This window comes from uncultured Roseibium sp. (assembly GCF_947496995.1).
Taxonomy (GTDB): Bacteria; Pseudomonadota; Alphaproteobacteria; order Rhizobiales; family Stappiaceae; genus Roseibium.
The window spans coordinates 802,483-858,497 of sequence record NZ_CANMFD010000001.1 but is presented as its reverse complement, the minus strand read 5'-3'; the positions used below and the strand labels follow the sequence as shown (position 1 = coordinate 858,497).

The following is a 56,015-nucleotide window of genomic DNA, read 5'->3' as shown; positions in this document are numbered from 1 at the left end:
GGTCGATGTCTGGCCGAGAAACCGCGACAGGAAGGGAGCGGCAAAAAAGGTGGCGACCAGAACGGCAATCGCGGCGGCGACCCCGGCGATATAAGCGATCTCCTGCGGCGTGTCGGTCACCCGCCCCCGGTAGATGATCATGGTGGATATGGTTCCGGGACCAAGGAGGATTGGAACCGTCAGCGGGTAGATCGCAGGATTGTCCTGTTCGTCGACATTCTGGCGCTCTTCTTCACTTCCGTGATGAGCCTTGCTCTTTTCCCCGGAGATGAGGTTGAGGGCGATCAGGAGGATCAGAAACCCGCCGGCGAGGCGGAAGGCATCCAGGCTGATGCCGAAGACCTTCAGGACCGCATCCCCCGTCACCCCGATAAAGATCGCGCCGAGGGACAAGCTGATCAGCAGGGTGAAAGCGACCTTGCGTTCATACCCCGCCCCGCGGTCCGCAGTCATAGACAGGAACACCGGCAGATTGGCGATCGGGTTCATGATCGCAAAGAGCGCAGCGAAGATTTTCAGGAACAAGGCCTGATCCATGAATGCCCCCCTTCAGCAATTCAACAACTTCAAGTCACGGACCCAGGGTCTGCGGACCCAAGGCTACGAACCCTAGAGCTTGCCGGCCAGCTTGGCCTGTTTGGTAAATTTCTTGACCACCCTGTCGCGCTTCAGCTTCGACAGGTAGTCAATGAACAGTTTCCCGTTGAGATGGTCAAGCTCATGCTGGATACAGGTCGCCAGAAGCCCTTCGGCCTTGATTTCCTGTTCCGCACCTTCCCGGTTCAGAAACTGAACCGTGACCTCGGCCGGACGCTCCACATCCTCGAAATATTCCGGGATCGACAGACAGCCTTCCTGGTACACAGAGGTGTCGTCGCTCGACCAGACGATCTGCGGATTGATGAAGACCATCGGCGCCTTCGGCTCTTCGTCCTTGGAGACATCCAGAACGAACAGGCGCTTCAGGACACCGATCTGGCTGGCAGCCAGGCCGATGCCGGGCGCTTCGTACATGGAATCCAGCATGTCGTCCGCCAGCGCGCGTATCCCGTCGTCGATTGTTTCGACAGGTGCACAGACCTCGCGCAGGACCGGATCGGGAATGGTGATGATCGGGCGTGTTGTCATTTGCCTCACATAGGCAATCATTTCGCACGGGTCAACGCGGAAAACGCAGGTGTGCCCTACGTTTTCAACGGTCATCAACGGACCGCCGGATGCGCGCACGGCCCGAATCGTTCTATGTTTGTTTCATGAATGAGATCCTGTTTGAGTTGAGCGGCCGTCCCGTGACGGTCCTGGAAACCGCAATCGCGGGCGGATTGCTGCTGCTTGCCCTGATTTTCTGGCTGGGCCTGAAGACAATTCGCGAGATCCGGCTGCGTGCAGAAGCCGATACGGCAGCGACGGAACGCATTCACGAGCTGGAGAGCCATCTGTCGCAGCTACTGAAATCGCAGGGTGAGATGACAGGTCGCATGCAGACCATGGCCGAAGTCTTCGGCTCGCGGCATTCCGACATGATGCGCTCCGTCAACGAGCGCCTGGATGGCATGGGCCACAAGCTCGGCCTGTCCATGGCCGATACGAGCAAGCGCACGCAGGATGGATTGCGGCACCTGCATGAGCGGCTCGCCGTCATCGACCGGGCGCAGCGTACGATTACCGACCTGTCCGGTCAGGTCGGGCAGTTGCAGGCGATCCTTTCGAACAAGCAGACACGGGGTGCCTTCGGGCAGGGACGGATGGAAGCGATCGTCCAGGACCAGATGGCGCCGAGCACCTATTCCTTTCAGGCGGTGCTGTCCAACAACAGCCGTCCGGACTGCCTCATCCACATGCCCAACGGGGCTCCTTCGCTCGCCATCGACGCCAAGTTTCCCCTTGAGGCCTTCAACCTGCTGCGCAAGGCGGAAAGCGACGACCAGCTGAAATACGCCCAGGCCCAGTTCCGCAAGGATTTCACCAAGCACATTCAGGATATCAGCGAAAAATACCTGCTCCCCGGCGAAACCCAGGATACGGCCTTCCTCTTCGTGCCGTCGGAAAGCGTCTTCGCCGAACTCAATGAAAGTTTCGAGGATCTGGTGCAGAAGTCCCATCGCGCGCGGGTGGTGATCGTCTCCCCGTCGCTGCTGATGCTCTCCATTCAGGTGATCCAGTCCGTTCTGCGCGATGCTAAGATGCGCGAGCAGGCGCACCTGATCCAGGCCGAGGTCGGTCATCTTATCGTCGACGTCAGCCGCCTGAACGACAGGGTCGGCAAGCTGCAATCGCATTTTACCCAGGCGAACAAGGATATCGACCAGATCCTGATTTCCACCGACAAGATCAGCAAACGCAGCCGCAGGATCGAGGATCTGGAACTGGGCGATATCCAGGGGGATAAAGACGACGCCTCCCCTGCGGAGCCATCGCTCGCCATTTCGCCGGAAGCGTAGTATTTTTGAATTCTCACCCATGCACCCGGCGCAGCCCAAAGCTCATCAATGACTTTCCGGGACTTTCCAGGACTTTCCGGGACTTGTCGTCGGCAATCGGCCTTGCCCTTGCACCGGGTTCCCGCACTGACACAGGAGTGTTTCATGTCCAGTCAGACCCCAATGGATTTTTCTCTGCCTGAACCGCCTGCCGATTTCTCACCTCCCCGGCAAGCACTGTGGTGGCTGAAAAAGGGCGGTTTGGAACTCGGTCCCGAATGGGAAAAAGCGCACGAGATCTGCCAGAGCCGTGAAGGCGACATGGAACACGACTGGATCCACGCTCTGTGCCACCTGATCGAGAACGATCCGGGCAACGCCGCCTACTGGTTCCGGCGCGCGGGAAAACCGGCCGAGACCCGGGACGCCGACGCACTGTGGCAGGACATCGCCGCATCGGTCTGATTTTCGGGGAGTATGGCCACGGAACATGGCCGTTTCAGGCGTTGCCCGTCGCCATCAGGCACCGAGCCCGGATAGTCTGGTCCGAGAAGCAGCGATCTGTCCAGGTCGCGGCATCGCGCAGAATGACTGAAAAGAGCCCAATTCGCAGATAGCTAACTTCGGGAAAGTTCCTGAACCAGTTGATTGGCTTCAGGTCTTGACGCCTGGTGCCGGAACCGCAGGGCGACGACCTCGCGCGCGATTTCGATCCCTTCGACTGGTCGCGACTCAAGTGCGGGATCGGCCGGGATCGCAGTTGCCGGAAGGATCACGGCACCAGACCCCTGGCGTGCGAGCTCCAGCAACCAGTCGACCCGGTTCGAGCGATAAGCGGCGTAAAGGACGTGCCCGAGGTCCGAGCAGGTGGCATGGAGCGTGTCACGCATCTCGCAGTTCGGGCGGTCCAGCATGTTCGTGTTGGCGAGCGTTTCCAGCGTCACGGCCTGCAGTTGGCACAACGGATGATCCTTCGCGATGACGACACGATACTCCTCTCGATAGAGTGGATCTATTCGATATAGCTCGGGGCTGACCTGCCGGGCGGTCACGACGATGTCGTAGTCTCCCTCGCGCAGCCCTGTGAGCAAATCGTCCGTCGCAGCGACAATCAGCTCGATTTCAGCTTGCGGAAGGCGCGTTCGGAACCGCTCCACCGCTGCGGAAATCCTGTTGTGTCCGATGGTCTCACCGACACCAATACTGATCGGGACACGCTCCAACCGCGCATGCCGTACGGCTTCGGCCTTTGCCTCCCGTGTTTCCTGCTGAACCCTTTCCAGCCTTGGGCGCAGAAGTTTTCCGAGAGGCGTCAGCCGACACCCCGCGCGATCCCTGATGAACAGGGGCCCGCCCATTTCATCTTCCAGTTTCTTGATGGCAGCGGTCAGAGAGGGCTGCGAAACATTCGACGCACTTGCCGCATGGGTGAAATTCCGGTGTTCGCAGACGGCAAGAAAGTAGCGAACCTGATTCATTTCCATTGGCGTTTCCCGCTGACCTGGCGTTTCGGAACCTTCAGCTTGTCGGATCCGCCTCCATAGTCAATGCCTATCGTAAAATAGAAATCCGGGATTGGAGTCGGGGCGGCCCGCCGTGGGACAAGAGCGCATCGGAACTGAAACGATGAAACACGAAGGAGAAGCGACCATGAAAACCCGGATCCTGCAGATACTCGCCGCACTGTCCTTGTTCGCCGGCACCGCAAACGCTGAGGAAAACGCCATGAAAGATCACACCGCAAGCTATATCACCATGCCGGCTGCCGAAGGCCAGACAGACGCCTTCGCCGCGTTCCTGGCCGGCGCCGCCCCCCTGGTGAAAGAGACCGAACCTGGAACCACGCTCTGGTTCGCCCTTCAGGCCGATGACACGCTGGCCATTTTCGACATCTTCGTCGACGATGACGCGAGAAACGCGCATTTTTCCGGTGCTGTCGCAGGCGCGCTGAACGAGAACGCAGGCACCCTGGTCAAGGGAGGCTGGGATGCGGGCGTTGTCGCCAATATCAACAATTCAGACGTGCTGTCGGTAAAGGCACCTGCAGATCTCTACAGCGCAACGACAGCCACTTATGTCAAGCTCAAAGCCGCGCCGGGGCAGAGTGAGCAACTGGCAGCATTGCTGAGAGCAGCCGGGCCCATCGTCGCCGAAACAGAGCCGAAGACGCTGTTCTGGGCTGCGCTGCAGATCGACGAAAACAACTTCGCGATCTTCGATATCTTCGCCGACGACTCCGGTCGCGAAGCCCACTTTGCGGGTAAAGTGGCGGGCCTGCTGAATGAACAAGCTTCGGTTCTTGTTGCCGGCGGTTGGGACGACGGTGTTGTCGCGAATGTCAGCAATTTCGACATTCTCGCGATCAAGTAAATCCGGCACCTAGAGCATCGGGCGTTTAAGAAACGCCCGATGCTCTAGGGTACGGACTCATAAAATTGTACTTCCAGGCATCAACCCGGCAAAGAAGAGTTAGGAAAAGCCTGAAGAGCCATGCTGGTGCATGGGGCAAAGGCTTTGACGCGGCGCTTCGCAGCCGGATTGATGTCCTTCGGATCGTTCAGAAAGCGATTGTCTCCGGCGTTGCAAAATCTTGAAAACCAGAAAGGTTTCCTGCGATCTTGCGCCTTGGAACCAATCGTTTTCTGAACGACCTGAAAGCATAATTTTATGAGTCCGTACCCTAACACGAAGGAATCGATCAGCTTTTGGGCGATAAGCCGTTTTCGGCTTAACGCCCGCTGATCTAAAGAACGTGTCCGGCGTTTCCGCGCCGGGCACGCTTCTGTTTTGCAGGACATCTTGCCTTTCAGTCGCGTGGTGCGATCCCTCAGGAGTTGCCCGGCAGGCGGCGAGCCCGCGTGATTGCACCCCATTCCGTTGCCGCAATCCGTTCGATTGCCTCGCCAAGCGGTTCAAAGGCCACCGTCATGGTGTGGCCGTTGGCATGAAGCAACCTTCCCGAACCTGCGATAATACCGACATGCCCTTTCCAGAAGAGCAGGTCGCCGCGCTGAAGCGCCGTCGGATCGCCGTGCGGGATTTCCTCCCCGGCTTCGGCTTCCTGCATGTCGCTGTCGCGCGGCAGGTCGTAACCGCCGGTGTGGGCGGCGAGCTGCACCAGGGCAGAGCAATCCAGTCCCAGGCTTGAACGTCCGCCCCAGAGATAGGGCGTGCCGAGCAGTTCCTCGGCAACACACACCCAATCCTCTTCCCGGTCGTCCAGCGGCACGAGGTGTTTTGCCACCACCGCCGATCCATCACTCAGCAGTGCATAGGTCAATCCACGGGTTTGCACCTCGCCGGTCACCGTTACCAGCGATCCGAGTGACAGGAGATCCAGAGGCGGGAATTTCAGATCCGGCGCCGGGTAGCGGTAGGTGCGCAGCGCCCTGACCCGGTGCGTTGCCGCCGTCACGGCACCCAAGGCATCGGAGGAAAACCAACCGACATAGCCGTCCGTATCGAGCTGGCCCCAGGCCCAGCCTTCCGGGGTCTGCTCATAGACGGTCAGCCATTCGCCGCACAGGGCTTCGGTGTCTATCGGGCGATCCGAACGTGGTTCCGGCCGGATCGCGAGACGGTCGGCTTTCACCTGAAAGACTTCGCCCTCGACGAAGCGGCAGGCATCCGCCAGTCCCTCATAATCGCTGGAGGCAAGATCCGGGCGAACCGGATGACGGCGGCGGTCGAAATTCTGGGACATGGTCGTCACTCGTTTCCCGATGGTGAAGCTTGTCCTGAGGAGCGTCTCCGGCAGACACGGCGCTCATCCTACAGGTCACAGGCTGGTGAAATAAACAGAATTGGCCTGAAATCAGCGTGGCAGTTCCGCGGCTTTTTCAACCACGAGGTCGCCAAGGTGTTCCAGATGGAGAGCCCCTTCAACCGTGCGGGTGATGATGACGTTGCGTTTGTCGGCATCGTCGCGCTTGCGGGACAGCAGCCGCAGACCGCCGAGCGTGTCGAGCGCGCGGGTGATGGCGGGTTTAGTAACGTTCAGCTTTGCCGCAAGGCCGCGAACCGTGTGCGGCGGCGGTTCGAGATAGACGGTGAGAAGGATCGTCAACTGGCGGGCAGACAGATCCTGTTCACTGTCGCGCACCAGCGCCAGGTTCACCTCATGCAGCAATTTCAACGCCTGGGAGGCGCGTATTTCGACAGCCATGGATTGTCAGGTTCCCATCCAACTCATGGCCATCGAAACACAAAAACGTTTCGGAGCCGTTATTGTGCGCCCGCAAAACGCTCCGCAATCAGATCGAACAGGCAGCGAATCCCCTGCGCCTCGCCACCGGCCGGTTTTCCCGGCTTGTCCATGGGTGTCCAGCCGTAAATATCGAAATGGACCCAGCTGCCGGTATTTTCGACAAAGCGGGACAGGAACAGCGCCGCCGTTACGGAACCGGCGAACCCCGCCCCGGAGGTGTTGATATGGTTGATGTCCGCCACCTTGCTGTCGAGATATTTCATGTAGGGCTGCCAAAGGGGCATGCGCCACAGCGGATCATTGGCGGCTTCCGCCATCACGGCGATATCTTCAGCCAGATCGTCGTCATGGGTGAAATAAGGGGGCAGATCGGGGCCGAGTGCAACGCGCGCGGCCCCTGTCAGTGTCGCCATGTCGACGAACAGATCCGGATTTTCCTCATCCGCCAGCGCAAGCGCGTCGGCAAGGACCAGGCGGCCTTCCGCGTCCGTGTTGCCGATTTCGACCGTGAGGCCCTTTCGGCTGGGGAGGATGTCCCCCGGCCGGAAGGCATTTCCGGAGATGGAGTTTTCAACACAGGGCACGATCACCCGCAGACGCACGCCGAGGTTTGCTGCCATGATCATTGAGGCAAGGCCCAGAACATTGGCCGCGCCGCCCATGTCCTTTTTCATGAGGCCCATAGAGGCCCCCGGTTTGATGTTCAGGCCGCCGGTATCGAAGATGACGCCCTTGCCGACCAGCGTCACCTTCGGATCCCCTTCCCGGCCCCAGGAGAAATCCGCAAGGCGCGGCGCGCGCGAACTCGCCCGTCCGACCGCATGAACCATCGGGAAATTTTCCTCCAGCAGGTCGTCACCGGCAATGATCCTGCCGCTGCCGCCATGGCTTTCGAACAGGGTTTCGATGGCCGCCGCCAGTTCCTCCGGACCCAGATCGTTCGCAGGTGTGTTGATCAGGTCCCGGGCGAGCTGAACGCCATCCAGAATGACGTGCAGCCGGCCGAGATCCACCTCGTCATCGACGGCGAGCCGGCGCTTCTTGCCGGGCGACGCCAGATAACGCCCGAACGCATAGGCAGAGAGCGCAAAGCCGAGCGCGGCCTGCTCCTGGTCCGGGAAGCCGTCGGCGAGGTGGTAATCGCCCTCGGGCAGCGCATTCGCCAGCCCGCCAAGCGCGAAAGGATGAGACAGGCCGGTTTCTTCCACGGCAAAAAGAACCGCCGCGCCCGCACCGCCCAAGCCCGGCACAAGCTGAAAGCTCGAGGCTTTGGCGGTGAAGTCATTCACAGCACACCAGCTTTTCGCCGCGTCTCCGAGTTCGTCCAGCACCTGCGGGAGACCGGCCTCGGTCACGGCAATGATGGGGGTTGACCGGGAAACATCGCTTTTACGCACAAGGCAGTCACGCACGGGAGATACTCCGAAATTTCAAGAATCGCTGCCGCCCAGATTAGCCCCACGGCGGCAGGACGCAATATGCGCAGAAGACGGAAGGTCACCGGTGTTGCCTGTCATCTCGCAATTCGCGACCCTGCTTAACCAAGCATTAGGGTTAATTATCTATTTCTATTGGAAGCCAAGAAATGCTGCAGACCCCAGGATATTGAAGATGCATGCGCCCGTGACCCGTCCTTTTTCAAGCCGCGCCCGTTTCGCCTCGACGCTGATGGCAATGACCGCGCTTGTCCTGGTAACCGGCTGCGCTTCCAACAAGTCCAACACCGGAACGCATTCCCCGGCCTATGGAACCCACTACACGACGCCCGGTTCGCGGGAAGCCATTTCGTCGGTTTCCAAATGGTCGAAGGCCTATCAGAAGGACCGTAAGAACCGCGCAGCCATTCTCGGTTATGCCAACGCGCTGAGCCAGAACGGACAGACACCGCAAGCCATGGCGGTGCTGCGGTCGGGTGTGATCAACTATCCGAAGGACCGGGAAGTTGCATCGGCCTATGGCAAGGTTCTGGCAATGAACGGCCGTTTCGAGGAAGCTCTCAACGTCCTAAAACGTGCGCAACAGGCAGACATGCCCGACTGGAAGCTGATGTCCGCCGAGGCTGCCATCTATGATCAGATGGGTGAACACTCGAATGCCCGGAACCTTTACAAGCAGGCGCTGAAAATCGCTCCGGACGATCCGAGCCTGCTCAACAATCTGGGCCTGTCCTATCTCCTGTCCAATGAACTTCCGGACGCGGAATACACGCTTCGGCGCGCAGCCGCCCTGCCCGGCGCGGACAGCCGCGTGCGCCAGAACCTTGCACTGGTTCTCGGCGTTCAGGGCAAGTATGACGAAGCCATCCAGGTGGCCCAGGCCGAACTCGACCCCCAGCAGGCGAAGGCGAATATCGCCTATCTGCGCTCCATGATGCAGAACCGCCAAGGCTGATACGAACCATCACGGTTTCATAGAGCTGCTGAATTCGACGTTCATTGTCGCGAATGTGTCGCAGGCGCGTGCGGAATTTCCTTCAGATTTTCATCCAGGAACATCGCGTTTTTCTGAAACGGGCCCGCTGTTGAGTTCGCAATCGATTCCGTTCGATGCGCCGTCTGTCCAGCGAAAATGGAAATCCTAAAAACTCACTGGTCCTAGAAAGCTTCCATATCCATGACCTGCATAACCGCGGGAGACATGATGATGAAAAACAGCACAGGCAGGAAGAACAGGATCATCGGAACGGTCAGTTTCGGCGGCAGCGATGCGGCCTTCTGCTCGGCCATGAGCATGCGCTGGTCGCGGGTGTCGTCCGCCATCGTGCGAATGGCCGAGCCAACCGGCGTCCCGTAGCGTTCCGCCTGAATGAGCGCCATCATGACGTTCTTGACGCCGTCCACACCGGTGCGCTTTGACAGGTTTTCATAGGCTTGCCGCCGTTCGCTCAGGTAGGACAGCTCAGCGGTGGTCAGAGACATTTCCTCCGCCAGGTCGATGGACTGAATGCCCACCTCTTCAGCGACCCGCTGAAACGCACCTTCGATGGACATCCCCGATTCAACGCAGATCAGCATGAGATCGAGGGCATCCGGCCAGGCTCTTTGAATCGCCCGCTTACGTTTGTCGATCTTGTTTTTCAGATAGACGTTCGGCACGAAGGCGCCAAGCCCGGCAATCGCGATGCAGAAACAGACTTTCGTGATGGCCGGAAGCGTTGCCGGCAACACCAGAAACGCGTAGGTGATCGCGAAGACGAAAATGACCCCGGGCAACGCGATACGTGCCGTCAGGAAGTAGTAAAGCGGTGCGGATCCGCGGAAGCCGGCCATGCGCAGGCGTTCGACCGTGCTTTCGTCCGACAGCATTTCCCTCAGGTTCAGCCGGTCGACGAAATTTTTCATCTTCGCCTTCGGCTGATTGCGCAGCGACGCCCTTGCATTGCTCTGGTTTTCCAGAAGGCGCGCTCTTTCCCTGGCGCGCAACTGGTCGCGTTCAAGGGCAACCGACTTCATGCGCGTCTTCAGGGCGTTGCGTGAAAACATCGGCCAGACCAGGGAGAAGATCGTCCCTGTAACGGCGACCATCGCAAGCATTGCCGCCAGGAACTGGGTTGAGGCGATCGTATCGAGATTCATGCCGTCCCTCGTCAGAAGTCGAAGTTGATCATGGCGCGCATGACCATGATGCCGATGAACATCCAGAACAGGCAGCCGGCGATAATGATGTTGCCGGTGGTCGTCGTGAACAGCAGCATGATGTAGGAGGGGGAGATCAGGAAAATGATCCCGCCGACGAAAAACGGCAACGAGCCGATGATCGCGGCGGACGATTTGGCTTCCGAACTCAGAGCCTTGATCTTGCCCTTCATGGCCTTGCGGCCGCGCAGCACCCTGGAGAGATTGCCGAGCGCTTCAGCAAGGCCACCACCTGCTTTCTGCTGAATGGCGACAACGATCGCGAAGAAATTCGCCTCGGCGACAGGAACCCGTTCCGGCAGTTTCCCAACCGCCTCGGCGAGCGAAATCCCCATTACCTGGGTTTCCGAGATCTTGCGGAATTCAGTCGCGACCGGCTCCCGGGCTTCACGCCCGACCACCTTGATACAGTCACCGAGAGGCAAACCGGCTTTCACGCCTCGCACGATGATATCCACTCCGTTGGGGAGCTCGTTCAAAAAAGCATCGAACCGGCGCTTGCGCTTGCGGGACACGTACCAGCGCGGAAATCCCAGGCCGCCCGCGAATGTCATCGCGGCGATGATAATCAGGTTACCGCTGATAAAAAATCCGATCACCAGAAAGACGAGCGCGCAGATAACGCTGAAGATGATGAAATGCTTGATTTCCCAGGTCAGGCCCGCCTGTTCCATGCGGACTTTCAGGGAAATTTTCTGCTGCTTGTGCTGCTTGGCCTTCTGCCGGTCCTCAAAGTCCTTGAGCTGGTCCTGGATGGAACGCCGGCGACGGTCATTGTCGCGCAAATGCTTGCGCTGCTTTTCACTCTGCGGACGCTCGGATACCGCCTGCAGTCTCTGGTCGCGCCGTTTGCTGCCCGACAGCTGCGGCTGGAACAGGCTGAAAATGACGCCCCCGACCGCAAGCATCACAAGGAGAGCGATGGCAAGGCCGGTGACCTGTGGGGTAAGCAGTTCTTCAAGTCCGGACATTTGTGCCTCAATCCGCTACGTATTCGGGCATCTCTGACGCATCCAGAGCCTGAGCCAAACGGGCTTCCTCGCCGAAGTAACGTGCGCGTTCCCAGAATCTCGGCCGGCCGATGCCGGTGGAGCGGTGCCGACCGATAATCCGGCCGTTCGCGTCCTCGCCGACCATGTCGTACAGGAAGACGTCCTGGGTGGTGATGACGTCGCCTTCCATGCCCATGACCTCGGTGACATGGGTGATCCGCCGGGAACCGTCGCGCAGGCGGGCAGCCTGCACCACCACGTCGATGGAGGAGACGATCATTTCGCGGAGGGTTCTGGAGGGCAACGAGAACCCGCCCATGGTGATCATCGATTCAAGCCTGGACAAAGCCTCGCGGGGCGAGTTGGCGTGCAGCGTGCCCATGGAGCCGTCATGGCCCGTGTTCATCGCCTGCAGAAGGTCGAACGCTTCGGGTCCGCGCACCTCGCCGACGATAATCCGCTCAGGGCGCATACGCAGGCAGTTCTTCACCAGGTCGCGCATGGTGATCTCGCCCTCGCCTTCAAGGTTGGGCGGGCGTGTCTCGAGGCGGACCACATGCGGCTGCTGGAGCTGAAGCTCGGCGGAATCCTCGCACGTGATGACGCGTTCAGTATGGTCGATAAAGGCCGTCAGGCAGTTCAGCAGCGTCGTCTTGCCCGAGCCGGTACCGCCGGAAATCAGAACATTACAGCGAGAGCGCCCGATGATCTGAAGGATCGTCGAACCTTCCGGCGTGATCGATCCGAATCTCACCAGCTGATCGAGGGTCAGCTTGTCGCGTTTGAATTTCCGGATGGTGAGTGCCGGCCCGTCGATAGACAGGGGCGGTGCGATGACGTTGACGCGCGAGCCGTCGGGCAGGCGCGCGTCACAGATAGGACTGGATTCATCGACACGCCGGCCAACCTGGCTCACGATGCGCTGGCAGATGTTCATCAGCTGGGCATTGTCGCGGAAGGACACGGCGGTCTGTTCAACCTTGCCTTCGGTCTCGATATAGACCGTGTGAGCGCCGTTCACCATGATGTCGGCGATGTCGTCGCGGGCCAGCAGAGGCTCCAGCGGACCGTAGCCGAGCACGTCGTTGCAGATGTCCTCGAGCAGATCTTCCTGCTCGGAAATCGACATGACGACATTCTTGAGGGCGATGATGTCATTGACCACATCGCGGATCTCGTCGCGGGCATCTTCCGCATCGAGACGGGCGAGCTGCGACAGGTCGATCGCTTCCACCAGCGCGTTGAAGATCTGCGCCTTGGTCTCGTAATATTCGCTGTTCTTCTTGCGGGGAGCCGGAGCCGGTTGCACGGTTTCCTGCGCCTGTCCCGGAGCCGGTGACGTTGCTGCGGGCGGCGGGGCAGCAACTGCTGCTTTTTCAGGCTCACTTTGAACGGGCGGCTGCGGGACGGGGGCTTCCGCACGGCTGTCGTCTTCGTCCGGCGCAGGCGCATCCTGCAGCCCCGGCACGTCTGCCGGTCTGACTGTCCGTACTCCGGACGATGAACTGCCACGTCTTCCAAACATAACGAACTATCTGCTCCGTTCAAGAACCGGTCAGCCGGCCCTGCGTTTCAGCTTCGACAACAGGCCGCCAAGGCTCGACCTGGCGGGTCTGCTCGGCTGCGCCTTGCCCGAAACGGACTGGGCCAGATCATCGAACATGTGCGTGATGGCATGCTTGCCATCCAGTTCGGCGATCATCTGGCCGTTGTTGGCCGCGGTGCCGAAGAGGTGCGGTTCGAAAGGGATCGACGCCTGAACCGTCAGTCCGAGCGCTCCGGCAAATTCATCCGGCTTGATTTCCGGCCTCTTGGGCATGTTGACCTTGTTCATGATCAGATGCGGCGGACGGTCGTTCGGCCGCATCTGCTTCAACATGTCGGCGGCGTTCTTGGCATTCCGAAGGTTGGCCAGGTCCGGCTCCGCAACCATCACGATCTCATCGACATTCAGCAGCGTGTTCCTGATCCACGCGTTCCAGGCATGGGGCAGGTCCAGCACCACATGAGGCACGGTTGCCCGCATGGTCTCAAGGAGCAGTTCGAACGACTTTTCGTTCTGGTCGTAGGTCCGCTCCAGTGTTGCCGGCGCAGCAAGCAGGCTGAGGTGATCGCTGCATTTGGTCAGGATGCGATCCAGATAGGTCTCGTCCAGGCGTTCGGGCGAGGACACGGCTTCGAAAACGCCCTGCAACGGGTCCTGATTGTAGTCCAGGCCAGCCGTACCGAAGGGCAGATCCAGGTCGGAGACAATGACTTCGCTCTCGAAGCAGCGCGCAAGCGACCAGGCGCCGTTGTGTGCGATTGTCGATGCGCCGCAGCCGCCTTTCACGCCGTAGAAAGCAATCGTCCGACCGAGAGGTTCCGCTTCCGGACTGGCGTAAAGGGTTCCGACCGAGGCGATCAATTGCAGAACGCTGATCGGAGTGATCAGATATTCGCTGACGCCCCGGGCGATCAGATCCCGGTAGAGCGTGACATCGTTGACGTCACCGACGACAATCACCTTTGTACCGGCATCACAATATTCGGCCAGGTTATCTAGACTGGCAATGAGATCTTCCTTGTCGCCCGCCGTCTCCACGATGATCAGGTTCGGTGTCGGCGCTTGTGAGAAGATCTCGATTGCGGCCGGAATTCCGCCCTTGTCGAGCTTCAGATGAGCCTTGGCCAGCCGGCGGTCTTCCATCGCCGCTTCCGCGATGCGCATGGATGCGTCGTTCAGGAAAAACCCGTGAATCGTGATGCGCGGAATCGGGCCGATCTGGATGGCCTCGTCGTTAATGGCGAACTGCTGTTCGTCAGGCAACGACATGGTATCCAAATGGCCGGCCATCTCACTCAAGTCTGGGTTAATACTCATATCTTCACCTATTCAGAGACCTCGGCGCCGACGCCTTCCTGATATTCCCCGGATGTCACGTCACCTTTTCTGTAGTTCTCGATGACAACCGCCCTCCGTCTCTGGTCGGCCGGCGTCATCGCTCTCGGCGTCAGCAGGTCGGACGGGTTTTCAACCATTGCAGCGAGGTTGGACTGAGTGGCACAGCCGAAATTCTCGTATTCGATGTTTTCGCCAAATCCGCCGCCGATGTTCTTCGGCCAGTTACCACAAGGACCGGCAGTCGCCTGCATCCTCGCGTAGGAGAGCCGGATCGGGGCATCGGCCGTCGGGTCGTTGACCGCATAGGTGCGCGTGCTGATCTGCGAGCGGCCGAGACCGCCGCGCTGCAACGCCGTGCGTATGTTGCCGGTAACCGCATGAACGGCGGATTCATTCGCTCCGCCGGAGGGAACAAGGATTTCCACATTGCCGTCGCCCTTGCGGCGGCTATCTATCGCAAACGCCGTGACCGTACCTTCGACCGGACCGTAAAGCCGGCGCGTGTTGCGGCCGATCGGCAGGTCAAGGGTTTCCGGTTCCTCGGTGATGACAATCGGGTGGCGCAGCCGGTAGTCGTTGGACGCCAGAATCTGGCTTTGAGTTTGCGCACCCTGGCAGCCGGCCATCACCAGGCATCCCAGCAAGACAAGGGCGGATCTGGAGGCTGCGGCAACCCGGACCGTATTGTAGGTATTCATCCGTCCGTCCTCACTTGTAGATAAAGCCGACCTGGCCGTGATAGGTGCCTTCGACCGCATCACCGGCCGGGCTGAAGATCTTGTTGAGCCGGTTCAGGAAAATCGTTTCCGCATCAGATGGCGGCAGGAAGTTCTTGTCCGGCCGCACCAGTTTCTGAGCGGCGACTGGCTGAACCACATAGGGCGTCACGAAGACCGTGAGTTCCGTCTGCTTGCGCAGGAAGTCGCGGCTTTTGAACAGGGCGCCGAGGATCGGGATCTGCATCAGACCCGGCACACCGTCGACCGCCTGCTGATAGGACTCCTTCAGGAGGCCAGCCATGACCAGCGTGCCGCCCGAAGGCAGTTCCATGGTCGATTCCGCGCGGCGGACCTTCAGCGCGGAGATCGTGATCCCGCCCGCCGAAACCGCACCGTCATTGCTGAGCTCGCTCACTTCCGTCTTGACCCTGAGGCTGATGCGTCCGCCGGACAGCACCACGGGAGTGAAATCGAGTCCCACACCGAATTTCTTGAACTCGACGGTTACTTCTCCGTCGTCCTGGGCGATCGGGATCGGAAATTCGCCACCCGCAAGAAAGCTTGCGTTCTCACCGGTTATGGCCGTCAGGGTCGGTTCCGCCAGGGTCCTGATCACGCCGTCCCGCTGCAAGGCTTCCACCTGGGCAGCCAGACTGGTGGCGCCGCTGGCAAAGCCGAAGCCGGCGACCGCCTGGTTGACGATGGTCGGGTTTACCGGAAAGTCCGGCAGGTTCTGTCCGAAGGGCGTGAAATTCCCCACGCCGATAGAACCGGAAAACTGGACCCCGAGCTGCTTGATGACCGAGCGTTCGACTTCCGCCACGGTTACTTTCAGATGCACCTGATCCTTGCCCTCGACGGAGATCAGGTTGACGACGTCCTCGGCACTGCCGGTGCCTTGGAACTTTGCCGCGATATCCGCAGCCTGCTGGGCTTCGATGGTGCTCTTCGCGGTGCCGCTCAGGATGACGCTGCCATTGACGGATTCGGCGAATATGTTCGAGCCCGGGATCAACTTGCGGATGATCCGGGTCATATCGGAGGTGTCTCTTTCGACCCTCAGATCAAAGCTCGCCAGTTCACGGCCGCTGCGGCTGAAAAAGACAACCCGGGACTGGCCGGCCGTGTTTCCTATGATGAAGATCCGACGCGGCGTTCGCAGAACGGCATCGGCTATCTCCGGATTGGACACGAGCACATCGGCCGCATCTTCTGCCAGATTGACAACGACCGACCGGCCGACGCCGACATTCAGGATCCGTCCGCTCGCCCGTTCTCCGGCGGCGATGTGAACCTGACTCGGGAAATTGCCCTCGGCCACGGCGAACGGCGCCGTCATGGTCAGTGCCGCAACAACGAACGCCGAGACTGCCATGAACTTCTTAAGCTGGTTCATCATCGCGCCCCTTGCGCTGAACTTTCTTGTGATTACCCGTGTCATTGCCTATCCGACTTGCTGGTCACGCCATATTTCACGTAGCTCATGCCGCGGCGCTGATCGTTTTCCGGTGCTGCGTCGTCGGCGGAATCCTGGGCGCTGCGCAAGGCCAGGGAAATCGTCCCGATCTGCTGTGCCTGCGCCACGATCTCCGACTGAGGCAGTGTCAGTTCCAGGGTTGCGGTCTTCTTGGGCGAGAGGCTTTTCTTGTCCTGTTCGCCCGCAGTGGTCGTGTCGATCGCCAGTACGCGGATATTCTCCAGAATCGTTTCGCTGCTTGCTCCGTCGTCAGATCTGCGCGTGAGGATGAGATCAACCTTGTCACCGGGCAGAATGAAGCCACCCGCCGTGGTTTCCGCTTCAACGCTTACCGCGCTGGCGCGTTTTCCCTTCGGTAGAATGGAGGACATGAAGCCCTTGTCCGTGCTGATCAGACGTTCCGGGCGAATCGGCTCACCGGCGAAAATCGGAGTTCGAGCGATCTGGCCCACATGCTCCTTGTCCGCTGCGGGAGAAGCCTTTTTGGTGACTGCGCCCTTGGGAATCACGTCTTCAGGCCACGGCGACCAGGACATATCTTCCGCCTGCAATTTTCCGCCGAGCTGAATATCCTTTGCGGCCACCAGGACCTGAGCCTGTTTTCGCTCAACGGCCGGCGCCTGCGCGGTTTGCGGTTCGGCTTCATTTCCGCCGGACATCATGACCATTCGGAAAGCCAGAAAACCTGCAGCCACGGCTACTGCCAGTACTAAAAGTCGAGCGAATTTCATGACCTATACCCAATAATCCTGTGCGCAGATGCACCATTCAAACCTAGGATGAGGGGTAATTAGTCAAAACATGGTTAACCAGATCTAGATGATTTTGGTTAATATCCATTAACTTTACTGAATGATTTCTTAAATCTATCGCATTTTGCGAATAACCAGCGGCATAACGGCTGAAAATATAAATACTCAAGTGTGGTCTAGATGCCCTGAGCGGCCAGCTGGAACCACTCGGTGGAGGGATATATCTTCAGACCGGCGACCGCGATCGCGATGCCATAAGGGATGCCGCCCTTTCGGTCATGAAGGCGGGCGAACCAGTCCTGTGTCGCAAGGACCGTGGGCACCACCTCGAATTTGCGGACGAACAGGAGCGCGAAGGTAAGCAGCATTCCAAAAAAAGCGACGAGTAATACAAAAACACCGAGTTCCGGCGTCAGTCCGATCCACAAGGCAATGGCGCTGATGAACTTAACGTCGCCTCCACCCATCCAGCCGGCAGCGAAAAATCCGAAGCAGACGGGAAAGACCACAAGCAGACCCAGCGCATGCATTCCCCAACCGCTCAAGGGAAGACCCGTTGCAAGCGCAAGACCGGCGAAACCGGCGATCAGGAGAACAGACACCCTGTTGCGGATCGTCATCGTCAACAGGTCCGACGCGCCGCCAAAGGCAACGAGCATCGGGAAAATCACTAGAATGGCCGCTTCGATCATCGGGCTTCCGCTCAGTCTTTAGTTATCCCGCGGAATTTTAGAGACCGATTGTTAATTTTTTACCGATGCCCGGCAGGAGTGCCCTGGTCATCGAGAGCATGCGCTTTCAAAAAGAGCGCGCGCGGAAAACACGTCGACGCACAAAAAAAACGGGCAGCAGGCTGCCCGTTTTCTTTACGATGGACTGGCCGGGGTATCCCCCGGCAGTCAGACTGTATTATTCGGTGGCTTCTGCCACACCGGCGGCATCGAGCTGACCGGAAATACGACCGAACAAATCGGTAAGCGATCCACCGGTCGCCGCAACGGCACCAATGATCACGATAGAAAGAAGGCCCGCGATCAGACCATATTCGATTGCAGTTGCGCCGGATTCGTCGTTGACGAAGCGTTTCAGAAGATTTTTCATATGTTTGCTCCAAGTACCAAAGAACTGACAGCTTCAAGTCCGCTGGATCTTATTCGGGTCCAATTGGACATGGAGCGAACCTAGAATAAATAGATTTCCAAGCAGTTAAATTTACCTTTTACTACCATTGAATCGTAGGGAAAGTTGACTATAGTTAACAAAAAGTATAGATAATTTTTAATTAATACGATGTGATAATTTAATATAAATATGGAAATTTCTTTGAAATTCTCATATTTCCCTCTTTTCCTTATAACTTCTGAGAGCCTTACTATCCTGTCTTTCAATATATACTAGAAGTTTGGAGATTTTTCATTGCGCAGTATTCAGACAAGCCTTCGTTTCCCACCCGTTCGATGCAATTCAAATGTTCGGTTTGCGCGGTGAATACACCTCTGCCCTGCGCGACAACTCGGATACCGCAAAGATGCCGTTTTACTGATCTTGCCGCCGGGCGTTAGCAGATCGTTCACTACGTCTACGGCATGATCTCGCAGGTAAAGTGGCATATGGAGTACTCATAAGCATGTTTTCGAACCTGATCAGATGGACTGGCGTGCTTGTGTTCGCGTTTCAGGCAAGCGCAGCGATGGCGCAGGACGGACCGGTCATGGTAACCGTCGATCGTGCCAAGGTGTTCCGTATCGAAGATGGCGCTTCCGCAGTCATCGTCGGCAATCCCTTCATCGCCGACGTCGCCATGTTCGACAAGAACACGGTCGTCATTACCGGCAAGAGCTATGGCACCACCAACCTCGTCATCCTGGATGCCGACAACAAGCCGATCGTGGACGAGGAAATTACCGTGCGCGCTTCGGAAAACGATATCGTCTCGGTTTATCGGAAGGTGGAGCGGGAAACCCTTTCCTGCCATCCGATGTGCGAGCCGACGCTTCGCCTTGGCGATGACGTAGACGCCTTCAACGAAGCCGCCGAACAGGCAACGGCCCGGAATGGCCTCGCACTGGAAGCGGCCGGCGGCGGCAAATAGGCTTGAACATTTCATAATCGATCGACTTTTGGCGCTCCAATCGATTCCGGTTGAAGTCCTGTCGATCCAAACGGTCTGTGGAGCGAACTCCCGATGCGCGGCAGGATCAGGCCTTTCTGGCCATTCAGACGCAAGAGACGCCGGTCGCTGCTCAAGGATGACAGCGGCGCGACCGCGATTGAATTTGCCATGATCGGCATTCCGTTCTTTGTCCTGTCGATCGGCATCATGGAAGTCGGTCTTGTGCTGGTGGTCAACCGTATGGTCGATGACGCGGTCGTCAGCGCTGCGAGAATGATCAGGACGGGTCAGGCCCAGGAAGGCACGTTCACTCCAGACGAGTTCAGGAACCAGATCTGCGGTTTCCTGCCGACATTCATCTGCGATGCCAACAGGATGTCCGTCGAAGTCGTCTCCGTGGACAGTTTCGCTGCGGCAAATGCGGCTCAAAGCCTCTACGACGACGAGGGCAATGTTCGAGACGATCTGCAATTCGTGACCGGAGAGGCCAGCGATATCGTGGTCATGAACGTGATTTACAGATGGCCGATGATGATGTCCAACCTCGAGCTTTACCCTGAAGATCGCGGCGGTGTACGTCATCTGACATCAACTCTGGTATTTCGAAATGAACCTTGGGAATAGGTCCATGATCCGGCCGGCTCGCAGAATTTCCAGGCAGCTGAACGGGCTCTGGCGGGACAGGCGCGGCGTCTCGGCGACGGAATTCGCGCTTATCCTGCCTTTCATGCTGGTTATCCTGATCGGAATGACGGAACTTTCAGGAGCGATCAACGCCGACCGGAAGGTCAGCCGCATCGCCAACTCGACAACCGACCTGGTCGCGCAGGCACAGACCCTCACGACCGCTGAACTCGATGACATCCTCGCCCTCGGCGAAAAGATCCTCGACCCATATCCGGACGACACTCTCGAGACCATCATTTCAAGCGTCACCTTCGACGAAGACGGCGATCCAATCGTCGACTGGAGTTATAGCAACAAGAGCAACGCCTGGGACGAGGGAGCCGCCCCACCGGTCGTCTTGCCTGAGACGGTCGCGGCCCCGCTCACCTCGATCGTCATCGCCGAAAGCACGCTTGTATATACGCCACCGTTTTCGGGGCTTTTTACCGAGACCTTCCCCCGCCTCGCCAATTACACCCTGAAAGACATCTTCTATTTGCGGCCGCGCCTGGCCAACACGGTGAATTGCAGCGACTGCTGAGGCGTTCCCGCACGTCATAGTAACTCTCCCGTATTTGATCCGTCGTATAATACGGCTACGGTCCTTCACGATTGCTGCAATGCAATATGGATTTCCAGTCAGGGGTTCCCAAGCCGATGGCGACGAACAAGACTTATGAGCAGATTACCGTAGGCGATACGGCGGAGATCGTCCGGGAGTGTTCCTCCAACGATCTTCTGGTCTATGCGCATGCCTCCGGAAATCACAATCCGATTCACCTGCCGGATACGGACTGGACCGGAGACGGCCATATCGACAAGCCGGTCGCTCCCGCCATGTGGGTGGGCGGCCTGGCGGCTGCGGTCCTGGGGAACATACTTCCCGGGCCCGGCACGGTGTACAAATCGCAGTCGTTCCGCTTCCTGGAGGGCGCAGCCGTCGGCGACAAGCTCCATGTGAAGGTCACCGCCAAGGAAAAACATCCGGGCAACATCGTCGTCTTCGATCTCTCGGTGACGCGCGGCGACGGCACACGTCTGGTCGAAGGGGTCGCGGAAGTAGCAGCCCCGACCGAGACAATCGAATTCGATTCCAGCAATCTGCCTGCCATCCTCGTTCAGCGGCACCGGCACTTTAACAGGATGATAGAGCTGGCGAGAGCCCTGCCGCCCCTGTCGACCGCGGTCGTTGCCCCGGACGACACCAATTCGCTCGAAGGTGCGCTCATGGCGGCCCGGGAGGGTCTGATCCGGCCGATCCTCATCGGCGCAAGAGCGCGGATCGACAAGGCTGCCGAGGATCTGGGCGAGGACCTCGATGCCTTCGAACTGATCGACATCGAGGATGAGACCGAGGCCGCCGGGCGTGCCGTCGCCATGGTTCACGAGGGCCGGGTCGAAGCCATCATGAAGGGCCATCTTCACACCGATCACTTGCTTCATCACGTGGTCAAGGCGGACGGCGGGCTAAGAACCCGGCGGCGCATCAGTCATGTCTTCGTCATGGATATCCCCGGCCGCAAGACACCTGTCCTGATCTCCGATGCCGCCATAAACATTTCGCCGGACCTCAACACCAAGGTTGATATCACGCAGAACGCCATCGACCTTGCCCTGGCGCTCGGTCTTGAGACCCCCCGGGTCGGTATCCTGTCGGCCATCGAAACCGTGAACCCGGCAATCCCCTCCAGTCTGGACGCTGCAATCCTGTCCAAGATGGCCGAACGCGGCCAGATAACAGGGGGGATCGTCGATGGTCCGCTGGCCATGGACAACGCGATCGATGTCCAGGCGGCCCGCTCCAAAGGGATCACGTCGCTGGTCGCCGGCCACGCGGAAGTGCTGATCGTTCCGAATCTGGAATCGGGCAACATGCTGGCAAAGGAACTGACGTTCATCGCCCACGCAGAATCCTCCGGGCTGGTGATCGGCGCCAAGGTTCCGGTCATGCTCACCAGTCGGGCCGACGACAGTCGCGCGCGGCTTGCATCCTGCGCGCTTGCGCTTCTTTTCAAGCACTGGCAGGCGACCGGCGCTCCGGCCGGAGTGTTCGATCGCGAAGGGGTGTGATCATGGCCCCGGTCATTCTGGTTCTGAATTCCGGTTCGTCCTCCATCAAGTTCACGTTGTTTTCGGGGGACGCCGTCCAGCTCAAGGGACAGATTTCCGGTCTCGGCGCGCAGCCGCATATTTCGCTGAGATCGCACGTCTCGGACACAAGGGTCGACAGGGACCTTACACCCGCAGAAGGCAGGACCCACGCAGCGGCGCTCGATGCGCTACTGCCAAGCCTGGAACAGGAACTGGGCGGTCAGGACGTGGATGCGGTCGGACACCGGGTGGTCCACGGCGGCGTTTCCCTGACGGCTCCGGTGCGGATTACCGGCGAGGTCATGACGGAACTCAGGAGGCTCGAGCCGCTTGCGCCGCTGCACCAGCCGCATAATCTGGCGGGCATCGAAGCAGCCTGCGCCGCCTTCCCGAAAGCCTTGCAGAGTGCCTGTTTCGATACCTCGTTTCACCGCAATCATCCCTGGGTGAACGACACATTCGCCCTGCCCCGCTCACTTTACGAGGAAGGTGTGCGCCGCTACGGGTTTCACGGTCTCTCCTATGAATATATCTGCGCCTATCTGAAACAGGCCCGACCGGACGTTTATGCCGGCAAGCTGGTGGTGGCGCATCTGGGCAACGGCGCTTCCATGTGCGCCGTAAGCAATGGACAGAGCATCGGCTCGACGATGGGATTCACCGCCCTGGACGGTCTGCCGATGGGCACGCGTTGCGGCCAGCTCGATCCCGGTGTGGTGCTTTATCTTCTCACCGCGAAGGGCATGACCGCTGAAGAGATTTCCGATCTGCTTTACAAGGAGTCGGGTCTGAAGGGCCTTTCCGGCATCAGCCAGGACATGCGCACCCTCACGCAGAGCGACGCGCCGGAGGCGGCCGAAGCTATCGACTATTTCGTCTTCCGCATCCGCAGGGAACTCGGTGCGATGGCGGCGGTGCTCGGCGGGCTGGATACACTGGTCTTCACCGGTGGCATCGGTGAAAATTCCGCCCTTGTCCGCCGCAAGGTCTGTTCGGATCTCGAATGGCTCGGACTGACGGCCGACGAGGCGAAGAACCAGTCCGGGGCCGAAGAGATTTCAGCGGACACCTCGCGGGCATCTGTGCTGGTCATACCGACCAACGAAGAGGAAATGATCCGCCGGCATACCGAAAAGCTGCTGAGTTCCGAAGCGGTTTCCGCCTGACCTCTATCCTCCGGAAGGGTCGAGAAGCGCCGTGAATTCCTCGTCATAGGTCCTCAGGACCGGCCGGTAATCCCCATGCACCACGGGTTCGAAACCACCCGGCAGATCCGGTTCGATGGCCAGATAGGCATCCGGCGCCTCCCGGCGCAGGTCCATCAGTCCGGCGCGCACGCGCCGTTTCAGGGCATCGGGCAAATCCGTGCGCAGGCTGTGCGCGGAATAGGGGATCGGCGGGGACCGCCAGACGATTTCGAGATCCTTGAACCCCGGTCGGCCGGCGACGTAATAATCATTGAGCGTGCCGGCGGTATAGCCGGTCTTGGCCTCTCCGGCGAGTGTGGACCAGGCAAGCGAAGACTTCAGCCGGCCGTCGAGCACTGCTTTCAACCCCTCCACGGGATCCTGGACTTCGACAAGCGCGCCGAAATGCGCGCGCGCGTTTATGCCGTCCGCGGCAAGATTGGCGAGGGGCACCCGGTATCCGGTCACGGCCTGTCTGGAGCCCACCGCCAGCCGGGTGCCGGCAAGATCCGCGAGCGACGTCTTTTCCGGGCCGCGTCTCGCGACAAGGATGGCGTAGAAGCGGGCGGGAAAATCATCCGGGCCGGCGGTCACAAGCGGCTCCACGCACGCACACAACGCATGCGCGGCCGCGTAGGCGGACGGCGACAGTCGAACGTAGTCGATCCTGCCCGAAGCAATCGCCTCGACCGCCTCGCCCATTGACTGCAGCAGGAACAGATCCACCGGCAGGTCGGCGATTTCCTCCAGCGCCAGCCGGAACGGCTCCACCCGCTCGCGCGCAGCTTCGTCGGCGGCGACGATGACACCGAGGCGCAGCCTGTCGGGCATGTCGACGTTGTCCTGCGCAAGTGCTGTCAGCGGCAGCCAAAACAGCGGCAAGGCCAGGAGAATCAACCGGGCGCAGTTTTTCAGCAGGGCCACAAATCCGACATAAGCTTCTGAGACGACTTGCAAATTCTTTTCCTGTCTGTCTGCATCCATCCATCAGCAACGCCGGAGCAGTTCATGAGCGATCTTATCACGACCGTAGTCTTCGATATAGGAAATGTCCTGATCGAATGGGACCCCGAGTATCTGTATCGACAGCTCATTCCCGATCCGCTCGAGCGGAAGACATTCCTGGAGACGATCTGTTCGGCGAAGTGGAACGAGCAGCAGGATCTCGGCCGCTCGTGGAGCGAAGCCGTGGAGACGCTGTCGCGCCAGCATCCGGACAAGGCAGAGCTGATCACCGCCTACGACCGCCGCTGGCACGAGATGGTCCCGGGTGAAATTCCGGGCACCAGCAACATTCTGGCCCAGCTCAGGGAGCGCGCTGTGCCGCTCTATGCCATCACGAATTTTTCAACCGAGAAGTTCAGCGAGGCCCGGACACGGTTTCCCTTCCTGAAAACCAGTTTTCTGGATGTCGTCGTCTCCGGGGAGGAAAAGCTGATCAAACCTGATCCAAGGATTTACGAGATCCTCTTGAAGCGGAACAGGCTCGATGCGCAAAGGTGCTTATTCATTGACGATTCCCGGCCCAATGTGGATGCGGCCCGCAAGATCGGAATGCGCGCACATCACTTCAAGGGCGCTGACGGTCTGCGCAGCGAGCTGATCGGGTTGGGCCTGCTCGCCGGCTGACGGACGACCTTGTCAGTCTCCATTCCTCAGCCGGAAAAACCTTCAAGGACATTGACGCAATTGGTGCCGAGCGCATCGACGGCATAACCGCCTTCCAGCACGAACATGGTCGGCACACCGACCTTCGCGAGGCGCTCTCCAAGGCGGAGATAATCCTCGCTCTTGAATTTGAACCCGGAAATGGGATCGCCTTCGAAGCAATCGAGCCCCAGGGAGACGACCATCGCCTCGGGCTTGTAGACCAGAAGCCATCGGCAGGCTTCTTCGAGCGCCGGGGAATAGGAGTCCCAGGTTGTGCCGAGCGGCAAGGGCCAGTTGCGGGTGAATCCGGTTCCCGCATGTTCACCGGTCTCGTCCGCGTAGCCCAAGTAATAGGGATATTCGTCCTTCGGATCGGCATGTATGGACAGGAACAGAATGTCCGGCCGGTCATAGAACAGCGCCTGGGTGCCGTTGCCGTGATGATAGTCCACATCCAGGATGGCAATCCTGTTCAGCCCGTTGTCGCGCAGATGCTGAGCTGCCACGCCGGCGTTGTTGAAGAAGCAATACCCGCCCAGAAAGTCGAAGCCTGCGTGATGGCCGGGAGGGCGGCATAACGCGAAGGCGGATTTCTCGCCATCCAACAGCAGTTGAGCTGCCGTCAGCGCGGTATCGGCTGACGCCCGCGCCGCCTCATAGGTATGCGCCCCCAGCGGTGTGCCGGCATCCATCGAGTAGCGTCCGAGAAGACCGTCGATGTGATTGATCTGCGTATCCACCCTGAGGGAGCGAATAGGCCACACGAAAGGAAAGGCCTCACCGGAACGCCCTGCGGCTGTCCACATCGGCCAGAAATTTTCCAGGAAGGCGACGTAGTCGGGGGAGTGGACGCGCTGGATACTGCGAAGGGGAAATTCCTCCGGGGCGATGATATCGCCAACCTGCCGGTCCTTGAGGGTTTGCAGCACCATTTCAGCCCTGGCCGGTATCTCCACGGCCGGCTTCAGCTCTCCGTCGGAAATTTCCTGCGTCGGTGCGTGCGCAAGCTGGGTCTCTGAAAAAACCGTCTTCACAAGCCTGCCCCCAGTTCCATTACTGCCTCAAGCCACCCGGCCAATTTAAACCATTTCAGGAAAAACGGTATTCCGTAACGTGACTATAGGTTTCCAAAGGCCTTAACAACACACTTGTAAAGCCTTCGCGGTTGACGCTGTCGGGCCAGCGCTGAGCTTCCAGGCAGAGGCCGGCGTGGCGACCGTAGGGCTTTCCGCCAAGCCCCGGAGCCGGGACATCGAGCATGCCGGCGTCATAGAATTGCACGCCGGGCTCGGTCGTCCAGACCTCCATCCGCCGCTCTCCGGCGCCGTCTTCAAGAGCGGCAGCGAATTGAACGGTCTCTTGGGCCTGCGCGGAGAGACAGAAATTGTGATCGAAGATCACATCTTCCTCGCCTGGCTTGCGGCGGATCTTGCGGCCACCCTGAAAATCATACGGCGTCCATTCGACCTTGCGGATTTCGCCGGTCGGGATCAGTTGATCGTCGACCGGAAGATAGGTTTCCGCTGCGATCTCAAGCGTGTGATCGAGAATCGTGCTGCTGCCATCGAGATTGAAATAGCTGTGCTGGGTCAGATTGACTGGCGTTGTCCTGTCCGTGACCGCGGTGATCTTCACCCGCAGCGCACCGGTTCCCGTCAGCGTGTAGCGCAGCAGAGCCTCGACGCGGCCGGGATAGCCCATGTCGCCATCTTCGGAAACCAGCTTCAAAAGGATGCTGGCCTTGTCGTGCTGCTCCAACTGCCAGACCCGGTTGAAGAACCCGTCCGATCCGCCATGAAGATGGTTGAGCCCCCCGTCGTTGCGGTCAAGCTGATAACGCGTTCCGTCGATCGTCATGCTGCCGGCGGCGATCCTGTTGGCGCAGCGCCCGACAATCGCACCGAAGTAGTTGGGATGATCGAGGTAGCTTTGCAGATCCTCGAACCCGAGAACGACGCTTTGCCCGTCCACCTTCAGATCACGGATGATCGCACCGAAGGTCAGAACAGAGGCTTCCAGCGCGCCTTTCTTCAGTGTCACCTCCTGCACCTTCGTGCCATCGGGCAGCACACCGAAATCCCTGATCATGAAATTCTCCGATGAGAAACTGTGCGGATATATGGGCGGAGGGCGGCGGGGGTTCCGCGCCCTTCGCTGATATCCCTGACGTTAAAGCGTCTGATTGTAGTCGCCGACTTCGGAGTTCTCGCGCAGCACGCCGTCCACCGCCTTGAACATTTCGTGCAGCCGCGCCTCGGAGACCGGGCTCTCGACAACCACGACCAGTTCCGGCTTGTTGGAAGAGGCGCGCACCAGTCCCCAGGTACCGTCTTCGGCAACCACCCGGACGCCGTTGACCGTGATCAGGTCGGAAATTGACTGGCCGGCGACTGTCTCGCCCTTCGCCTTCATGTCCTGGAACCGGGCAACCACCCTGTCGACCACATCGTATTTGACCTCGTCGGCGCATTTCGGTGCCATGGTCGGCGAGCCCCAGGTCTTGGGAAGATCCCGGCGGAGATCGGCCATCGTCTTGTCCGGGTTGCGGTCGAGCATGTCGAGGATCGCGATGGCGGAGACGAGGCCGTCGTCGTAACCGCGGCCGATCGGCTTGTTGAAGAAATAGTGGCCCGACTTTTCGAAGCCGACAATCGCGTCCAGTTCGTTGACCCGGCGCTTGATATAGGAATGGCCGGTCTTGAAATAGTCCGTCTTGGCACCGTTTGCCTGAAGCACCGGATCGGTGTTGAAGAGACCGGTCGATTTCACGTCGACGACAAACTGGCTGCCGGGATAGAGAGCGGAGATGTCGCGGGCGAGCATCACCCCTACCTTGTCGGCGAAAATCTCCTCGCCCTCGTTGTCGACAACGCCGCAGCGGTCGCCATCGCCGTCAAAGCCGAGGCCGACTTCCGCGCCGACTTCCAGGACCTTGTCCCGGAGCGCATGCAGCATTTTCATGTCTTCCGGGTTCGGATTGTAGTTCGGGAAGCTGTGATCGAGGTCCGCATCAAGCGGGATGACCTCGGCGCCGAGCGCTTCCAGGATTTTCGGAGCGAACGCACCTGCCGTGCCGTTGCCGCAGGCCGCGACGATCTTGATCGGGCGCTTCAGTTTCGCGCGGTCGGTCAGGTCCTTGAAATAGATCTCGGGGAACCCGTCCACGAAGCGGTAGCTGCCGCCGCCCTTCAGATCGAAGGCCGCCTCGAGCACGATTTCCTTCAGGCGTCCCATTTCGTCGGGACCGAAGGTCATCGGGCGGTCGATGCCCATCTTGACGCCGGTCCAGCCGTTGTCGTTGTGGGAGGCGGTGATCATAGCGACTGCGGGAACATCCAGGGCGAACTGGGCGAAATAGGCCATGGGCGACAGCGCCAGACCGATATCATGGACATTGATGCCGGCTGCCAGAAGGCCGTTGACGACCGCCATCTTGATGGAAGACGAATAGCTGCGGAAATCGTGACCGACCACAATATCCGGGCGCACACCGCGTTCATGAATGAGAGTGCCGATGCCCATGCCGAGCGCCTGCATCCCCATCAGGTTGATTTCCTTTTCGAACAGCCAGCGGGCGTCGTATTCCCGGAAACCGGTCGCTTTTACCATCGGAAACGATTCATATTCGAATGTATTCGGGCTCAGACTCGGTAACGGTTTGGGGAACATGCAAGCCTCTCAATTTGAAAAGATGGATCCTGCTGAAAAGACAGATCCCGGAGAACGCCAAAAGTATTTTTCTACTGAATAAGTACAAGGGTGCCCTCGGACATGTCAAACTTTCTCAGCTTGTTGAGAACGGACATACCCAGCAGCGGGTTCCCCAGACTTTGGTCTTTCATCACCAGTGCATTCACGTTCGTGAAGCGTATGTCACCGATGCTCAAACGGTCGATTGTCGCCTTGGCGCCCAAGGCAGTGCCGTTGGCGGTATGGACCGGATATTTGAAGTCGGCTTCCTGTAGAAAAATGCCGATATCTTCAGCCAGAGACCGAGGCAGCGCGGTCAATGTGGCCCCGGTATCCACCAGCATCTCGACAAAGCGGCCGTTCAGGCGGACCTCGGCGATAAAATGCCCTTGAGGGTCTGCCGAAATGCGGTGTGTCCGCCCGCCGCCACCCTCTGCTTCGCTTGCGCTTTCGCTGACGGCTGAAGGTGCTTCACGATCGGCCAGTCTCTTCAGACCGCTCTCGATCACTCCCGGCAAAAACGGTGCGATCGCAACGCAGACCAACAAAATCACCAAAAACCGCCACATGCCCGGCCGACCCTTCAGAGCGAGATGCCGCTGGCATAGCAGAGTTTCCTTAGCGGCCTGTAAAACCGCGGTCCGAAAACCGTCTCAGGCGATTTGATCCGCAAGGCGGGCGATATCCGCCTTCATCGGCGCGCTGGACTGGGCGCCTGTCACGGTACAGGCAAGAGCGCCTGCGGCGACCCCTTCCCTGAGCGCCCTCTCGAACGGCTGGCCAAGGTCGAGCGCCGCCGCAAGAGCGCCGCAAAAGGCGTCTCCCGCACCGGTGGTGTCCACCGCATCGACAGAGGGCGATGCGAACCGGAACCGGTCGTTGCCATTGGCGGCGGCAACACCCTCGGAGCCGAGGGTCACGACCACGGCCCGTCCAGGCCTGACGACATTGTCCAGAAAGGATTCCACGCCGCCCGCGATGCCAAGACCGCCAGCTAACAACGCCGCTTCGCTTTCGTTCACCACCAGCGTGTTGACCGCGTCAAGCCCGGTGCCCGGATTGCCCGTCGGTACGGGAGCCGGGTTCCAGAAAACGGATGCCCCTGCCCCGCGCGCAAGTCCCATAGCCCGGATGGTTTCCTCATAAGGGGCTTCTCCCTGAAGCATCAGGACATGGGCGTCGGTAAGAGTGTCATCCAGCCAGTCGGCCTCGACACGCGCATTGGTGCCGCTGGCGACAATGATCTGGTTTTCTCCGGAGGGATCGATACCGATCAGGGCAAGGCCGGTTGCGCCATCCAGTTCCCGGACATCCGACAGGTCGATGCCCGCTTCCCGCAGATTGGCAAGAGCCGGGACCGCAAAGGCGTCGCGCCCGACCGCTCCGACCATCTTTACCGCAGCTCCGGCCCGGCTGGCTGCCAGCGCCTGGTTCGCGCCCTTCCCACCGGCGAAGGACTGGTGGTCCGGACCACTGACTGTCTCCCCAGCCTTCGGCAGCCGCGGAACGGAAACGACGAGGTCGAGGTTGATGGAGCCGAATACGGTGATCATGCCGTGGTCCTTGTTCTCAATTTGCCAGGAAGCAGATGACCCTGCCGCCCGGAACTGGCGCAAAAGCCCTTGCCTGAAGGCGCAGAAACCGTGTCACACCGGCGCAGGGCGAATATCTCCGGCCCTGCGCCAGGCGGACTATTTCGTGCCGTACATCCGATCGCCCGCATCGCCGAGACCTGGAACGATGTAACCCTTTTCGTTGAGCTTCTCGTCGATCGAGGCCGTGAAGATCGGCACATCCGGATGCATCTGGTTGAATTTCGCAACGCCTTCCGGAGCCGCCAGCAGGCACAGGAAACGAATATTGTTGGCACCGCGCTCCTTCAGTTTCTGGATGGCGGCGATGGCGGAATTGGCGGTGGCCAGCATCGGGTCCACGACGATCACCAGACGCTCGTGCAGATCTTCCGGAGCCTTGAAATAATATTCGACCGGCTGGAGGGTTTCCGGGTCCCGGTAAAGGCCGATATGGGCGACGCGTGCCGAGGGGACCAGATCCAGCATGCCCTCCAGAAGGCCGTTGCCCGCCCTGAGAACAGAGGCGAAGACAAGCTTCTTGCCCGCAAGCGTCGGCGCCTGCATTTCAGCGACCGGCGTCTCGATGGTCTGGCGAACCAGCGGCAGATCCCGGGTCACCTCGTAGCACAGCAGCGTGGAGATCTCGCGCAGAAGACGCCTGAAGCCCTGGGTGGACGTGCTCTTGTCACGCATGATGCTCAGTTTGTGCTGGACCAGCGGGTGGCTGATGACGTTGGCTCCGGACATATCTGCCTCTCTTTTGTTCAAGTCTGGGTCCGTACGATCCGGACCGGCCTCAATGAATTTTCATGTTCGGGACCTATGCCCCGAACGGCAACCAAAAAACAGACCCCGGGTTCATAAATCTTTCGAGATTGCCCAACTCGCCCGCGTCGTCTTCCAGTATCCGCCGCCCGGCCCGATGCGTGCCGCCTTCAAGGATGCAGGTGAGCGGCAACTGATCCACAGGAACCCCAAGTTCGCCGCGCAACAGCTCCGCCAATTGATCCGTCAACGCGGAACTGACGGCGCGCAGTTCGACCATGCGGTCCTGCTCTTCCTGAAAAGTCAGGGCACCAGCGGCGGTTCTGACCTCCAATACGCCGGTATGGACGAACAGCGCGGCATGAATTTCGTCGGCCGGGGGCGTCAGGTCCTCAAGACCGGCAATTTCCAGCCCGGCCCAGGCAAAAGGTTCGACAAGGGCGTAGACCATTTCCTGGGCGGCCAGATGGAAGGGCACGGCACTTGCCGCATCATCATCGGGCAGAGCGGAATGGGCAAAGCTGTCCCCAAGGGCAATCTCGCCTTCCTGCGCTCCGCCGTCCCAGACCGGAGCGAGCGCTTCCAGCAGGTGATCGAGAAGCTTTCCGGCACTGACAGTGCCGTCGCTGTCTTTTGCCAGACGCGTGGCCACTAGGCCGGGCCGGGTGGTATCCCCTTCGGAAAACAGGTCGGGACGCAGCGCAAGCGCTTCTCCCAGACGCTTGAGATGCCGCTGCATGTCTTCCAGCAATTCGGCATCACCCTCCGGATCCCATTGCAGGCCGAAGGCAAGCTCCTCTTTGTCGAGCCGGATAAGGGTCTCGGCATCGACACGGTAGGGGTCCGTCATCTCGGCAGAAAAAGAGCCGGCGGCGAACATGTGAAAAGCGGCGAGAGCCGATGCCTGCCTGCCCGTCGCAACGGTCCCCGTCATCCGGTCTTCGAATGTCCAGTCTTGCGGATGCCGGGTCTTCATGAAAGCGCCGAGCACCGCAAGATCCGTTGCTGCCGCCAGCATGTCTTCGGCGGTTTCAAAATTGCGGGCACTTGCCATCGCGCCCCAGCGGTCGATACCACCGGTTTCGAAGTCCCGCCAGATGCCATAGGGCGGGATCTGGAAATCGGGATAGGTCTTCCGGGTGGTCTCCAGAACCGTGACCAGCGCGTCCGCCAGCTTCGCTAGATCGACCCGCACATGGGCAAGCGTGCCTGCCTGCGCCAGATCGAGAAACCGGTGCGCCTGGCGCCGCACTTCGCTCGGCTGGAAAAAGGTCAAAGGTGAGACAGAAGAATTCATCAAAAACATTCCGGAAAGCGGGAGACGGGCAGCGTCGCTGCGGGCAGCACCTTGAAAAGACATGTTTGGTGTGGCTTTCCACCATAAACTTGTCAAACGGGTTCGTCATTGATCATCATTCAGCTGTATGAAACCCCGCACCGACAATCGCCCCAACTGGAAATTTCATGTCCTCCGTCGTTTCGATCGCCGCCCTTCTCGCCGGATCAGGCCTGCTTTTGCTGGCAGGCGGCCTGCATGGCCTGCTGTTGCCGCTGGCCGGTCTGGCGCAAGGATTTTCCGATGCCTCGCTGGGCCTTCTGGGAGCCGGATGGGCGCTCGGTTTCATGAGCGGCTGTCTCGCCGTTCCGGTTATCGTCAAGCGGGTCGGGCATGTGCGGTCCTTCGGGGCGCTGGCCTCACTTGCGGCGATCACTGTTCTGCTGAACCTGCTGTTCATCGATGCCGCCGTCTGGATCGTGCTGAGAGCGATTTCCGGGTTCTGCTTTTCCGGCGCGGCGATGATCGTGGAAAGCTGGCTCAACGAGCGGTCCACATCCGAAACCCGGGGACGGATCTTCGGCCTTTACACGATGATCAATCTGGCGGCGACAACCGCCGGCCAGATGCTGCTCACGCTCGGGTCCGCGAGCGGCTATTTCTTCTTCGTTCTCGGTTCCATTATCTATTCCCTGTCGCTGTTGCCGACAGCGCTCTCGACAGCCGCTTCCCCGCAGCCGTTGACGCAGGCGAAACTCGATCCCAAACAGCTGTGGCGCAACTCGCCGATCGCGGTGGTCGCTGTTTTCATGGTCGGTGTTTCCAACGGCTCCTTCGGTACGCTCGGCGCCGTCTACGGCCGGCATATCGGACTCGATATCCCTGAAATCGCCATCATGATGAGCCTTGCGCTTCTGGCGGGCGCCATGGTGCAGATCCCGGTCGGCATGCTGTCGGACCGGCTGGACCGGCGGCTTGTGCTCGTCGGCCTCGCGGTCGCCGCCATGTCGTTCGGCTCCAGCCTGTCGCTGATCGGCGGCAACGATTCGGTGATCACGATCCTGCTGATCGCGGCCTTCGGCGGCATCATCTATTCCATGTATCCGGTGATCGTCGCCCATGCCAGCGACCACGCGGAACCGGGAGACTTCCTGCGCATCAGCGGCGGGTTGCTGCTGATCTTCGGAACGGGCACGATGGTCGGACCGCTGATGGCGTCCGGCCTGATGACCTTCACCTATCCGGGCGCCCTCTTCCAGGTAACCGCCGCGGCCCATCTTTCCATGATGCTGTTTGCCATCTGGCGCATAAGCCAGCGCGCGCCGGTCAAGACGGAAGACAAATCGGACTTCCTGCCTGTCCTGACGACTGCCCAGACAACAACGCCGGAAACGGTCGTGCTCGACCCGAGAACGGAAGTGGACGAGACGGGCGGGGATATCTGAGGGGCTCTCTCTTCCTCTTCAATGCGACCCAGCCACCCTTGCCCGGAAGGGCCAGGGCGTCTTCGGGACCTATCCCTCAACCGGCTTCTGCACCGCGCTGTCCAGCCGGACCAGCAGGCGGTTTCGCGTCGGCTCGTCGCAAAATGCCGCCTCGATGGCCGTGCGAGTGACCTCCATCTGGTCGTCGAACGTCCAGCCGAATGTTTCGGAGACGGAGGAATATTCCTTGCCGAGCGTGGTGCCGAAGAACGGCGGATCGTCGGAGTTGAGGGTCACCTTCACGCCTTGCCGGCGCAGCATGTTCACCGGATGGAAGCGCAGATGGGTATAGACGCCCAGCGACACATTGGAGCCGGGACAGACCTCCAGCACGATCTCCTCGTCGGCCAACCGCTTGACGAGTTCCTTGTCCTCGATGGCACGCACGCCGTGCCCGATACGCTTGACGCGCAGGAATTCCAGCGCTGCGGTGACGCTGTCCGGACCGCCGAATTCGCCGGCATGGGCCGTCGTGCCGAGCCCGGCTTCCGCCGCCATGCGGAAGGCCTTGGAAAAGTTGGCGGGATGGCCCGAGCGCTCGTCGCCTGCAAGACCGAAACCGGTCACCAGGGGATTGGGATTGGCAATCACCTCCTTGATGACGCGTTCCACCGCCGCGGACCCGAAATGACGCACTCCGACCGCGATCATCCGGCCTTCGATGGCGGTATCGTTCTTGGCCCGCTCGATCCCGGCGGACAAGCCTTCGACATAGGAGCGGTAGGAGAGACCCGTCGCCTGGGCATGATCGGGAGAAATGAAGATTTCGCCGTAGATGGCGCCCTCGGCGGCCAGCATGCGGAAATAGGTTTCCGCCAGGATGGCATAGTCGGCGGGGGTCCTGAACACGGCGCTTGCCGTGTCATAGGCCTTCAGAAATGTGGTGAAGTCGGACCAGACATACTTGCCGTTGCCATCCAGCACTTTCGACACGTCCATGCCATGCTTGTCCGCCAGCCGCTTGACCAGGCTCGGCGGAGCCGCGCCCTCAATGTGGCAGTGCAGTTCGGCTTTCGGAACCGTGATGGGATCGCTCATGTGCGGCGGGTCCTCGATCGTGAATGAATGGCAGGTGTGCCGTTCCCGGTGTGGCGAGCCACACCCTTTGGAAAGTACCGGCTCAGTGCCCTATTGTGCCTGAGTCCCCGAGCTAAAGAAAACTCTCACCGTGGAGGCCCCGGGCTATGCCCAGATGATCGGCGACGCTCTCGCCGATATCGGCAAAGGTTTTCCGTCCGCCGACGGATCTGCCAGCGATACCGGGGCCTGTCGCGATGACAGGGACATGCTCGCGCGTGTGATCGGTGCCCTTCCACGTCGGATCGCAGCCATGATCGGCCGTCAGGATCAGCAGGTCTCCCTCCCGCAAACCGGCAAGCAGTTCGGGCAGCTGACGATCGAAGTGTTCCAGGGCGGCGGCATAGCCCGGAACGTCCCGGCGGTGACCGTAAAGCGAATCGAAATCGATGAAATTGGCGAAGACCAGATCGCCGTCCCCGGCCTGCTGCATGGCTTCGAGGGTCTTTTCGAAAAGCGCGTCGTTGCCGGCGCCTTTGAGAACCTTCGAAACCCCCTGATGGGCGAAGATGTCGGAGATCTTGCCGACGCCGTAGACAGTGCGGCCGGCCTGGGTCAGCCGGTCAAGCAGTGTCGGCTCCGGCGGCAGCACCGAATAGTCCCGCCGGTTGGGCGTACGGACGAAGGTTGCGGCCGTTTCCCCGGTGAACGGCCGGGCGATGACGCGGCCGATATTATAGGGATCGGCGAATTCGCGGGTGATCTCACAAAGATCATACAGCCGTTCCAGGCCGAAGTGCTCTTCGTGGGCGGCAATCTGTATGACCGAGTCCGCTGACGTATAGAAGATCGGTTTGCCCGACCTGAGATGCTCCTCGCCGAGCTCGGCGATGATCTCCGTACCGGACGCGTGCTTGTCACCGAGGATGCCGTCCAGTCCCGCCTTGTCCTTGATCCTATCGATCAGTTCACTCGGAAAGGTCGGGATCGTCTTGGGGAAATAACCCCAGTCGAAGCGGACGGGCACACCGGCGATTTCCCAGTGGCCGGACGGCGTGTCCTTGCCGTTGGACACTTCCGCCGCATAGCCCCAGAGCCCTTGCGGGTCGCCTGCGAAGTCCAGACCCGGCACGTCCCTGCCGGTCGACAGCTTGCTGGCCGCACCAAGACCGAGCCGGTCCATGTTGGGAACCGACAAGGGGCCGCTGCGCAACCCCTCCCGATCCGCCAGGCCGGACGCGCATTTCTCGGCGATATGGCCCAGAGTATCGGACCCGGCATCGCCAAAGGCGTCCGCATCCTCCGCGCCGCCAATGCCGAAACTGTCCAGCACGCACAGGATTGCACGGGGCATGGGCATCTCCTCAAATTTTTTCTAATCCCGGCTTCATGCCGGATGGGCACCGGGACCTGCGGTCCCGGCACAAGTTCGTAGCTTACGGTGCGATGCGGCCGGCGACGATGGGCCGGTCGACGACATCTGCCGCCGAGCCAAGGGTGTAGGCCCGGCGCAGAGCGCTCGCCGCCGCTTCCGCGTCTTCCTCGGATCTTGCATGAACGATCGCCAGTGGCGCATCCGCGTCAACCGTGTTGCCGACACCGGCCAGACTGGTCAGTCCGACAGCCGGATCGATCACATCCGAAGCGGCCTTGCGGCCGCCGCCCAGCGCGACCACGGCCACGCCGACCGCCCGGGCATCCACACCCGTGACCACGCCGTCGTGATCGGCATAGACAGGCGCTTCGACAGGGGCCTTTGCGAGGTAGAGTTCGGCTTTTTCCATGAAGTCGGCCGGACCGCCCAGCGCTTCGACCATCTGCGCGAATTTTTCCGCTGCCTTGCCGCTTTGAAACGCTTGGCGCATCATCTCTTCACCAGATTCGGCTGTCGCGGCGATACCGCCGGTGGCGAGCAATTCGCCGCCCTGGGCAACCGTCACGTCCCACAGGCGGTTGTCGATGGCAGTCCCTTTGAGGAAATCCACCGCGTTCTGCATCTCGACCGCGTTGCCGGCAGCGGAGGCCAGCGGTTCGTTCATGTCCGTCAACAGGGCTGTGGTCTTGAGACCGGCGCCGTTGGCCACCTGAACGAGGCTTTCCGCCAGAGCGCGGGCTTCCTCCAGCGTCGCCATGAAGGCGCCTGTGCCCCATTTGACGTCCAGCACCAGGCCCTGCAGGCCTGCCGACAATTTTTTCGACAGGATGGAAGCGGTGATGAGATCAATGCTCTCTACGGTGCCGGTCACGTCACGGATGCCGTAGAAGCGCTTGTCGGCGGGGGCCAGATTGCCCGTCTGGCCGATGACGGCGCAGCCGATCTCCTTGACCACCTTCTTGAACAGCGCGTTGTCCGGCTGGGTCTGGTAACCGGGGATACTGTCGAACTTGTCCAGCGTGCCGCCGGTATGGCCGAGGCCGCGGCCGGAGATCATCGGTACGGCTGCGCCGCAGGCGGCAAGCGCCGGGGCGAGCATCAGGGAGACGTTGTCCCCGACGCCGCCGGTGGAGTGCTTGTCGAGAACCGGCGCGTCGATACCGGACCAGTTCATGACATCGCCGCTGTCGCGCATGGCAAGCGTCAGGGCTACGCGTTCGTCTACGTTCAATCCCTTGAAAAAGACGGCCATGGCCAGGGCCGCTACCTGTCCCTCGGTGACCGATCCGTCGGCCAGCCCCTTGACGAAAAAAGCGATCTCCGCGGCGTCGAGTGTTCCCCCGTCGCGCTTCTTGCGGATCAGTTCCTGCGGCAGCATGCTTGGTATCCTCGTGGCAACATTTTTCAGAAGCCCTGTTTCAGCTTCAATAGCTCTGGCCGGCCGTCGGGTCCTTGCCCTCGATCGTAGCGATCAACGCATCCAGAAGGCCGCTTGCGCCGAAGCGGAATGTGGACGCCGACGCCCAATTGTGACCCATGATCCGGTCCGCGAGCGCCAGATAGGACGCTGCATCCTCACTCGTCCTGATGCCGCCAGCGGGCTTGAACCCGATGACGCGTTCAGCGTTGTCGCGGCGCGCCTCCTCGATGGCGGTCAGCATGATTTCGGCGGCCTCGAGCGTCGCATTGACGGCGACCTTTCCCGTGGAAGTCTTGATGAAATCGGCTCCGGCGGAGATCGCCACATTGGAAGCGGCATGGATCAGCAGCGGATCGCCGATCTCCCCGGTTTCCAGGATCACCTTCAGGATCGCAGGCTCCGGGATCACGGCCTTGACGCGGATGATCTGCTCTTCGGCATATCCCTTCCGCCCCGCCGTGAAGGCCTTGTAATTCATCACCAGGTCAATCTCGTCGGCGCCATCGTCCAGCGCCTGTTTCGTCTGGGCGACAATGGTATTGGTGTCGTCATCACCTGCCGGAAAATTCACGACGGTGGCGACCTTGACGCCGGTTCCCTTCAGCTCCTGTGCTGCCTGCGCGACGAAACGCGGCCAGACGCAGACGGCGGCGACCGACCCGTGATCCGTCACGGTGCGGACGCTCAGCGCGGTGATATCGGCGGCGGTGCAATCCTCGTTGAGGTTGGTCAGATCGATCAGCCCGAGGGCGCGTTTTGCGTTTTCGACCGTGTCACTCATTCCCCGACCTCCTTCACGAATGCCCTTACCAGCTCTTTCATGCGCTCCATGCCCTGCAGCGCGACGGATTTGGTCTCGTCGTGGGAAAGCGCATGGGTCTGCATGCCTGCCCCGTAGTTGGTGACGATCGACATGGCCGCAACCCTGAGACCCATGAACCGGGCCATGATGACTTCCGGAACGGTGGACATGCCGACAGCATCCGCACCCAGCAGCTTCGCCATGCGAATTTCCGCCGGCGTTTCGAAGGAAGGGCCCGAGAACCACATGTAGACACCTTCGGCAATCGGATCGCCGGTTTCCGCCGCAGCCTTCTTCATGGCTTCCCGCAGCTCGGGATCATAAGCAGCGCTCATGTCCAGAAAGCGTTTCTCGTTCTCCTCGCCGATCAGCGGGTTCTTGCCGGACCAGTTGATGTGATCGCGGATCAGCATCGGCGAGCCCGGCGCCACCTCTTCGCGCAGGGAGCCGGCCGCGTTGGTCGCCAGAAGAATCTCGCAGCCGAGCTCCTTCAGGGTCTCGACGGGCGTGCGCATGACCGACGGGTCGCCAGTTTCATAATAATGGGCACGGCCGGACAGGATCACCACGGGAACACCGGCCAGCGTGCCGGCCACAAGTTCACTGGAATGGGAGGTTACGGTGGAGACCGGGAATTCGGTCAGATGGGTATAAGGAATGCGGACCGCATCCTCGACCTCCTCGGCCAGCGCGCCGAGGCCTGAGCCGAGTATCATGCCGATCTTGTAGGAACCTTTGCGGGCGGCGCGGACGATTTCCGCGCATTCATGGCCATAACCGCTCATCGAGGGTCAGTCCTTCCTGTTATTTGTCGTGTAATCCAGTTCGAACGCTGCCGGCAGCAGTTCGTCCATGGTGAAGCTGCGGCGGATACCGTTCAAGTCCGCAACATGGACGATCAGATCGTCCGTGGCGAATTCCTTAAGCCGCTGGCGGCACATGCCGCAGGGCGTGCACAGGGCCGCATCGCCGATGACAACGGCTTCCGCGATCTCGCGATAGCCGGCCGCGATCATGGCGCCGACCGCCCCGCCCTCGGCGCAGACGCTGACCGGGTAAGACGCGTTCTCGACATTGCAGCCGGTGAAGACGCTGCCATCCGGAGTGCGCAGAGCAGCGCCGACCAGGAAGTTTGAATAAGGCGCATAGGCCTTTTCGCGCACCGCCCGGGCCGCTTCGAAGAGCTTGTCCAGATCGCTCATGACCGTTCCTTCAGATACGGAATTCCGGCGGCTTTCGGCGGCACCGCCTTGCCGATGAAGCCGGCAAGCAGGATGACCGTCAGGATATAGGGCAGCGCCTGGAAGAACTGAACCGGGATCTCGCCGATGCCGGGGACCTCCTGGCCCTGCATGCGGATGGCCACCGCGTCGAGGAAGCCGAAGAGCAGGCAGGCGAACATCGCGCTGGCTGGCCGCCACTTGGCAAAGATGAGCGCCGCCAGCGCAATGAAGCCCTTGCCCGCCGTCATGTTGACGCCGAAGCCAGCCCCTTGCGCGATCGACAGATAGGCCCCCGCGAAGCCGCAGAGAATGCCGCAGGCGATCACCGCACGGTACCGCAGCCAGGCGACCGAGATCCCCGCTGTGTCGACGGCTGCCGGATTTTCGCCAACGGCACGCAGCCGCAGACCGAAGCGGGTCCGGAACAGCACCCACCATGTCAGCGGAACGGCAATGAACCCGGCATAGACGAGGATATTGTGCCCGGACAGAAGCTCGCTGTAGAGCGGCCCGATCACCGGTACGTCGCGTAATTGTTCGGCATATGGCCAGACGATATCCCTGAACCGGCCCCCCTCGGGCAGGGCCGGAGTTCGTCCCCCCTGGCGGAACCATGTCTGGCCGAGCAGCGCCGTGAGGCCGGCCGCCAGAAAGTTGATGGCCACGCCGGATACGATCTGGTTGCCGCGATTGCTGATCGAGGCGAAGCCATGCAGCAGGCCCAGCGCAACGGACACGCCGATGCCGGCCAACAGGCCAAGCCAGGCGTTTGCCGTGACATAGGCGACGGCTCCGGCACCAAAGGCGGCCCCGAGCATCTTGCCTTCCAGGCCGATATCGACAACGCCCGAGCGCTCGGAATAAAGCCCGGCAAGACAGGCCAGCAGCAGCGGCGTCGACAGGCGGACGGTGGAATCGAGGATAAGGATGAGGGTCTCGAACATGATTACGCCTCCTCCGCCGCATGCGCCTGTGAAGGCATGAACAACGCGGTGATGGCCGGCCGGAACATGTGTTCAAGCGCGCCGGCAAACAGGATGACCAGGCCCTGGATGACAATGATCATGTCGCGGGTGATGTTCGGCATTTCGAAGGACAGCTCCGCGCCCCCCTGGTAGAGCATGCCGAACAGGATCGCCGCCAGAACGATACCGACCGGATGCGCTCGTCCCATCAGGGCCACCGCGATGCCGACAAAGCCGTAGCCGGCGACAAAATCGATCAACAGGCGGTGCTGCGATCCCATGATCTCGTTGATCGCCATCATGCCCGCAAGCCCGCCGGAAATCAGCATGGTGATGACGATGGTGCGCACGGGTGAAATACCGGCATAGACGGCCGCCGTCGCGTTGGCGCCGAAGGAGCGGATTTCAAAGCCGAGCTTCGTCCGCCAGATCAGCAGCCAGATCAGGACGCAGGCTGCGAGTGCGACGAACAGGGACAGGTTCACCGGAGCATAGCCGAAGCCGAAGGAAGGAAAGACGTCGTTCAGGAACGGCAACCGGCCGCCCGCCTCGAACGTTCGTGTTTCCGGCTGCATGGAGCCCGGTTTCTTCAGCGCGCTGTTGAGCAGATAGACCATCAGCGACGAGGCGATGAAGTTGAACATGATTGTGGTGATGACCACATGGCTGCCGCGTGTCGCCTGCAGCCAGGCGGGGATGAACGCCCAGGCGGCCCCCATCAGCGCCGAGCCGATGATCGCGAAAGGCAGCGTCACGTACCATGGCACGATGTGGTCGAGGGCAAGACAGGCGAAGGTGACCCCGAGCCCGCCGATATAGGCCTGGCCCTCGCCGCCGATGTTGAACAGCCCGGCATGGAAGGCAACGGCGACGGCAAGCCCGGTAAAGATGAAGTTGGTGGCGTAAAACAGCGTGAAGCCGATGCCTTCGCCATAGCCCAGCGAACCCCAGATCAGGATCCGCACCGCTTCCAGCGGGTTTTCTCCGATCAGGACGACCACAAGGCCGGACACCAGAAAGGCTGCCGCCAGATTGACGAACGGGATCAGGCCGTAATCGACCCAGCGCGGGAGCTGACCGGCACTCATCGGGCGCTTCCTTCTACAGACATTTTCGCTTGGTCCTCAACACCCGCCATGAGCAGGCCGAGTTCGCCTTCGTCCGCGTTGGCGCCGCGCTCGCCGACGATCCTGCCGTCAAACATCACCAGTATCCGGTCCGCAAGCGCGCGGATTTCATCGAGCTCCACCGAGACCAGCAGGATACCCTTGCCGGCATCGCGCAATTCCACCAGGCGGCTGTGAATGAACTCGATAGCACCGATATCGACACCGCGAGTCGGCTGGCCGACCAGCAGCACGTCCGGGTCCCGTTCGATTTCACGCGCCAGCACGATCTTCTGCTGATTGCCCCCGGAAAAACTGGCGGTCTTGAGCATCGGATTGGGGGGACGAATGTCGTATTTTTCGATCTCGGCGACCGCGTTTTCCTTGATGGCGGCAATATTCATCAAAAGACCGCTGGAATAGGCAGGATCGCGGTGATAGCCGAGAATGGAATTCTCGTATTCGGCAAAACTGTTGATCAGACCCATGCGGTGACGGTCTTCCGGGACGTGCCCCATGCTTTTTGCCCGCATGTCCGCCGCGTCCAGAGTGCTGGTGCCCAGATCGATTGTTTCACCGTTGATCCTGAGCGTGCCACCGGTCGCCCGGCGAATGCCGGCGAGCGTTTCCAGCAGCTCCGACTGACCGTTGCCCGAGACACCGGCTATGCCGACAATCTCGCCGGCGCGGACGGAAAAGCTTACGTCCTTGACCACCTGAACACCGCGTTGGTCGGTCACGGACAGGTTCTCGACCTGCATGACCGGCTCCGCGGCCACGGCCGGTTTCTTGTCGACCCGCAGAAGCACGCTGCGGCCAACCATCAGCTCGGCTAGTTCTTCCATGGAGGTGTTGCGGGTTTCACGGGTCGCCACCATTTCACCGCGGCGCATGACGGAGACGCTGTCGGTCGCGGCCATGATTTCGCGCAGCTTGTGCGTGATCAGCAAGATGGTCTTGCCTTCGTTCTTCAGGACCTCGAGAATCTTGAACAGGTGATCGGCTTCCGGCGGGGTCAGAACTCCGGTCGGCTCATCGAGGATCAGGACCTCGGCGCTGCGGTACAGTGCTTTCAGGATTTCCACCCGCTGCTGAAGGCCGACAGGCAAGTCCTGAATGAGCGCGTCCGGATCGACGCGCAGTTCATATTCCTCTTCCAGGCGCTTCAGCTCGATGCGCGCCCTGTCGAGGCCTCCGGCCAGCATGGCGCTGTCTTCCGCGCCCAGAACAATGTTTTCCAGAACGGAGAAATTGTCGACCAGCATGAAGTGCTGATGCACCATGCCGATGCCCATGCCGATGGCCGCCTTGGAATCGGCAATCGTGACCTTCTTGCCGTTGACAAGAATGTCGCCGTCATCGGCGTGGTAAAACCCGTAGAGGATCGACATGAGCGTGGACTTGCCCGCGCCGTTCTCTCCGATGATCCCGTGAATGGACCCCTTCTTCACCACAAGGTCGATGTCCTTGTTGGCATGGACCGGACCAAAGCTCTTGTTGATCCCGCGCAGTTCGATTGCCGGCGTTTCGTTCATGCCTTCCCCCAGGCCCGACGGATTTTCTTTGTCATTGTTTCGCCCCTTCGGATCTTACCGGTCTGCAGCGTGACGCGCGTTGCCTAAAAAGGACATGCCCCTTCGGAGACGACGTCATGCACCTTGACGGATCCGTCGGAAATACCCGCGACCGCCGCCTCCACAGCCGCTTCCATCTCCGGCGTGATGAGGTCCCTGTTGTTGTCGTCCAGCACCCAATCCATACCACCATCGGCCACGCCCAGCACCCGGATACCAGGGGTGAAGGTTCCATTGCGGGCCGCGAGGAAGCTGTCATAGACCGCAGTGTCGATACGCTTGCGAATGGAGGTCAGCACTTTGCCGGGATGCAGGCCGTTCTGGTTGCTGTCGGTCCCGATGCCGAGAATTCCGGCATCGGCCGCCTTTTGCAGGACACCGATACCCGTGCCGCCAGCGGCCTGGATGATGACGTCGGCCCCTCGCCGTATCTGCACGGTCGCCAGTTCGCCGCCGCGGATCGGATCGGCGAAGGCAGCCGGTGTGTCGCCGGTCATGTTGAAGAGCACCCTGACGTCCGGATTGACGTCCAGCGCGCCCTGCTTGTAACCGCACAAAAAGCGCCGGATGATCGGGATGTCCATACCGCCGACAAAACCGATGGTGCCGCTTTTGGAGGCCATGGCCGCGAGCAGGCCGGCGAGATAAGCGCCTTCCTGCTCCTGGAAAACGTAGGAGCGAACATTCGGCTCGTCGACGACCATGTCGACGATGGTAAAATCCGTCTCCGGAAAATTCGGGGCCGTCTGGGTAAGGGCGTTGGCCTGATTGAAGCCGATGACGACGACCGGCTCAAAACCGCGACTGGCAAAATTCCGTAACGCCTGCAGGCTCTGGGCATCGCGCTCCAGCTCGAACTCGCGGACCGGGCTGCCGGTCTCGTCCTGAAACCGCTTCACACCGGTATAGGCGCTTTCGTTGAAGGAGCCATCGAACTTGCCGCCGACGGAATAGACGATCGCTGGTTCGGCAAAGGCTGTGGCCGCGGCGAGCACGGTGGCGATCGCCGTAGAGAAGACGACAGACGTGAATCGGATCATTCGGTCCCCCTCAACCTGCCCGGCGGCAGACATTCCCCGTGTCTTCCGCATCCGGATGAACACGGACAGGATATTTTTGAAACTTCGAGATCGATCGGCCTGCCTTCACGCGATTGTCCGTGAAGGCAGGCCGGTTCTTATGTGCGGATCTGAGCTTGCCTCAGACCGGGCAGGCCTGATCGGCCATGTAGTCATGCACTTCGATTTCGCCGGAGATGATCTTCTGGGTCGCTTCTTCGACAGCAGCCTTCATCTCGTCGGAAACGAGAGGAGCATTGTTGTCGTCCAGAGCCCAGTCGACACCGCCCTCTTTCAATCCGAGAACCTCGAAGCCGGACGTCCACGCGTCGTTCTGCGCGTCTTCAAATGCCTGATAGACGGCGATATCGACGCGTTTCAGCATGGAGGTCAGAACGGAACCGGGATGCAGGCCGTTCTGGTTGCTGTCAACGCCAATGCCAAGCTTGCCACTGTCGGCAGCCGCCTGCAGCACGCCAATTCCGGTGCCACCGGCCGCGTGGTAGACGACGTCCGCGCCACGGTCGAACTGGGACTTGGCCAGTTCGCCACCCTTCACAGGGTCGTTCCAGGCAGCGCCCGTGGTCCCGGTCATGTTTTCGAAGACTTCAGCGTCGGGATTCACGGCCAGCACGCCCTGCTTGTAACCGCAGGAGAATTTGCTGATCAGCGGAATGTCCATGCCGCCGACGAAACCGACCTTGCCGGTCTTGGAGGACATCGCCGCCATCATGCCGACGATATAGGAGCCTTCGTGTTCCTTGAAGAGAATGGACCGCACGTTCGGCAGGTCGACGACCATGTCGACGATGGCGAACTGGGTGTCCGGAAATTCCTTGGCGACCTTTTCCACCGCGTTGGCCTGGGAGAAGCCGATGGCAACGATCGGGTTCATGCCGCGCTTGGCGAAGTTGCGCAGCGCCTGTTCACGCTGGCTGTCGTTCTGGATTTCGAAATCCCGGTATTCGACGCCGTTGTCTTCCTTGAACTTTTCAGCGCCGTTATACGCACCTTCGTTGAACGACTTGTCGAAACGGCCGCCCAGATCGTAGAGAACGGCCGGCTGGATATCCGCCGCTGCCGCGCTCATGGCCGACAAGGCCAGTCCGGCAAGCGCCGTGCCGATGGTTAGAAACTTTTTCACGTGTATGTCCTCCGACATGCGGGGGCCTGCCTTCGGCCGACCCGTTTCCCCTCGTGGCCCAGCCGCGTCATGCGGACTGTGCCAGTTGCAATCCGGCCCGTGTGCTCAGAGCCCTCGCGAGGGTCTCGTCGGTCACCAGGTCGGTAATGACACCGGTGCGCAGGGCTGCAAGTGTGGCATCCACCTTGCTTTCCCCGCCCACCAGCGCAATCACGCGGCTGCCACGCACTTCGTCGAAGTGCAGCCCGACGGCACAATCGCCGAGCGTATCGGGCGCCAGTTTTCCGTCAAGCGTCAAGAACCGGCCCATCAAATCACAGACGGCGCCGACTGACAGCAATTCTTCCTGTTCCTGCTTCGAAATCATCCCACGCCGCACCAGGTGGCCTTCGTTCTCCACCGAACCGATACCAACGAGGAAGGCATCGGATTCACCAGCGCGCGCCATGAGATCCTGCACGCTGCGCTGGGTCAGGAACATCGCCTTCTCGTGGCGGTTTTCGGCAAAATACGGCACTGGCAGGTAATAACCGACCCCGCCGGTGCGTTCCTGCATCTTCTGGATGATATCATAGGGGTTGGCGGCAAGTGTCCGCGTCAGCGACCCGCAGATCGACATGATCTCCAGATCCGGGCGGGCGATTTTCGGCAGCGCCTCGACGGTGGCCGTGAGCGTGCGCCCCATGCCGACCCCAAGCCGGGTGAGGTTCGATCCACTCAGGAGAGCCGCAAGGAACTGCGCCCCGGAAGCGGCAACCGCCCGCACAGCACTGTCATCGTCGCCGCCGCCGAGATCCGGAGCGACGATGCAATTCGTCAGGTGGAAGTGACCGGTGAGTTCATTTTCCAGATTGAGGCATTCCATCGGCCGCCCATCGACCTGGAACTTCACGTATCCGGCTTTCTGGGCATGAGCGATCAGGCGATGGACCTTTGCCGGCGACACCCCGAGCTGAGAGGCGATCTCTCCCTGCGTCCGGCCACCCACGAAGGAAAGCCAGGCCGCCCGGATGGCCATATGCGATGTCCAGTCGTCGTCGCGCACCTGCATTCCGCCTCGACACCTTCCCCTGAAAACAGCCCGCATGACCGGAAACACGTCCGAATTCCGATCACCGCCGCTCACGCCTTGCTTCGTTTCGAAGCTTTTTTGTTTTTGCCAGGCGATTCTCGAATTGCGTCGCCTGAAAATTTCTTCACCAAGTGAGGATTTCTTCAGATCATGACCAGCCGCAACGCCGACGTCAACTGAAAAAGCTGCCGATTTTTCGGACACGTGATGCTTTTTCAGGCAATTTTACGATCTGCACAGCAGATAAGCGAATTCGGCAAATTTTGCCGGACATTTGCCGTGAAACGGCGGAAGGCGGCAATTTCTGCCTGGTAATCCGGCATTTTATCCCTATCTGTGTATAACATGCACTCCGTGCGCATTTGATTTTGCCAGCCAAATTCCATTCCGCTACGTTTGGCATGTAGCTTGCTAAGTAAATTACCAGGCTCAACATAGGCATTCGACGTGCCTACGTAAGAATCACAAGGAACGAAAAGCAAAGAAATACAAAAACAAAATAGTCCGGGGAGACGTAACCACCCAGCCGCAAGGCTGACGTAAGGAGAAAAACAATGCGTCTCGGCATTCCAAAACTGTGTGCACCAGCGTTTACGAAATTACTGTTTCTTTTCTGTGCGGTCTTTATGCTCACCGCACCTTCAGTCGCGCGGGATTACCGTTCGGCTCTGATTGCCTCATCGCAATTTGTGTATGATCCGGCCAGCGAAGTGGACGTGGAACTCGTTCTGGCCGTCGACATTTCCCAGTCCATGGATACCGAAGAACAGGAAGTCCAACGCGCCGGCTACGTCGCCGCCCTGACCTCCCGGGAGTTCCTCGACGCCATTCAGGTCGGTCCGATCGGCCGTGTGGCGGTGACCTATATGGAATGGGGCGGGGTCGATGAGCATTTCATCGTTGCCGACTGGACCGTCATCCGGGATGCGGGCTCGGCCTCTCATTTTGCATCCAAGATCGCCGAAGCCCCCCTGCGGCAGGTCCAGCGCACATCTATCGCCTCCGCACTCGAGAAATCCGTTCAGCTGGTTCAGAACAACCAGTATACGGGCCTTCGCCAGGTCATCGACATTTCCGGCGACGGCCCGAACAACCAGGGTGGTTCGGTGACGGAAATGCGCGACCGGATGGTGGCTGCGGGCGTAACCATCAACGGGCTGCCGCTGATGATGAAGTCCAACAAGAACACCTGGCAGGCCATGCTCAATCTCGACCACTATTACGAGGATTGCGTGATCGGTGGCCCGGGGTCCTTCGCCATTCCGGTGCGCTCTCAGGAGGGCTTTGCCGACGCGATCCGCATGAAGCTGGTGATGGAGATTGCCGGGCTGACGCTGCCTCAACACGGAGCCCAGGTGCACAAGGTTGCCGGCCGCGAACCGATCCGCTGCAACCTGTTCGACTGAGAGCTGCTTCTTCTCCTTAAGCTTCCCGCCGCGTTCCTTGCCGGAGCGCGGCGTTTTTGCATTGCGGCTCGAGACACTTCCACTGCCGCTTTCGATGGTCCGGGTCTTTTCCTTCTGCAATATACGTATAAGTTCCCATCTTCCTTTGCCTAAAGCGCTTTGAGCGGCTAAATACATCCGGCCGCCGTTGTTTTCGCAGATAGAGGATCGTCGATGCCCTCCAAGCCTACGCTCGCGCTCATCGCGCATGATGCCAAAAAGGATGCCATGGTTGAATTTGCCCGGCGGCACCTCGACAAGCTGGAGGATTTCAACCTCGTGGGGACCGGGACGACCGGTGGACGCATACAGGAAGCCTGCCCCGGTCTGGAGATTACCCGGCTGAAGAGCGGCCCTCTGGGCGGCGACCAGCAGATCGGCGCCATGATCGCCGAAGGCAAGCTGCAGGGGCTGCTGTTTTTCGTCGATCCGCTTTCACCGATGCCGCATGATGTCGATGTGAAAGCCCTGATGCGGCTGGCGCTTGTCTACGACCTGCCGATGGCGCTTAATCCGTCAACGGCGGACATTCTGCTGCGTTCAGCCCGTCTGACCGGCCTCAAGACAAGCTCCCAGACCCCGGAAGTGAGTGCCTTCGCATCATGAATCTTCAGGCACCCAAAAACTCCTTTGCCTATCCTGTTCTTGTGGCCGACATCGGTGGCACCAACGCCCGGTTTGCACTGGTCGACGGGCCGGACGCCCCGACCCGCATGTGCGGAAAGACGGCGACCGCCGGTCATCCGGACATTTCATCGGCGATCCGCAACGCGGTCCTGCCGGGGACGAATTTCACACCCAGAACCGCGATCATTGCCGTGGCCGGACCGGTGACCGGCGATGTCATCCCGCTGACCAACGCCGCGTGGGTGATCGAACCCCTGAAGATGATAGCCGACCTCGGCCTGCAGCAAGTCGTTGTTCTGAATGACTTCGAAGCCCAGGCGCTGGCGCTTCCGGCCTACAGCGGCGGCGATGTCGAGCAGATCGGACCGGGTGAAATCCGCGATGCCACCGCGAAATTCGTGCTTGGCCCGGGCACGGGACTCGGTGCAGCCGCGATGATCCACGCTGCCGACACCTGGATTCCCGTTCCCGGAGAAGGCGGGCATGTCGAGCTCGGCCCGGTGACGCCGGAGGATTTCGAGATCTGGCCGCATATCGAAAGGGTCGGCGGCCGTCTCGGGGCCGAGCAGATCCTGAGCGGAACGGGTCTGCCGCGCCTGGCACGGGCGGTTGCCCTGCATATGCGCAACGAGCGCGCTTTCGAAACGCCGTCCAGTATCACTGCCGCCGCGAAGGACAACGACCCCGTCGCGGTCAAGACCCTGGAAGTGTTCGTGCGCTGCCTCGGCCGGGTCGCCGGAGATCTGGCGCTCACCGTGCTCGCACGGGGCGGGGTCTATCTGACCGGCGGCATCACGCCCCGGATCACCCGCTTCCTGACCGACGGCGGGTTTCGCGCCGCCTTCGAGGCAAAAGCGCCGCACGAGGCGCTGATGGCCAAGATCCCGACCTTCATCGTTCGTCACCCGAACCCGGCGCTGGAAGGTCTGGTGGCCTTCGCCAAGACCCCGGACGCCTTTGCCGTCGACATGCAGGGCCGGCATTGGAAGAGTGCTGCTTCGCAGACCTGATGCAATGGTGAGCGTTCCCGCCTTCGCCGCCCCCCTGCCGATTGACGGCGTCCTTGAGGCCCTTCTCGACACGCTGGACAGAAGCGCCAACGCGGTTCTGGTGGCCGAACCCGGCGCCGGCAAGACCACGCGTGTTCCGCTCGCGCTTCTGGGTGCGCCCTGGCGGCAGGACGGCAAGATCCTCGTGCTGGAACCAAGGCGCCTCGCCGCCCGGGCCGCTGCCCGGCGCATGGCAGGAGAACTGGGTGAGCGTGTCGGCGAAACCGTTGGCTACCGGGTGCGCATGGAAAACAAAGTCAGCGCCCGCACCCGGATCGAGGTGATCACCGAAGGTGTCTTCACCCGTCTCATCCTGAACGACCCGGAGCTGACCGGTGTTGCCGCCGTCCTGTTCGACGAATTCCACGAGCGCTCACTCGACGGCGATCTGGGTCTGGCGCTTGCCCTCGACGTACAGTCGGCCCTGCGCGAAGATCTCCGCCTTCTGCCGATGTCGGCAACACTGGACGCGGCGGGAATATCGACCCTCCTGGGCGATGCCCCGGTGATAGAAAGCAAGGGGCGAAGCTTTCCCGTCGAGACCCGCTATCTCGGCCGCACGCCGAACACGCGCATCGAGCCGCAGGTTGCCCGCGCCATCCATCAGTCCATCGACGCTGACAGCGGCTCGCTTCTGGTTTTCCTGCCCGGCCAGGGCGAGATCCGGCGCACTGCAGAACTGCTCGCCGGGAAGGTTCCCGGCGACTGCGTCATCGCCCCCCTTTACGGCGGTCTCGATGCCAGGGCGCAGGACGAGGCGATCCGCCCCGCGCAGCCGGGCACGCGCAAGATCGTTCTTGCCAGCGCCATCGCGCAGACCTCGCTGACCATCGAGGGCGTCCGCGTGGTCATCGACAGCGGGTTGGCGCGCGTGCCGAGATACGAGCCGCAAACCGGCCTGACCCGGCTGGAAACCGTGCGCGTGTCGCGCGCTTCCGCCGCCCAGCGGCGCGGCCGCGCCGGCCGGACGGAAGCCGGTGTCTGCTACAGGCTGTGGGACGAAGCCCAGACCGTTGCCCTGCCGCAATCGGAAACGCCGGAAATCCTGGAAGCCGATCTCACCGGCCTCGTTCTGGATCTGGCCGCCTGGGGCACCGGCGATCCGGACAGTCTTTCCTTCGCCGATCCCCCGCCACGCGCCGCCTGGGCGGAAGCCAAGACGCTGCTGCAGGACCTGCATGCGCTCGACGCCGCGGGACGACTGACCGGGCAAGGCAAGGCGCTCGCGGATCTTCCCCTGCACCCGAGGCTCGCGCATATGGTGCTGGAAGGCGCGAAACAGAACCTCGGTCACACAGCCGCGCTGATCGCCCTGCTTCTCTCGGAACCCGGCCTCGGCGGGCGCGATCCGGACATCCGCGTCCGCCTGCAGGCGCTTCGTCACGACAAGAGCCAACGGGCAAGGGATGGCCGCAGTCTTGCCGAACGCTGGTTGAAACAGGCCCATGGTTCCGGCCGCGAAGTCGATGTCGAAAGCGCCGGCATGCTGCTGGCGCTCGCCTATCCGGATCGTATCGCGCAAGCCCGCGGCCAGACCGGCCGTTTCCGCCTCGCCAACGGCCGAGGGGCCGAGCTTGAGCCTTCGCACGGACTTGCGGCTGAGCCCTTCCTGACCGTGGCCGACATCCAGGGCAAGGCGGCCAGCGGCCGCATCCAGCTTTGCGCCCCGATCACCAGGACCGAGATCGAAGAGCTTTTCGCCCCGGATATCGTCGAAGAGGAAGAGGTTCAGTTCACCGGCGACGGAGCCCTCAAGGCGCGGCGCGTGCGGCGCTACAAGGCCGTCGAGCTTCAGTCCGTGCCGGTCAAGGCTGCCGACCCCGAGGCCATTGCAAGAGCGCTCACCGCGGAAATTCGTCGCCGTGGCGTCGCGAGACTTCCGTGGAACAAGGACCAGGAGCGACTGCGCAGGCGCGTTGCCTACACCCGCGACAACGGCGCGGCCGATCTGCCGGATCTTTCGGACGGGGCGCTGACTGAAAGCCTGGAAACCTGGCTTGAGCCCTTTCTGGCAGGCTGCAGCAGCGTCTCCGCGATCGACGCCGGCCTGCTCGGGACAGCCTTGTCGGCCCTGCTGCCCTATGACGCCACCGCACAGCTCGACGCACTCGCCCCGTCGCATTTCACCGCACCCACGGGAAGCCGGGTGCCGATAGATTATGGTGCGGCGGCCGGTCCGACGCTGTCGATCCGCGTGCAGGAACTCTTCGGCCTCAAGGAACACCCCAGCGTCTGCGGCGGCAGGCTGCCGCTTATCCTGGAACTGCTCTCCCCCGCCCAGCGCCCGATCCAGATCACCCGGGATCTGCCCGGTTTCTGGGCGGGGTCCTGGTCGGACGTGAAGGCGGACATGAAGGGACGCTATCCGAGACACCCCTGGCCGGACGACCCGACCATTGCCGAGGCGACACGGCGAGTGAAACCGCGGGGCAGTTAAGGTTGGAGGCCTGGCTTCTGATACGGCTGCGCCGTTTACCCCCATCCCTAACCCTTTCCCACAAGGGGGAAGGGGCTCAGGCTGAGTTTCTGGCTTTTCCGCATTCTTCAAACCGGCATCCGGAGGGTGACGCAATTTTCCAAAGATCCGCGGAATCACCGGCGCCGGATAGATAGCCGGAACGGAGAAGCCCACTATCCGTCTTACATCCTGTGAAAGGCCTCCCTCATCCATGTTGCAAGCCGCTGCAAGTCCCCCTCTTCCTTGTGGGGAGGGGTCAGGGGTGGGGGGGGGCCAGACAGATCTTCCGGATTACGGCTTCGCCGTTCACCCCCATCCCTAACCCTTCCCCACAAGGGGGAAGGGGATCAGGCCGAGTTTCTGGCTTTTCCGGAGTTTCGAAACTGGTACTCGGGTGACCTGGCATGTTTCCGGCATTTTGAGAGATCGCCGGTATCTATAACGGAGCGGCCCACTATCCGCCTTTCACCCTGTGAAACGGTGAGGTCATCCGCGTCGCAAGCCGCTGCAAGTCCCCTCCCCCTTGTGGGGAGGGGTTAGGGGTGGGGGTCCGGGCGGATCTTCCCGATCACGGCTTCGCAATTTACACTCTTCTCTTAAGTAACAAGAGAAACAGGACGAGAACCGCGCCTTCCGCGTTGTTTCACCTCAATCGTCGGACGCAGCCACCAGGCTGGCGTTGCCGCCGGCGGCGGCCGTGTTGATCGAGACGACCTGTTCGAGGGCAAATCGTGTGAGGTAGGCCGGGCCGCCTGCCTTCGGGCCGGTGCCGGAGAGGCCGGAGCCGCCGAAGGGCTGGGTGCCAACGACTGCGCCGATGGTGTTGCGGTTGACATAGACATTGCCGACGGACAGCCGGTCGACGACCTTCTTGACCGTCGCGTCGATGCGGCTGTGGACACCGAGCGTCAGGCCGTAACCGGTGGCGGCGATCTGATCGAGGACCTTGTCGATGTCCTTCGCCTGGTAGCGCACAACATGCAGGACGGGCCCGAAGACCTCGCGTGTCAGGGCGCCGGAAGTATCCAGCTCGATGATATGCGGAGCTACCCATGAGCCATTGGCGAGTGGTCCCGAAGGCGTCTCGCCGGCATAGCGCAGGGTCTGGCTTTCCCGCATGTCATCGATATGGGCAACAATAGCATCGCGGGCCTCCTCATCGATGACCGGACCGATATCGGTGGACGGCAGGCGCGGGTCATCCAGTTTCAGCTCTTTCGCGGCGCCTTCCAGCATCCGCAGCAGAGGGTCGGCAACGTCTTCCTGAACATAGAGAAGCCGCAGGGCCGAGCAGCGCTGCCCGGCGGAGCGGAAAGCCGACATCATGACATCGTCGCAGACCTGTTCCGGCAAAGCGGTCGCATCGACCAGCATGGCGTTGATGCCGCCGGTTTCGGCGATCAACGGTACGATCGGGCCATTCTTGGCGGCAAGCGTCCGGTTGATCGCCCAGGCGGTTTCCGTCGATCCGGTAAAGGCGACGCCGGCCACGGCGGGATGAGAGGTCAGCGCGGCGCCAATGTCGCCTTCGCCGGGCACCAGCAGGAAGGCATCTTCGGGAATGCCGGCCATATGCATCAGTTTTGCGGTCTCGAAGGCAATCAGCGGCGTCTGCTCGGCGGGCTTGGCCACCACGGCATTGCCGGCGACAAGCGCAGCGCTGACCTGGCCCAGAAAGATCGCCAGCGGGAAATTCCACGGCGAAATGCAGACGAACACACCGCGCCCGCGATGGCGGTAGCGGTTTTCCTCGCCGGTCGGCCCGGGCATCAACTCCCCTTCCCCGAAAAGCTTGCGGGCTTCGCCGGCGTAATAGCGGCAGAAATCGACCGCTTCACGGATCTCCGCAATGCCATCGGTCAGGCATTTGCCGCCCTCCATCGCCAGAATTGCCATCAGCCGGTCGCGGTTTTCCTCCAGAAGGTCGCCGAGCCTGTCCAGCGCGGCGGCACGCTCGTTGACCGGCCGGCGCGACCAGGTCTCGAACCCTTTCAGCGCGACGTCGACGGCCTTTCGCGCGGTCTCCACATCCGCGAAGCGAACCGTGCTGACCTTCGTACTGCCGTCCATCGGCGCAAAGACCGGATGGGCGTCGCCCGATGCGGACAGGCCCGTACCGAGCGGACCGGCTTCGGTAAACGGCGCGGTGAACGCGGCCATGCCCGTCACCAGCGCATTGCGTTCCGCCGAACAGCCGAACTCAAGGCCCTTCGAATTGCGGCGGCTCTCTCCGTAAAGGTCTGCGGGCAGCGGTATCGACCGGTTGATCGCATGATCGCCGTTTTCGAGAATTCTCGCAGGACGTTTCAGCAGATCCCGGACAGGAACCGAGGCGTCGCCCACGATGGTGACGAAAGAGGAGTTGGCACCGTTTTCCAGCAAGCGGCGGACGAGATAGGCAAGCAGGTCCTTGTGCCCACCGACCGGAGCATAGATGCGGCACGGGAACCCGTCACGCTCGCAGACCGACTTGTAGAGGCTTTCGCCCATGCCATGCAGGCGCTGAAATTCGTAGCCTTCCGCGACATTTCCCGATAGCTCGATGATCTGGGCGACGGTCAGGGCATTATGCGTCGCGAACTGCGGATAAAGCACGTCCCGGGCCGCCAGCATGCGCTTCGCACAGCAAAGATAGGCAAGATCGGTCGCCGCCTTGCGGGAGAAGACCGGGTATCCGTCGGCGCCGTTTTCCTGGGCGTGCTTGATTTCCGTATCCCAGTAGGCGCCTTTTACCAGGCGCACCATCATTCTGCGGCCTGTCTTGCGGGCGGCATCCACCAGCCAGTCGATGACCTCCGGGCTGCGTTTCTGGTAGGCCTGCACCGCCAGACCGAAGCCCTCCCAGTCTTTCGTGACCGGATCGTCAAGCAGGGCTGCGATCACGTCGAGAGAGATTTCGAGACGGTCGGCTTCTTCGGCATCGATGGTGAAGTTGAGATCGCGGTCCCGAGCCATCTGCACCAGCTCGCGCAGCTTCGGCAGCAATTCGTCGCGCACCCGTTCCCCTTGAACCGCCTGGTAGCGTGGGTGAAGGGCCGAGAGTTTAACCGAAATGCCCGGCCGGTCCGGCAGCTGCTTGTCGCCCGCGGCCTTGCCGATCGCCTCGATGGCTTTTGCATAGGACTGGAAATAACGCTCGGCGTCTGCGGCCGTGCGCGCGCCCTCCCCGAGCATGTCGTAGGAGTACCGATACCCCTTGGCTTCCTGGGTCTTGGCACGATCCAGCGCCTTCTGAATGGTTTCGCCAAGCACGAACTGGTGTCCGAGCAGGTGCATCGCCTTGCGGGTCGCCAGGCGCACCGTCGGCATTCCCATGCGCTTGACCAGGCTGGAAAGAACGCTCTGCGGTGTGTCGCCCGGGTGCAGAAGCCGGGAAGTGATCCCCAGCGCCCATGAGGAGGCCGACACCAGCCAGGTATCGGACTTGTGGCCGGAGGACGGATCGTCGAACCGGGCGGCCGCCAGCTTGTCCTCGATCAGCTTGTCTGCAGTCACGGCGTCCGGCACGCGCAGCAGAGCTTCGGCCAGAACCATCATCGCCAGACCTTCGCGCGTCGTCAGACCGAACTCGCGCATGAAGTCTTCCACACCGCCGAGACCAACCTGAACCGCGCGCATGTCCTGAATATAGCCGCGTGCGCGCTGGTCGATCAGTTTTTCCACCACCGGATCGCCCGCCGCCTCCTTCAGCAACGCCTCGATCAGCACCCTGTCATCGGGCGCATAGGCGGCGCGGAACGGCATCAGTTCCGCATTGTCGATCGGCGTCACAGAAGCAGAGGTGGGGGCAGCGGCAGAAATCATGGAAACCTCCAAAACAGCACCATGGGAGACCTGGGCATTACATTCCCCTACAATACCGGATTTCACATGGCGATTTTCCCTATTTTTCACTCATATTGTGAGGTATTATTCGTCCAATCTGTTTTCAATAGAGATTTTCGCCGTGCTTGATCCCGTCGACCGGAAAATTCTGAGAGTTCTGCAGCAGGACGGCCGTATCACCAACACGGACCTTTGCGAGCGGGTGAACCTTTCGGCGACGGCAACGGCGGAGCGGATGAAGCGGCTGGTCCGGGAAGGCTATATCGAGCATTT

General features: G+C 60.8%; 53 protein-coding genes (2 of these 53 only partly in view). 16 read left to right on the top strand and 37 right to left on the bottom strand.

The genetic code is table 11. From position 1 onward, the window contains the following. Together Q1B40_RS03865 and def are read right to left on the bottom strand one after the other, a co-directional pair. Window positions 1–537: the 5' portion of a MarC family protein gene (locus Q1B40_RS03865; RefSeq protein ID WP_299810268.1), read on the bottom strand. It extends 96 nt beyond the left edge of the window; the window shows 537 of its 633 coding nt (coding positions 1–537); its start codon is at window positions 535–537; its stop codon lies beyond the left edge, outside the window. Between the two features lie 72 nt (window positions 538–609). After that, the gene (gene def / locus Q1B40_RS03860; protein WP_299810265.1) at window positions 610–1,128 is read right to left on the bottom strand and encodes a peptide deformylase; all 519 of its coding nucleotides are present in this window, start codon (window positions 1,126–1,128) and stop codon (window positions 610–612) included. Between the two features lie 125 nt (window positions 1,129–1,253). Here def and Q1B40_RS03855 point away from each other — a divergent pair, with 125 nt between their 5' ends. Further along, window positions 1,254–2,441: a DNA recombination protein RmuC gene (locus tag Q1B40_RS03855; RefSeq protein ID WP_299810262.1), complete on the top strand. Its 1,188-nt coding sequence runs from the start codon at window positions 1,254–1,256 to the stop codon at window positions 2,439–2,441. Window positions 2,442–2,585: 144 nt separating this feature from the next. Further along, window positions 2,586–2,885: a hypothetical protein gene (locus Q1B40_RS03850; protein ID WP_299810259.1), complete on the top strand. Its 300-nt coding sequence runs from the start codon at window positions 2,586–2,588 to the stop codon at window positions 2,883–2,885. A 152-nt stretch (window positions 2,886–3,037) separates the two neighbouring features. Here Q1B40_RS03850 and Q1B40_RS03845 read toward each other — a convergent pair whose 3' ends face one another. Then, window positions 3,038–3,904, bottom strand: a complete 867-nt coding sequence (locus tag Q1B40_RS03845) for a LysR family transcriptional regulator (protein ID WP_299810256.1) — start codon at window positions 3,902–3,904, stop codon at window positions 3,038–3,040. Window positions 3,905–4,070: 166 nt separating this feature from the next. Between Q1B40_RS03845 and Q1B40_RS03840 the strand changes: the two genes are divergently transcribed. Continuing rightward, a complete protein-coding gene (locus Q1B40_RS03840) occupies window positions 4,071–4,790 on the top strand; it encodes a hypothetical protein (RefSeq protein ID WP_299810253.1) in 720 nt (239 codons plus the stop codon). An 80-nt stretch (window positions 4,791–4,870) separates the two neighbouring features. Here the strand turns inward: Q1B40_RS03840 and Q1B40_RS03835 are convergent, their stop codons facing one another. The 4 genes from Q1B40_RS03835 to Q1B40_RS03820 all read right to left on the bottom strand — a co-directional run bounded on the left by Q1B40_RS03835 (window position 4,871) and on the right by Q1B40_RS03820 (window position 8,039). Then, window positions 4,871–5,218 (bottom strand): hypothetical protein, encoded by a 348-nt coding sequence (locus Q1B40_RS03835; RefSeq protein ID WP_299810250.1) that lies wholly within the window; start codon window positions 5,216–5,218, stop codon window positions 4,871–4,873. 29 nt (window positions 5,219–5,247) lie between these two features. Next, window positions 5,248–6,123: an NlpC/P60 family protein gene (locus Q1B40_RS03830; protein ID WP_299810247.1), complete on the bottom strand. Its 876-nt coding sequence runs from the start codon at window positions 6,121–6,123 to the stop codon at window positions 5,248–5,250. Between the two features lie 111 nt (window positions 6,124–6,234). Then, window positions 6,235–6,585 carry a MarR family transcriptional regulator gene (locus Q1B40_RS03825; protein ID WP_299810244.1) on the bottom strand — a complete coding sequence of 117 codons (351 nt, stop codon included), beginning with the start codon at window positions 6,583–6,585 and terminating at the stop codon, window positions 6,235–6,237. Window positions 6,586–6,644: 59 nt separating this feature from the next. Further along, window positions 6,645–8,039, bottom strand: coding sequence for a M17 family metallopeptidase (locus Q1B40_RS03820; protein WP_299810241.1), 1,395 nt, complete (start codon window positions 8,037–8,039; stop codon window positions 6,645–6,647). Window positions 8,040–8,238: 199 nt separating this feature from the next. Here Q1B40_RS03820 and Q1B40_RS03815 point away from each other — a divergent pair, with 199 nt between their 5' ends. Beyond that, complete coding sequence (locus Q1B40_RS03815; RefSeq protein WP_299810238.1) at window positions 8,239–9,018, top strand: tetratricopeptide repeat protein; 780 nt, start codon at window positions 8,239–8,241, stop codon at window positions 9,016–9,018. A gap of 203 nt (window positions 9,019–9,221) precedes the next feature. On the opposite strand, the gene Q1B40_RS03810 is transcribed toward Q1B40_RS03815, so the two are convergent. The 9 genes from Q1B40_RS03810 to Q1B40_RS03770 all read right to left on the bottom strand — a co-directional run bounded on the left by Q1B40_RS03810 (window position 9,222) and on the right by Q1B40_RS03770 (window position 18,187). Further along, window positions 9,222–10,202 (bottom strand): type II secretion system F family protein, encoded by a 981-nt coding sequence (locus Q1B40_RS03810; RefSeq protein WP_299810235.1) that lies wholly within the window; start codon window positions 10,200–10,202, stop codon window positions 9,222–9,224. Window positions 10,203–10,213: 11 nt separating this feature from the next. Next, window positions 10,214–11,233: a type II secretion system F family protein gene (locus Q1B40_RS03805; protein ID WP_299810232.1), complete on the bottom strand. Its 1,020-nt coding sequence runs from the start codon at window positions 11,231–11,233 to the stop codon at window positions 10,214–10,216. Window positions 11,234–11,240: 7 nt separating this feature from the next. Next, window positions 11,241–12,779: a CpaF family protein gene (locus Q1B40_RS03800; RefSeq protein WP_299810229.1), complete on the bottom strand. Its 1,539-nt coding sequence runs from the start codon at window positions 12,777–12,779 to the stop codon at window positions 11,241–11,243. Between the two features lie 30 nt (window positions 12,780–12,809). Then, window positions 12,810–14,117, bottom strand: coding sequence for a CpaE family protein (locus tag Q1B40_RS03795; RefSeq protein WP_299810226.1), 1,308 nt, complete (start codon window positions 14,115–14,117; stop codon window positions 12,810–12,812). An 8-nt stretch (window positions 14,118–14,125) separates the two neighbouring features. Next, window positions 14,126–14,836, bottom strand: coding sequence for a CpaD family pilus assembly protein (locus tag Q1B40_RS03790; protein ID WP_299810223.1), 711 nt, complete (start codon window positions 14,834–14,836; stop codon window positions 14,126–14,128). A gap of 10 nt (window positions 14,837–14,846) precedes the next feature. After that, window positions 14,847–16,298 (bottom strand): type II and III secretion system protein family protein, encoded by a 1,452-nt coding sequence (locus tag Q1B40_RS03785; RefSeq protein WP_299810220.1) that lies wholly within the window; start codon window positions 16,296–16,298, stop codon window positions 14,847–14,849. Further along, on the bottom strand, window positions 16,295–17,065 hold the full coding sequence (gene cpaB / locus Q1B40_RS03780) for a Flp pilus assembly protein CpaB (protein ID WP_299810217.1): 771 nt from the start codon (window positions 17,063–17,065) through the stop codon (window positions 16,295–16,297). The genes Q1B40_RS03785 and cpaB overlap by 4 nt, the downstream gene beginning before the upstream one ends. A 197-nt stretch (window positions 17,066–17,262) precedes the next feature. Next, window positions 17,263–17,778, bottom strand: coding sequence for a prepilin peptidase (locus Q1B40_RS03775; RefSeq protein ID WP_299810214.1), 516 nt, complete (start codon window positions 17,776–17,778; stop codon window positions 17,263–17,265). A 217-nt stretch (window positions 17,779–17,995) separates the two neighbouring features. Beyond that, window positions 17,996–18,187: a Flp family type IVb pilin gene (locus tag Q1B40_RS03770; RefSeq protein ID WP_068416857.1), complete on the bottom strand. Its 192-nt coding sequence runs from the start codon at window positions 18,185–18,187 to the stop codon at window positions 17,996–17,998. Window positions 18,188–18,713: 526 nt separating this feature from the next. Between Q1B40_RS03770 and Q1B40_RS03765 the strand changes: the two genes are divergently transcribed. From Q1B40_RS03765 to Q1B40_RS03745, 5 genes are all read left to right on the top strand, one after another. Further along, complete coding sequence (locus tag Q1B40_RS03765) at window positions 18,714–19,178, top strand: pilus assembly protein N-terminal domain-containing protein (protein WP_299810204.1); 465 nt, start codon at window positions 18,714–18,716, stop codon at window positions 19,176–19,178. 93 nt (window positions 19,179–19,271) lie between these two features. After that, the gene (locus tag Q1B40_RS03760) at window positions 19,272–19,823 is read left to right on the top strand and encodes a TadE/TadG family type IV pilus assembly protein (protein WP_299810201.1); all 552 of its coding nucleotides are present in this window, start codon (window positions 19,272–19,274) and stop codon (window positions 19,821–19,823) included. A gap of 4 nt (window positions 19,824–19,827) precedes the next feature. After that, the gene (locus tag Q1B40_RS03755; RefSeq protein ID WP_299810198.1) at window positions 19,828–20,406 is read left to right on the top strand and encodes a TadE/TadG family type IV pilus assembly protein; all 579 of its coding nucleotides are present in this window, start codon (window positions 19,828–19,830) and stop codon (window positions 20,404–20,406) included. A 116-nt stretch (window positions 20,407–20,522) separates the two neighbouring features. Further along, window positions 20,523–21,935 carry a bifunctional enoyl-CoA hydratase/phosphate acetyltransferase gene (locus tag Q1B40_RS03750; RefSeq protein ID WP_299812517.1) on the top strand — a complete coding sequence of 471 codons (1,413 nt, stop codon included), beginning with the start codon at window positions 20,523–20,525 and terminating at the stop codon, window positions 21,933–21,935. Between the two features lie 2 nt (window positions 21,936–21,937). Next, on the top strand, window positions 21,938–23,122 hold the full coding sequence (locus Q1B40_RS03745) for an acetate/propionate family kinase (protein ID WP_299810195.1): 1,185 nt from the start codon (window positions 21,938–21,940) through the stop codon (window positions 23,120–23,122). Window positions 23,123–23,125: 3 nt separating this feature from the next. Here Q1B40_RS03745 and Q1B40_RS03740 read toward each other — a convergent pair whose 3' ends face one another. Then, complete coding sequence (locus tag Q1B40_RS03740; RefSeq protein ID WP_299810192.1) at window positions 23,126–24,100, bottom strand: PhnD/SsuA/transferrin family substrate-binding protein; 975 nt, start codon at window positions 24,098–24,100, stop codon at window positions 23,126–23,128. 51 nt (window positions 24,101–24,151) lie between these two features. Here Q1B40_RS03740 and Q1B40_RS03735 point away from each other — a divergent pair, with 51 nt between their 5' ends. Beyond that, a complete protein-coding gene (locus tag Q1B40_RS03735; RefSeq protein ID WP_299810189.1) occupies window positions 24,152–24,772 on the top strand; it encodes an HAD family phosphatase in 621 nt (206 codons plus the stop codon). A gap of 26 nt (window positions 24,773–24,798) precedes the next feature. On the opposite strand, the gene Q1B40_RS03730 is transcribed toward Q1B40_RS03735, so the two are convergent. From Q1B40_RS03730 to Q1B40_RS03700, 7 genes are all read right to left on the bottom strand, one after another. Then, complete coding sequence (locus Q1B40_RS03730; RefSeq protein ID WP_299810187.1) at window positions 24,799–25,827, bottom strand: histone deacetylase family protein; 1,029 nt, start codon at window positions 25,825–25,827, stop codon at window positions 24,799–24,801. Window positions 25,828–25,882: 55 nt separating this feature from the next. Then, a complete protein-coding gene (locus tag Q1B40_RS03725; RefSeq protein ID WP_299810184.1) occupies window positions 25,883–26,881 on the bottom strand; it encodes an aldose epimerase family protein in 999 nt (332 codons plus the stop codon). 81 nt (window positions 26,882–26,962) lie between these two features. Continuing rightward, window positions 26,963–28,462: a phosphomannomutase/phosphoglucomutase gene (locus Q1B40_RS03720; RefSeq protein WP_299810181.1), complete on the bottom strand. Its 1,500-nt coding sequence runs from the start codon at window positions 28,460–28,462 to the stop codon at window positions 26,963–26,965. Window positions 28,463–28,533: 71 nt separating this feature from the next. Continuing rightward, window positions 28,534–29,037, bottom strand: coding sequence for a TIGR02281 family clan AA aspartic protease (locus Q1B40_RS03715; protein ID WP_299810178.1), 504 nt, complete (start codon window positions 29,035–29,037; stop codon window positions 28,534–28,536). Between the two features lie 99 nt (window positions 29,038–29,136). Next, a complete protein-coding gene (locus Q1B40_RS03710; RefSeq protein ID WP_299810176.1) occupies window positions 29,137–30,036 on the bottom strand; it encodes a ribokinase in 900 nt (299 codons plus the stop codon). A gap of 138 nt (window positions 30,037–30,174) precedes the next feature. Then, window positions 30,175–30,804: a uracil phosphoribosyltransferase gene (gene upp / locus Q1B40_RS03705; RefSeq protein ID WP_299810173.1), complete on the bottom strand. Its 630-nt coding sequence runs from the start codon at window positions 30,802–30,804 to the stop codon at window positions 30,175–30,177. A gap of 73 nt (window positions 30,805–30,877) precedes the next feature. Then, window positions 30,878–32,119, bottom strand: a complete 1,242-nt coding sequence (locus Q1B40_RS03700) for a DUF1688 family protein (RefSeq protein WP_299810170.1) — start codon at window positions 32,117–32,119, stop codon at window positions 30,878–30,880. 167 nt (window positions 32,120–32,286) lie between these two features. On the opposite strand from Q1B40_RS03700, the gene Q1B40_RS03695 reads away from it, so the two are divergent. Continuing rightward, window positions 32,287–33,543, top strand: a complete 1,257-nt coding sequence (locus Q1B40_RS03695; RefSeq protein ID WP_299810167.1) for an MFS transporter — start codon at window positions 32,287–32,289, stop codon at window positions 33,541–33,543. Window positions 33,544–33,612: 69 nt separating this feature from the next. On the opposite strand, the gene Q1B40_RS03690 is transcribed toward Q1B40_RS03695, so the two are convergent. The 12 genes from Q1B40_RS03690 to Q1B40_RS03635 all read right to left on the bottom strand — a co-directional run bounded on the left by Q1B40_RS03690 (window position 33,613) and on the right by Q1B40_RS03635 (window position 46,317). Continuing rightward, window positions 33,613–34,620 (bottom strand): adenosine deaminase, encoded by a 1,008-nt coding sequence (locus tag Q1B40_RS03690; protein ID WP_299810162.1) that lies wholly within the window; start codon window positions 34,618–34,620, stop codon window positions 33,613–33,615. A gap of 112 nt (window positions 34,621–34,732) precedes the next feature. Then, window positions 34,733–35,953: a phosphopentomutase gene (locus Q1B40_RS03685; protein WP_299810159.1), complete on the bottom strand. Its 1,221-nt coding sequence runs from the start codon at window positions 35,951–35,953 to the stop codon at window positions 34,733–34,735. An 82-nt stretch (window positions 35,954–36,035) separates the two neighbouring features. Further along, window positions 36,036–37,352 (bottom strand): thymidine phosphorylase, encoded by a 1,317-nt coding sequence (deoA, locus tag Q1B40_RS03680; RefSeq protein ID WP_299810156.1) that lies wholly within the window; start codon window positions 37,350–37,352, stop codon window positions 36,036–36,038. 46 nt (window positions 37,353–37,398) lie between these two features. Beyond that, a complete protein-coding gene (deoC, locus tag Q1B40_RS03675; protein WP_299810154.1) occupies window positions 37,399–38,175 on the bottom strand; it encodes a deoxyribose-phosphate aldolase in 777 nt (258 codons plus the stop codon). Further along, on the bottom strand, window positions 38,172–38,981 hold the full coding sequence (locus tag Q1B40_RS03670; RefSeq protein WP_299810151.1) for a purine-nucleoside phosphorylase: 810 nt from the start codon (window positions 38,979–38,981) through the stop codon (window positions 38,172–38,174). Before Q1B40_RS03670 ends, deoC begins: the two co-directional genes overlap by 4 nt. 6 nt (window positions 38,982–38,987) lie before the next feature. Then, window positions 38,988–39,398 carry a cytidine deaminase gene (cdd, locus tag Q1B40_RS03665; protein WP_299810148.1) on the bottom strand — a complete coding sequence of 137 codons (411 nt, stop codon included), beginning with the start codon at window positions 39,396–39,398 and terminating at the stop codon, window positions 38,988–38,990. Next, entirely contained in the window at window positions 39,395–40,363 is a 969-nt protein-coding gene (locus Q1B40_RS03660; protein WP_299810145.1) for an ABC transporter permease, read from the bottom strand. The genes cdd and Q1B40_RS03660 overlap by 4 nt, the downstream gene beginning before the upstream one ends. Before the next feature lie 2 nt (window positions 40,364–40,365). After that, complete coding sequence (locus Q1B40_RS03655) at window positions 40,366–41,472, bottom strand: ABC transporter permease (protein ID WP_299810142.1); 1,107 nt, start codon at window positions 41,470–41,472, stop codon at window positions 40,366–40,368. Continuing rightward, the gene (locus tag Q1B40_RS03650; RefSeq protein WP_299810139.1) at window positions 41,469–43,025 is read right to left on the bottom strand and encodes an ABC transporter ATP-binding protein; all 1,557 of its coding nucleotides are present in this window, start codon (window positions 43,023–43,025) and stop codon (window positions 41,469–41,471) included. Before Q1B40_RS03650 ends, Q1B40_RS03655 begins: the two co-directional genes overlap by 4 nt. An 83-nt stretch (window positions 43,026–43,108) precedes the next feature. Continuing rightward, entirely contained in the window at window positions 43,109–44,104 is a 996-nt protein-coding gene (locus tag Q1B40_RS03645) for a BMP family ABC transporter substrate-binding protein (protein ID WP_299810136.1), read from the bottom strand. Between the two features lie 160 nt (window positions 44,105–44,264). Continuing rightward, the gene (locus tag Q1B40_RS03640) at window positions 44,265–45,266 is read right to left on the bottom strand and encodes a BMP family ABC transporter substrate-binding protein (RefSeq protein WP_299810133.1); all 1,002 of its coding nucleotides are present in this window, start codon (window positions 45,264–45,266) and stop codon (window positions 44,265–44,267) included. Window positions 45,267–45,333: 67 nt separating this feature from the next. Further along, window positions 45,334–46,317 carry a sugar-binding transcriptional regulator gene (locus Q1B40_RS03635; protein ID WP_299810130.1) on the bottom strand — a complete coding sequence of 328 codons (984 nt, stop codon included), beginning with the start codon at window positions 46,315–46,317 and terminating at the stop codon, window positions 45,334–45,336. A gap of 647 nt (window positions 46,318–46,964) precedes the next feature. Between Q1B40_RS03635 and Q1B40_RS03630 the strand changes: the two genes are divergently transcribed. The 4 genes from Q1B40_RS03630 to hrpB all read left to right on the top strand — a co-directional run bounded on the left by Q1B40_RS03630 (window position 46,965) and on the right by hrpB (window position 51,896). Then, window positions 46,965–47,744, top strand: a complete 780-nt coding sequence (locus Q1B40_RS03630) for a DUF1194 domain-containing protein (protein ID WP_299810127.1) — start codon at window positions 46,965–46,967, stop codon at window positions 47,742–47,744. A gap of 213 nt (window positions 47,745–47,957) precedes the next feature. Beyond that, on the top strand, window positions 47,958–48,389 hold the full coding sequence (locus Q1B40_RS03625) for a methylglyoxal synthase (RefSeq protein ID WP_299810124.1): 432 nt from the start codon (window positions 47,958–47,960) through the stop codon (window positions 48,387–48,389). Then, on the top strand, window positions 48,386–49,420 hold the full coding sequence (gene glk / locus Q1B40_RS03620; RefSeq protein ID WP_299810121.1) for a glucokinase: 1,035 nt from the start codon (window positions 48,386–48,388) through the stop codon (window positions 49,418–49,420). The genes Q1B40_RS03625 and glk overlap by 4 nt, the downstream gene beginning before the upstream one ends. Before the next feature lie 4 nt (window positions 49,421–49,424). After that, on the top strand, window positions 49,425–51,896 hold the full coding sequence (gene hrpB / locus Q1B40_RS03615; protein WP_299810118.1) for an ATP-dependent helicase HrpB: 2,472 nt from the start codon (window positions 49,425–49,427) through the stop codon (window positions 51,894–51,896). A 669-nt stretch (window positions 51,897–52,565) separates the two neighbouring features. Here the strand turns inward: hrpB and putA are convergent. Further along, window positions 52,566–55,721: a bifunctional proline dehydrogenase/L-glutamate gamma-semialdehyde dehydrogenase PutA gene (gene putA, locus Q1B40_RS03610; protein WP_299810114.1), complete on the bottom strand. Its 3,156-nt coding sequence runs from the start codon at window positions 55,719–55,721 to the stop codon at window positions 52,566–52,568. Between the two features lie 142 nt (window positions 55,722–55,863). Between putA and Q1B40_RS03605 the strand changes: the two genes are divergently transcribed. Continuing rightward, window positions 55,864–56,015: the beginning of an Lrp/AsnC ligand binding domain-containing protein gene (locus tag Q1B40_RS03605; RefSeq protein WP_299810111.1), read on the top strand. 304 nt of this gene lie beyond the right edge of the window; 152 of the gene's 456 nt are visible here — the first part of the coding sequence; its start codon is at window positions 55,864–55,866; its stop codon lies beyond the right edge, outside the window.

What these genes read in the sequence shown, in the direction of transcription:
- Q1B40_RS03835 (WP_299810250.1), bottom strand. Translation starts at nt 5,218, where the DNA reads ATGTCCTGCAAAACAGAAGCGTGCCCGGCGCGGAAACGCCGGACACGT.
- Q1B40_RS03650 (WP_299810139.1), bottom strand. Translation starts at nt 43,025, where the DNA reads ATGAACGAAACGCCGGCAATCGAACTGCGCGGGATCAACAAGAGCTTT.
- Q1B40_RS03745 (WP_299810195.1), top strand. Translation starts at nt 21,938, where the DNA reads ATGGCCCCGGTCATTCTGGTTCTGAATTCCGGTTCGTCCTCCATCAAG.
- Q1B40_RS03765 (WP_299810204.1), top strand. Translation starts at nt 18,714, where the DNA reads ATGTTTTCGAACCTGATCAGATGGACTGGCGTGCTTGTGTTCGCGTTT.
- upp (WP_299810173.1), bottom strand. Translation starts at nt 30,804, where the DNA reads ATGTCCGGAGCCAACGTCATCAGCCACCCGCTGGTCCAGCACAAACTG.
- def (WP_299810265.1), bottom strand. Translation starts at nt 1,128, where the DNA reads ATGACAACACGCCCGATCATCACCATTCCCGATCCGGTCCTGCGCGAG.
- Q1B40_RS03690 (WP_299810162.1), bottom strand. Translation starts at nt 34,620, where the DNA reads ATGAGCGATCCCATCACGGTTCCGAAAGCCGAACTGCACTGCCACATT.
- Q1B40_RS03735 (WP_299810189.1), top strand. Translation starts at nt 24,152, where the DNA reads ATGAGCGATCTTATCACGACCGTAGTCTTCGATATAGGAAATGTCCTG.
- Q1B40_RS03760 (WP_299810201.1), top strand. Translation starts at nt 19,272, where the DNA reads ATGCGCGGCAGGATCAGGCCTTTCTGGCCATTCAGACGCAAGAGACGC.
- Q1B40_RS03710 (WP_299810176.1), bottom strand. Translation starts at nt 30,036, where the DNA reads ATGATCACCGTATTCGGCTCCATCAACCTCGACCTCGTCGTTTCCGTT.
- Q1B40_RS03775 (WP_299810214.1), bottom strand. Translation starts at nt 17,778, where the DNA reads ATGATCGAAGCGGCCATTCTAGTGATTTTCCCGATGCTCGTTGCCTTT.
- Q1B40_RS03815 (WP_299810238.1), top strand. Translation starts at nt 8,239, where the DNA reads ATGCATGCGCCCGTGACCCGTCCTTTTTCAAGCCGCGCCCGTTTCGCC.
- Q1B40_RS03755 (WP_299810198.1), top strand. Translation starts at nt 19,828, where the DNA reads ATGATCCGGCCGGCTCGCAGAATTTCCAGGCAGCTGAACGGGCTCTGG.
- Q1B40_RS03720 (WP_299810181.1), bottom strand. Translation starts at nt 28,462, where the DNA reads ATGTTCCCCAAACCGTTACCGAGTCTGAGCCCGAATACATTCGAATAT.
- Q1B40_RS03840 (WP_299810253.1), top strand. Translation starts at nt 4,071, where the DNA reads ATGAAAACCCGGATCCTGCAGATACTCGCCGCACTGTCCTTGTTCGCC.
- deoC (WP_299810154.1), bottom strand. Translation starts at nt 38,175, where the DNA reads ATGAGTGACACGGTCGAAAACGCAAAACGCGCCCTCGGGCTGATCGAT.
- Q1B40_RS03660 (WP_299810145.1), bottom strand. Translation starts at nt 40,363, where the DNA reads ATGTTCGAGACCCTCATCCTTATCCTCGATTCCACCGTCCGCCTGTCG.
- deoA (WP_299810156.1), bottom strand. Translation starts at nt 37,352, where the DNA reads ATGCTGCCGCAGGAACTGATCCGCAAGAAGCGCGACGGGGGAACACTC.
- Q1B40_RS03670 (WP_299810151.1), bottom strand. Translation starts at nt 38,981, where the DNA reads ATGAGCGGTTATGGCCATGAATGCGCGGAAATCGTCCGCGCCGCCCGC.
- Q1B40_RS03810 (WP_299810235.1), bottom strand. Translation starts at nt 10,202, where the DNA reads ATGAATCTCGATACGATCGCCTCAACCCAGTTCCTGGCGGCAATGCTT.
- Q1B40_RS03645 (WP_299810136.1), bottom strand. Translation starts at nt 44,104, where the DNA reads ATGATCCGATTCACGTCTGTCGTCTTCTCTACGGCGATCGCCACCGTG.
- Q1B40_RS03830 (WP_299810247.1), bottom strand. Translation starts at nt 6,123, where the DNA reads ATGTCCCAGAATTTCGACCGCCGCCGTCATCCGGTTCGCCCGGATCTT.
- Q1B40_RS03845 (WP_299810256.1), bottom strand. Translation starts at nt 3,904, where the DNA reads ATGGAAATGAATCAGGTTCGCTACTTTCTTGCCGTCTGCGAACACCGG.
- cdd (WP_299810148.1), bottom strand. Translation starts at nt 39,398, where the DNA reads ATGAGCGATCTGGACAAGCTCTTCGAAGCGGCCCGGGCGGTGCGCGAA.
- Q1B40_RS03795 (WP_299810226.1), bottom strand. Translation starts at nt 14,117, where the DNA reads ATGAGTATTAACCCAGACTTGAGTGAGATGGCCGGCCATTTGGATACC.
- Q1B40_RS03725 (WP_299810184.1), bottom strand. Translation starts at nt 26,881, where the DNA reads ATGATCAGGGATTTCGGTGTGCTGCCCGATGGCACGAAGGTGCAGGAG.
- glk (WP_299810121.1), top strand. Translation starts at nt 48,386, where the DNA reads ATGAATCTTCAGGCACCCAAAAACTCCTTTGCCTATCCTGTTCTTGTG.
- Q1B40_RS03630 (WP_299810127.1), top strand. Translation starts at nt 46,965, where the DNA reads ATGCTCACCGCACCTTCAGTCGCGCGGGATTACCGTTCGGCTCTGATT.
- cpaB (WP_299810217.1), bottom strand. Translation starts at nt 17,065, where the DNA reads ATGAAATTCGCTCGACTTTTAGTACTGGCAGTAGCCGTGGCTGCAGGT.
- hrpB (WP_299810118.1), top strand. Translation starts at nt 49,425, where the DNA reads ATGGTGAGCGTTCCCGCCTTCGCCGCCCCCCTGCCGATTGACGGCGTC.
- Q1B40_RS03825 (WP_299810244.1), bottom strand. Translation starts at nt 6,585, where the DNA reads ATGGCTGTCGAAATACGCGCCTCCCAGGCGTTGAAATTGCTGCATGAG.
- Q1B40_RS03790 (WP_299810223.1), bottom strand. Translation starts at nt 14,836, where the DNA reads ATGAATACCTACAATACGGTCCGGGTTGCCGCAGCCTCCAGATCCGCC.
- Q1B40_RS03785 (WP_299810220.1), bottom strand. Translation starts at nt 16,298, where the DNA reads ATGACACGGGTAATCACAAGAAAGTTCAGCGCAAGGGGCGCGATGATG.
- Q1B40_RS03855 (WP_299810262.1), top strand. Translation starts at nt 1,254, where the DNA reads ATGAATGAGATCCTGTTTGAGTTGAGCGGCCGTCCCGTGACGGTCCTG.
- putA (WP_299810114.1), bottom strand. Translation starts at nt 55,721, where the DNA reads ATGATTTCTGCCGCTGCCCCCACCTCTGCTTCTGTGACGCCGATCGAC.
- Q1B40_RS03805 (WP_299810232.1), bottom strand. Translation starts at nt 11,233, where the DNA reads ATGTCCGGACTTGAAGAACTGCTTACCCCACAGGTCACCGGCCTTGCC.
- Q1B40_RS03625 (WP_299810124.1), top strand. Translation starts at nt 47,958, where the DNA reads ATGCCCTCCAAGCCTACGCTCGCGCTCATCGCGCATGATGCCAAAAAG.
- Q1B40_RS03800 (WP_299810229.1), bottom strand. Translation starts at nt 12,779, where the DNA reads ATGTTTGGAAGACGTGGCAGTTCATCGTCCGGAGTACGGACAGTCAGA.
- Q1B40_RS03700 (WP_299810170.1), bottom strand. Translation starts at nt 32,119, where the DNA reads ATGAATTCTTCTGTCTCACCTTTGACCTTTTTCCAGCCGAGCGAAGTG.
- Q1B40_RS03750 (WP_299812517.1), top strand. Translation starts at nt 20,523, where the DNA reads ATGGCGACGAACAAGACTTATGAGCAGATTACCGTAGGCGATACGGCG.
- Q1B40_RS03850 (WP_299810259.1), top strand. Translation starts at nt 2,586, where the DNA reads ATGTCCAGTCAGACCCCAATGGATTTTTCTCTGCCTGAACCGCCTGCC.
- Q1B40_RS03695 (WP_299810167.1), top strand. Translation starts at nt 32,287, where the DNA reads ATGTCCTCCGTCGTTTCGATCGCCGCCCTTCTCGCCGGATCAGGCCTG.
- Q1B40_RS03685 (WP_299810159.1), bottom strand. Translation starts at nt 35,953, where the DNA reads ATGCCCCGTGCAATCCTGTGCGTGCTGGACAGTTTCGGCATTGGCGGC.
- Q1B40_RS03655 (WP_299810142.1), bottom strand. Translation starts at nt 41,472, where the DNA reads ATGAGTGCCGGTCAGCTCCCGCGCTGGGTCGATTACGGCCTGATCCCG.
- Q1B40_RS03770 (WP_068416857.1), bottom strand. Translation starts at nt 18,187, where the DNA reads ATGAAAAATCTTCTGAAACGCTTCGTCAACGACGAATCCGGCGCAACT.
- Q1B40_RS03635 (WP_299810130.1), bottom strand. Translation starts at nt 46,317, where the DNA reads ATGCAGGTGCGCGACGACGACTGGACATCGCATATGGCCATCCGGGCG.